The following is a 44,087-nucleotide window of genomic DNA, read 5'->3' on the forward strand; positions in this document are numbered from 1 at the left end:
GGCGGCCACACCCGCCCGCTTCAGGTCCTCGGCGTCGGCGTTCGGAATGATGCCCCCGACGATCACGGGGATGTCGGTGGCGCCCGCCTCGCGCATCCGGTCGAGCACGTCCGGCACCAGTTCGGCGTGCGACCCGGACAGGATCGACAGGCCGACGCAGTGCACGTCCTCGGCGAGCGCGGCGGACACGATCTGGTCGGGCGTGAGCCTGATGCCCTGGTAGACCACCTCGAACCCGGCGTCGCGGGCGCGGACGGCGATCTGCTCGGCGCCGTTGGAGTGGCCGTCCAGGCCCGGCTTGCCGACCAGCAGGCGGAGCTTGCCGCCCAGTTCGTCGCCGGTGCGGCGGACCTTCTCGCGGACGAGGGCGAGCGGGGTGCCCTCCTCCGCGGTCACCGCGACCGGCGCCGACGAGACGCCCGTGGGGGCCCGGAACTCGCCGAACACCTCGCGCAGCGCCCCCGCCCACTCGCCGGTCGTGACTCCGGCGCGGGCGCACTCGAGGGTGGCCTCCATGAGGTTCTCCGTGCCCGCGGCGGCCTCCTTGAGGCGCTCCAGGGCCTGCTGCGTGGTCGGGTAGTGGAACGGGTCGCCCATGCCCTGCCGGTCGCTCGACTCCTGACGCGTCGTGCGCCACTCGCCGATCGCCCGGACGACCTTCGCCTCGACGCCGTGGTCGACCGTCATGATGGCGGTGTCCAGGTCGGCGGTGAGGGGGTTCGGCTCGGTCGACTCGTAGACGTTCACACCGACGATCTTCTCCTCGCCGGCCTCGATCCGCGCGCGGCGCTCGGCGTGCGACGACACGAGCTGCGACTTCAGATAGCCCGACTCGACGGCGGCCATCGCGCCGCCCATCTCCTGGATCCGCTCGATCTCCGCGAGGGAGTCGGCGACCAGCTCGTCGACCTTCTTCTCGATGACGTGCGAGCCCGCGAAGATGTCCTCGTACTCCAGGAGGTCGCTCTCGTGCGCGAGGACCTGCTGGATGCGCAGCGACCACTGCTGGTCCCAGGGGCGGGGGAGCCCCAACGCCTCGTTCCAGGCGGGGAGTTGGACGGCTCGGGCGCGCGCGTCCTTGGACAGTGTCACGGCCAGCATCTCGAGCACGATCCGCTGGACGTTGTTCTCGGGCTGGGCTTCCGTCAGCCCCAGCGAGTTGACCTGCACGCCGTACCGGAAGCGGCGCTGCTTCGCGTTCTCGATGCCGTACCGCTCGCGCGTGATCTGGTCCCAGATCCGCCCGAACGCCCGCATCTTGCACATCTCCTCGATGAAGCGGACTCCCGCGTTCACGAAGAAGGAGATGCGGGCCACGACGTCCCCGAACTTCTCGGCGGGGACCTGCCCTGAGTCGCGTACGGCATCGAGAACGGCGATGGCGGTGGACATCGCGTACGCGATCTCCTGGACCGGTGTGGCCCCCGCCTCCTGAAGGTGGTACGAGCAGATGTTGATCGGGTTCCACTTGGGGATGTGGGACACCGTGTAGGCGATCATGTCGGTCGTCAGGCGCAGGCTCGGGACCGGCGGGAAGACGTGCGTCCCCCGCGACAGGTACTCCTTGACGATGTCGTTCTGCGTCGTGCCCTGGAGCGTGGCGATGTCCACGCCCTGCTCCTCCGCGACGACCTGGTAGAGCGCCAGAAGCCACATGGCGGTGGCGTTGATCGTCATCGAGGTGTTCATCTGCTCCAGGGGGATGTCCTGGAACAGTCGCCGCATGTCACCGAGGTGGCTTACCGGGACGCCGACCCGTCCCACCTCGCCGCGGGCGAGGATGTGGTCGGGGTCGTAGCCCGTCTGGGTCGGCAGGTCGAAGGCGACCGACAGACCCGTCTGGCCCTTGGCGAGGTTGCGGCGGTACAGCTCGTTGGACGCCTCCGCCGTGGAGTGACCGGCGTACGTGCGCATCAGCCACGGCCGGTCCTTCTGACGCTCAGTCATGATGCTGTGCTCCCCGAGGAGTTCAGACGTTCCGGAACCGGTTGATGGCGTCGATGTGCTGGGCCCGCTTCTCGGGGTCGCGCACGCCGAGGCCCTCCTCGGGAGCGAGCGCGAGCACGCCGACCTTGCCCTGGTGGAGGTTGCGGTGCACGTCGTACGCGGCCTGGCCGGTGTCCTCGAGCGAGTACACCTTCGACAGCGTCGGGTGGATCTTGCCCTTGGCGATCAGGCGGTTGGCCTCCCACGCCTCGCGGTAGTTGGCGAAGTGCGAGCCGATGATGCGCTTCAGGGACATCCACAGGTAGCGGTTGTCGTACTCGTGCATGTAGCCCGAGGTGGAGGCGCAGGTGGTGATGGTGCCGCCCTTGCGCGTGACGAAGACGGAGGCGCCGAAGGTCTCGCGGCCGGGGTGCTCGAAGACGATGTCGATGTCCTCGCCGCCGGTGAACTCGCGGATGCGCTTGCCGAAGCGCTTCCACTCCTTGGGGTCCTGGGTGTGCTCGTCCTTCCAGAACTTGTAGCCCTCGGCGCTGCGGTCGATGATCGCCTCGGCGCCCATGGACCGGCAGATGTCGGCCTTCTGCTCACTGCTCACGACGCAGATCGGGTTGGCGCCGCCGGCCAGCGCGAACTGCGTGGCGTACGAGCCGAGTCCGCCGCTCGCGCCCCAGATCAGGACGTTGTCGCCCTGCTTCATGCCGGCGCCGTTGCGGGAGACCAGCTGGCGGTACGCGGTCGAGTTCACGAGACCGGGAGCGGCCGCCTCCTCCCAGCTGAGGTGGTCCGGCTTCGGCATCAGCTGGTTCGACTTGACCAGCGCGATCTCGGCGAGGCCGCCGAAGTTGGTCTCGAAGCCCCAGATGCGCTGCTCGGGGTCGAGCATCGTGTCGTTGTGGCCGTCGGACGACTCCAGTTCGACGCTCAGGCAGTGCGCGACGACCTCGTCACCGGGCTGCCAGGCGTTGACGCCGGGGCCGGTGCGCAGCACGACGCCCGCGAGGTCGGAACCGATGATGTGGTACGGCAGGTCGTGGCGCTTGGCCAGCTCGTTCGTGCGGCCGTAGCGCTCCAGGAAGCCGAACGTGGAGAGCGGCTCGAAGATCGAGGTCCACACCGAGTTGTAGTTCACGGAGGAGGCCATGACCGCGACGAGGGCCTCGCCGGGCCCGAGTTCGGGAACCGGGACCTCGTCGAGGTGGATCGACTTGCGCGGGTCCTTCTCGCGGGTGGTCAGCCCTTCGAACATCTCCGTCTCGTCCTTGTGCACGGTGATCGCGCGGTACGAGTCGGGGATCGGCAGGGCGGCGAAGTCGGCAGACGTGGCGGTCTGCGACTGAATCGCGTCCAGGATGTCCTTCACGGTGGTGCCTCCGGCGGTGAGCGTCTGAGGGGAACGCTGAGTCGGGTGTGTGGCTTGGCTGCGGTGTGGGTGGTGCGTGCCGTCGGTTCGGCGGGGGTGGTGCGGTGGCAGCGCTTGGTGTGGCGCGGAAGGTTGCCTGTGACGCAGGCGTCCGGGCGCGCAGGCAATGGCTTGCGGGGACAGCCGGCGTACGGAAGTTCTCTGCACGCCGGCCGCCCGGACACCTTCAACGTATGGCACACCGTGACACCTGGCAAGGCACTGCGTGCCATTGATTTCGCTCAGATGAAATCTTTGGGCTCAGGCGAGCGATGATCGATCATCCGTGGTCAGAGCAGGGTTGTGGCCAATGGAAGGGATCGATGATCGATCACCGAGGTCCGCGCGGGGGTGGTGCCGGATGGGGAGACGGCATCTGACGTGGCACGCAGTGCCAGGCTGGAGGGCCAGGCCGAATCCGATCCCTCTCCTGGCGCTCCACAGTGGATGTAATGTGCGCGCTCGTCGAGTGGCTATTACCGGGAGGGGTTCGGTGATCTACGACATGGTCAGAACCTGGGTGGAGGGCTGGGCGGTGTCCCGGGGGACGCCGGCTCCGGTCGCACGGCCCTGGGGGTACTACACCGAGGTCGCGGACGATCCCGCCGAAGTGGGGCGCCATGTGTTCCCGGAGGCCTCGGAGCCGCTGGTGCGCGCCGCCGCCGAGGGCGTGCGCGCTTCGCGGACCTGGATGAAGATGCCCGCGGAGCCCGAGGAGGTCGAGCCCTGGATCTCGCCGGGGTGGGAGGTGGCCTGGAGCTAGACCGGGTACCTGATGGCCGCGGACCTGACGGCTACGGAACCTGTCGTGCCGGAGGGATACACGTCAGCCGTGCGGACGGAAGGCACGGTGGTGCGTCCGTGTACGAGACGCCTCCGGCGCGGACGCGGCCGCGGGGCAGATGGCGTTGCTCGGCGAGGCGGTCGTCGTCGACCGGGTCAGGACGGCCGGGGCCCACCGGCGGCGCGGGCTCGGGGCGTTCGTGATGCGCGCGCTGGCCGACCGGGCGCTGGGGGAGGGGGCGGCGCTGGGCGTGCTCGGGGCCACGCCGGCCGGGCGGGGGCTGTACGGGACGTTGGGGTGGAAGCGGCACGCCGCGTTGGCGGAGTGCGTGTACCGGGGGTGAGGGTTCGTCGCGGGCTGCGGGCCGGTGGGGCTTCTCGCGCAGTTCCCCGCGCCCCCGAAGCATGCGCTGCGCGCAGCTTCCCCGGGGCGAGCGGGGCTCGCGACCAGGCCCCCACCGAAGCCGCACCCGACCCCTCGACTAACGGTTCCTCAGGGCTTCCTCGATCGTGCGCATGACCTCCGGAAGCGGCGCGTCCGTGCGGGCCACCGTCACCAGGACCTCCCCGGAGTGCGACACCTGCGCCGCGGGGACCGCGTCCGCGGGCGTGCGGCCCGCGCCGATGCCCGTGCCGAACGTGCGCCGCACGATGGCGAAGGCGTGGTCGAGCTGGGTCTCCACGTCGCCCTGGCCGCCGGCCCGCAGCCAGCGCCGCAGGACGTGGTTGTGGGCGGTCACCACGGCCGACGCGGCGACCTCGGCGAGCAGCGGGTCGTCGTTGCCGTCGTGGTGGGCCTGCTCGTCGAAGTGGCCCAGGAGGTAGCGCGTGAAGAGGCGTTCGTAGCGGGCGACCGAGGCGATCTCGCGCTCGCGCAGCGTGGGCACCTCACGCGTCAGGCGGTAGCGCTCCACGGAGACCGCGGGCGAGGCCGCGTACATCTTCATGACTTCCTTGATGCCGCGGCACACCGTGTCCAGCGGGTGCTCGTGCGGCGGCGCCGCGTTCAGGACCGCCTCGGCGCGCACCAGGGTGTCGTCGTGGTCCGGGAAGATCGCCTCTTCCTTGGAGCGGAAGTGCCGGAAGAACGTGCGGCGCGCGACCCCGGCCGCCGCGGCGATCTCGTCGACCGTCGTCGCCTCGTACCCCTTGGTGGCGAAGAGCTCCATCGCCGCCGCCGCGAGTTCGCGGCGCATCTTGAGCCGCTGGGCCGCGGCCCTGCTGCTCGCGGCGCTCTCGGGCGCCTCGGACGCCGCAACGGCTGCGGCCGCGGCGGGCGTGCGGGAGGTCTGGTCGGCCTTGGAAGCGGGCGTCATGCCCCGAACGTACTGCATGTACGTTCCAAGTCGCTCCCCGGTAAGCGGGCCGCCCGACGCTCCGAGCAGCCCGCCCCAACCGGCTCCCGCTTCCTCGCCCGACTCAGCGCCGGGCATATTCGCGGAAGCCACGGCCCGTCTTGCGGCCGAGGCAGCCCGCGGCCACCAGGTGCTCGAGCAGCGGCGCGGGCGCGAGGCCCGGGTCGCGGAACTCGCGGTGCAGCACCTTCTCGATGGCCAACGAGACGTCCAGGCCGACCACGTCGAGGAGTTCGAACGGCCCCATCGGGTAACCGCCGCCGAGCTTCATCGCGGCGTCGATGTCGTCGAGCGACGCGTAGTGCTCCTGGACCATCTTGACCGCGTTGTTCAGGTACGGGAACAGCAAAGCGTTCACGATGAACCCGGCCCGGTCGCCGCAGTCCACCGGGTGCTTGCGGATCTGCAGGGTCAGATCGCGGACGGTGGCGTGCACGTCCTCCGCGGTCAGCACGGTCCGCACGACCTCGACGAGCTTCATCGCCGGGGCCGGGTTGAAGAAGTGCATCCCGATGACGTCCTGCGGCCGCGAGGTGGCGCGGGCGCAGGCGACGACCGGCAGCGACGAGGTCGTGGTGGCCAGGATCGCGCCCGGCTTGCAGACCTTGTCGAACGTCGCGAACAGCTGCTGCTTGATCTCCAGGTCCTCGGCGACCGCCTCCAGGGCCAGGTCGACATCGGCGAAGGCCTCGTACGAACCGGCCGGGGTGATCAGGGCCAGCGTGGTCTCGGCGGCCTCCGCCGTCATCCGGCCCTTGTCGACAGACCGCTTCAGCGACTTGCCGATACGGGCCTTCGCCGCCTCCGCCTTCTCCTCGCTGCGGGCCGCGAGCACGACCGCGTGCCCGGCCTTCGCGAAGACCTCGGCGATGCCGGAGGCCATGGTGCCCGAGCCCGCGACACCCACGGAGCGGACGGTGCGGAAGGGGGCGGCGACGGCGTCGGTCAGCGGCGTCAGCGCGTCCCGCACCACCACCGAACTGCCCGGCTCCTCGTACGTGTAGAAGCCGCGGCCCGTCTTGCGTCCGGTCAGCCCCGCCTCGCTGAGCTGCTTGAGGATGGGCGCGGGCGCGTGCAGCCGGTCGTGCGACTCGGAGTACATGGCGTCGAGGACGGTACGCGCGGTGTCGATCCCGATCAGGTCGAGCAGGGCGAGCGGGCCCATCGGCAGGCCGCAGCCCAGCTTCATCGCGGCGTCGATGTCCTCGCGGGACGCGTACTTCGCCTCGTACATCGCGGCGGCCTGGTTGAGGTAGCCGAACAGCAGCCCGTCGGCGACGAAACCGGGGCGGTCACCGACGGCCACCGGCTCCTTGCCCAATTCGATCGCGAGGTCGGTGACGGCGGCGACGGCGGTCGGCGCCGTGAGCACGGACGAGACGACCTCGACGAGCTTCATCGCGGGGGCCGGGTTGAAGAAGTGCAGCCCCAGGACCCGCTCGGGCCGGGCCGAGTCGGCGGCCAGCCGGGTCACGGACAGGGCGTTCGTCCCGGTCGCGAGGACGGTGTCGGGGCGGACGACGCCGTCCAGGGCGCGGAAGATCTGCTGCTTGATCTCGTACGACTCCGGGGCGACCTCGATGACGAGGTCGGCGTCGGCCGCGGCCTGCAGATCGGTGAACGTGCGGAACCGGGCCAGCAGATCGGCCCGCTCCCGCTCGGTGAGGTGCTCGCGGCGCACCGCACGCGCCGTCGAGGCCTCCAGGGAGGCGACGGCCTGCGCGGTGGCGGCCTCGCTGATGTCGATGCCGACGACCTCGCGGCCCGCACGGGCGAGGACTTCGGCGATACCGGTGCCCATCGTGCCGAGCCCGACGACGGCGACGGTGGAGATGCGGGACACAGGGGACAGAGGAGCGTCCATCCGGGGACTCCAGAAGTGAGGGTGACGACCGAGGGCGCACGCGATCACGCCACATGGCGGGCGGCGTGCGGGAATTGAGCGCGCGGCGCACAAGCTGCGGAGCGCGGGCTCATGAAAGGTGAATGAGGGTGGAACCGACCGGCCCTGTCCCAAGCCGTGTCGTACCGAACCAACGGGCACTCGCGGCGGCTGCGTCACCAGGCCGCCATGAGTGGCACTGCGGGAAGTGTGCCCCGCTCACATGAGATTAACCGGCGAGTAACGAGCGCGCCAGTCCTCGTCGTTGACGAGTCTGTGTGATCTACGTCGCCGCTGACCCGGCGCGACGTAGCCTCGACTGCATGGACGAAGAGTCGCGAACGGTGACACAACGCATCCGGAAGGAATCCGGTGGCACCCCCGCCTTCGAGCAGCTCGCCACCACGGACGACCACGACGGTCTCGCCGCGGTCCTCACCGCACCCGAACAGCCGCTGTGGGCCCGCGAGTTCGTGGCCTACCGGCTGGGCATGGCGGGCGACCGCCGCGCCTTCGAGGCCCTCGTCCTGCTCCTGAACCATCGCGACCCCGAGCGCTGCGCGTCCGCGGCGCACGCCCTCGCCGCCCTCGGCGACCCGCGCACGGCCCGTGCGGCGGCGGCCCTGGCCACGAACGAGCTCCGCGTCGCCTACGCCCTCCACCCGGTCCGCCTGCTGACCCAGCTGCGCGCCCCCGAATCGGCCCCGGCCCTGATCACCACCCTGCGCCGCCGTCTCGCCCCGCACGACCCGTACCGCAAGGTGGCCCTCGCCTGCGTGGAGGGCCTCGGCAGCCTGGCGGACCCGCGGGCGAGGGAGGTCCTCAAGGAGGCGGCCACCCATCCGCGTCTGGCGATGGCGGCGGAGGCGGCACTGGCGAGGCTGCCGCCCGCGTGAGGGATCAGGGGCGCGGAGCCAGGGCGCGCACGTACCGGATCTCCGGGACCGTCTCGCCCGCCACCTCGTACGGGGCCCGCGCGCCGTCCGCGACGAAGCCGGCCCGCTCGTAGAACCGGCGGGCCCGCGCGTTCCCCTCCAGGACCCAGAGCCGGATCACGGACCGGCCCGTGGCGGCGCTGTCCGCGAGACACACCCCCATCAGGGCCCGCCCGACGCCCGTGGACAGCTGCTCCTCGCGTACGTAGAGCGCGTACAGCTCGCCGTCGCCCGGCGGTACGTCGGCGTCGCGGGTCGGCCCGTGACAGGCCCAGCCGACCACCGCCCCGGCGCGCTCGGCGACCAGGTCCGGATGCCGCCTGCCGAACGTCTCCCGCAGATGCGCGGTGACGTCCGGCACGCTCAGCGCGTCGAGATGGGCCCGCGGGAGCAGCCCCGCGTACGCGAACTGCCAGCCCCGCACGCGCACTTCGGCCACGGCGTCGCAGTCGCCGAGCGCCATGGGCCGGACGGTCAGGCCGTTCGCGCTCACTCCGGAAGCACCGCCCACGCCTCGACCTCCAGCAGGAACTCGGGGCCCATCAGTCCCGCGACCTGGACCGCCGAGGCCGCGGGCAGGCGGGCCGGGTCGAGGAACTCGTCGCGTGCCCTGCGCACCGAGGGCATGTCGGCCACGTCCGTCACGAAGTACGTCATCTTCACCACGTCCTCGAAGGTGGCACCGGCCGCGGCCAGGCACCGCCGCAGATTCTCGAAGACCTGCCGGGCCTGCGCCAGCGGATCGCCCGCGCCGACCAGTTGTCCCTTCTCGTCGAGGGCCAGCTGGCCGGACACGGCGACGAACCGCCCGCTGCCCAGCACCACATGGGTGTAGGCGGCGGCCGGCGCGACGCCGTCGGGGGCGGGGATGCGGGTGAGGTGAGTCGTCATGCGCACATCCTCGCCCGCACGTGGTGGGCCCCGCTTCCGGTTATTCGGCCGCCCGGCGACCGCCGGGCCGTGGCGTCACAGAAGGGACAGCTGCGTCGGGCCGGACTCGACGGGGGCCTGCGCGGCGGGCTCCCGGTCGGGGATCCGCCGCCGCGCGGCCGCCCGGGAGGGCCCGATCCCGAACTCCTCGGCCAGCTCGTGCACCTGCCGGGTCACGCGTCGCTGGTACCACTTCGGAGCGTAGGCGCCCTCCGCGTACAGACGCTCGTAACGCCGTACGAGGTAGGGGTGGTGCTGCGCGAGCCAGGCCATGAACCACTCGCGCGCCCCTGGCCGCAGATGCAGCACGAGCGGTGTCACGGACGTGGCGCCCGCCCGGGCGACGGCCCTGACCGTCGCCCGCAGCTGGTCGGGGCGGTCGCCGAGGAACGGGATCACCGGCGCCATCAGCACCCCGCACCCGATCCCGGCGTCACTGAGGGCGCGTACGACGTCGAGGCGTCGCTCGGGCGCGGGGGTGCCCGGCTCGACGGTGCGCCACAGCTCCTGGTCCACGAAGCCGACGGACACCGAGATCCCGACGTCGGTCACCTCGGCGGCCTGCCGCAGGAGCGGGAGGTCGCGCAGGATCAGCGTGCCCTTCGTGAGCACGCTGAACGGGTTCGCGTAGTCGCGCAGCGCCTCGATGATGCCGGGCATCAACCGGTAGCGCCCCTCGGCCCGTTGGTAGCAGTCGACGTTCGTGCCCATCGCTATGTGCTCACCGTGCCAGCTCCGCGAGGCGAGATGGCGGCGCAGCAGCTGCGGCGCGTTCACCTTCACCACGATCTGGCTGTCGAAGCCGAGCCCGGTGTCCAGGTCCAGGTACCGGTGGGTGTTGCGGGCGAAGCAGTACACGCAGGCGTGGGTGCAGCCCCGGTACGGATTGACCGTCCACTCGAACGGCATCCGGGACGCGCCCGGCACCCGGTTCACGATCGACCGGGCCCGGATCTCGTGGAACGTCACTCCACGGAACTCGGGGGTGTCGACGGTGCGGCTCACCACCGTGTCCGCGCCGAACAGCGCGGCGTCCCGGGCCCGGCCGTGGTCGACGGGACCGGCCCCGGGGCCCGCGGGATCCGTGAGGTTCTCCCAGCGCATGACGCCTCCTCGCTAGCACTGACCCCAGAATAGAACACATGTTCCCTTGATCGTGCGAACCCCGATTTTGGCGGGCGGTACGCGGGGTGGTTGGCTTGGTCCACCCTTGAAAGACCCCGAAGAACCAAGTGCTGGAGGAAGAGCCATGGCGCAGGTCGAGGCCACCACGGAGCGGGTCGTCGCCGCCAAGCCGGACGACGTGTTCGACGCCCTCGCCGACTACAACGGCACCCGCGCGAAGCTGCTGCCCGAGCACTTCAGCGAGTACGAGGTGCGCGAGGGCGGCGACGGTGAGGGCACCGTCGTGCACTGGAAGCTCCAGGCCACCAGCAAGCGCGTCCGCGACTGCCTGCTCGACGTCTCCGAGCCGACCGACGGCGAGCTCGTCGAGAAGGACCGCAACTCGTCGATGGTGACCACGTGGCGCGTCACGCCGGCCGGTGACGACAAGTCCCGCGTCGTCGTCTCCACCGTCTGGAACGGCGCGGGCGGCATCGGCGGCTTCTTCGAGAAGACCTTCGCGCCCAAGGGTCTCGGCCGGATCTACGACGCCGTGCTCGACAAGCTGGCCACCGAGGTCGAGAAGTAGCGCACGACGTAACGCGCGCTTCACGGTGAGCACTTGGGCACGGCCGGAGTGCTCACCGTTTCGAGTGGTTTTCGTTTCGCGCCGGTTGTACGCCGTAGGGCTCCGACCGGCGCATACGCCCGTCGGGCCCGCCTGAACAGCGATTCGTCGCGCTTGCTCCCTGTTGTCGCGCAATGCGAGAAATGGGCGCGCAAGGGTGACGAGGGGAGCTGCAGGTGGGCACGACGACGCTGGTGACCGAGACGGTCGGGGAGCCGGTCACGGCACCTCCACCGCCCGTGACGGACCGCCCACCGGTCCAACCCGCCGACCCCGCACCGCAGTTGCCGGACCACGGTCTCAGCCCGAGCCGGGTCCGCATGGTGTTCGTCGGGCTGATGCTCGCGCTGCTCCTCGCCGCGCTGGAGCAGATGATCGTCGCCACCGCGCTCCCGAAGATCGTCGGTGAGCTGCACGGCCTGGACAAGATGTCCTGGGCGATCACCGCCTACCTGCTGACCTCCACCATCGGCCTGCCGATCTACGGGAAGCTCGGCGACCTCTTCGGCCGCAAAGGCGTCTTCCAGTTCGCCATCGTCGTGTTCATCATCGGCTCCGCGCTCGCGGGCCGCGCCCAGAACATGGACCAGCTCATCGCCTTCCGCGCGCTCCAGGGCGTCGGCGCGGGCGGCCTCATGATCGGCGTACAGGCGATCATGGGCGACATCGTGCCGCCGCGCGAACGCGGGCGCTACATGGGCCTGATCGGCGCCGCGTTCGGCCTCGCCTCGGTCGCGGGCCCGCTGCTCGGCGGCTACTTCACCGACCACCTCTCCTGGCGCTGGTGCTTCTACATCAACGTCCCCTTCGGCCTCGTCACCCTCGCCGTGACGGCCGTGGTCCTCAAGCTCCCCAAGCCGACGAAGAAGGCCCGCCTCGACGTGCCGGGCGCGCTGCTGCTGGCCGCCGCCTCGACCTGCCTGGTACTGCTGACCAGTTGGGGCGGCACGGAGTACGAGTGGGGCGACCGCGTCATCATCGGGCTCGGCGTCGGAGCGGTCCTGTCCTGCGCGCTCTTCGTCGTCGCCGAGAAGTACGCGGCCGAACCCCTCATCCCGTTGCGCCTGTTCCGCGACTCGGTGTTCAACCTCAGCGGCCTGGTCGGCATGGTCGTCGGCGTCGCGCTCTTCGGAGCGGCCAGTTACCTGCCGACCTTCCTGCAGATGGTCGACGGCGCCACGGCCACGGAGTCCGGCCTGCTCATGCTCCCGATGATGGGCGGTGTGGTCGGCGCCTCGATCATCTCCGGCCAACTCATCAGCCACACAGGGCGGTACAAGCTCTACCCGATCCTCGGCGGCGCCCTGTCGACCCTCGGCATGTACCTCCTCTCCCGCCTGGAGGTCGACACCCCGCGCCTCGAGTACAGCGTCTACATGGCCGTGCTGGGCGCCGGCATCGGCCTGATCATGCCGGTCCTCGTGCTCGCCGTGCAGAACGCGGTCCGCCCCTCCGACCTCGGCACCGCCACCAGCGCCAACAACTACTTCCGGCAGATCGGCGGCAGCGTCGGCGCCGCGATCTTCGGCACGCTCTTCGCCGACCGGCTCGCCGACTCCCTCGCCGACCGGCTGCCCACCGGCGGACACCTGCCGGACGCCGAATCGATCACCCCGCAGCTCGTGCACGCGATGCCCGAGGCGCTGCGCACGCCGTACATCGAGGCGTACGCCGACGCGATGCCCCGGATCTTCCTCTACTTGGTGCCGGTCCTCCTCCTGGGCCTGGTCCTCGCCTTCTTCCTCAAGGAGACACCCCTCTTGTCCAGCGCCGCCCCTTCTCCCGAGAACACCGTCGTGCCCGCCGTCCCCGCCCAGGAGCGTGCCGCGTCCTACGCCGCCGGGGTCCCGGTCTGCGGTACCGTTCAGCACCCCGACGGCACCGTCGTGCCGCGCGCCGCGCTCACGCTCATCGATGTCGGCGGCACCCAGATCGGGCGCGGCGCGAGCGGCGAGGACGGCCGGTACGCCCTGTCGACGCCCGGCGTCGGCTCGTACGTACTGATCGCGGCGGCCGGCGGGCACCAGCCGCAGGCCGTGACGGTGACGGTCGGGGAGCGCCCCGTCGAGCTGGACGTCGTGCTCGGCGGAGCCGGGCGCCTCGCGGGCTCGGTCGTCACCGCGGACGGAACCCCCGTACGGGACGCGATCGTCACGCTGACGAACGTGCACGGCGAGGTCGTCGCCACCACGCGCAGCGGGCGCGAGGGCGGTTACGTCATCACGGAGCTGGTCGCGGGCGAGTACACCCTGGCGGCGAGCGCCCCCGCGTTCCGGCCCGCCGCGCTCCCGGTCACCGTCATGGCCTCGCGCGAGACCCGGCAGGACGTGGAGCTGGCGGGCGGGGCGGTCCTGCGCGGCACGGTGCGGGCCAGTGGCGGGCGTCCCGTGGAGGACGCCCGGGTCACGCTGCTCGACGCGGCGGGCAACGTGGTCGACACCCTGACGACGGGCGCGGACGGCACGTTCCGCTTCGTGGACCTGTCGTCGGGCGAGTACACGGTCATCGCGGCGGGCTACCCGCCGGTGGCGACGGTTCTCCAGGTGGCCGGGGGTGGCCGTACCGAACGCGACCTTCAGCTCGGTCACGAGGATTAGCGGCTGCGGGCCGGTGGGAACTGCGCGACCAGCCCCCACCGGCCCGCGGGTCACTGCGCCCCTCAGGCCCCAATTCACCGGTAAACCCGACCCGTTGACCGGCCGAGCCGTACCGTGGAAAGAGGCGGCGCGCACCCCCCGGCGCGCCGGGCGGAAGGAGCGCGGCCATGCACGGCACCGGTCAAGCCCCGCAGGGACGCGTGCCGCTGGCTGTGGTCGTCGTCGACCAGGCGGGCGGCGTCTCGCACTGGAGCACCGGCGCACGCCGGCTGTTCGGCCCGGCTAGGGAGGACGCGGTGGGGCGGCCCGTCACCGACCTGCTGCCCGTCTCCGGCGCGCTGCGCGCGGAGCCCGAGGGGTACGACCCGGAGGGCTACGGCACGTACGACAGGATCGGCGACGACCTGGAGCTCTCGCTCGGCGGGCAGACCGCCTACCCGACGGCGGGGCGGGCCCGGCTCGACGCGACCGGCGGGACCGGTGCCCGCATCGACGTGCTGTGGTGGGCGTATCCGCTGGTCGGGCCCGGTACCGAGCGGCTGCTCGTGCTGGCCGCCGACGCCCGCGGACTGACCGGCGCCGACGGTGAGGGCAGTGAGCGGATAGCCCCCGGCTTCGCGCTGCACACCGACTTCCCCGGTGCCGACGAGCTGGCGCGCGGGCTGCCCGAGATCCTCCCCAGCATGAGCGTGGGGGAGAGCGCCCGGATCGTCTCCCAGGTGCTCGAACTCGGCTACCCCGTCATGGAGTTCAGCCGGTACGACCGGGTTCCGGTCACCGCCGACTGGGGTGTCTCGCGGCGCACGGAGCGCAAGGCGCGGCGCGCGGAGGCGGCGCGGGCCGTCGCGGCGGGGCTGCCCGCCCCGCGCAGGCCGCTCGACGACCTGGCCGAGGACATCGAGTACACGGCGGTGCGCGAGCGCCTGGAGTTCCTCAACGAGGTGAGCGGGCGCATCGGTTCCTCCCTCGACCTGTCGCGGACGATCGTCGAGGTGAGCCGGGCCGTCGTGCCGCGCTTCACCGACGTCGCCGGGACCTATCTGCGCGAACAGGTCGTGGCCGGCGAGGGGTTCCCCGAGGGGCCGCCCGACGCCACGACCATGTGGCACCGCGTCGCCCTGGAGCACACCGACGAGCCCGGGCGGTGGGACGACGTCGTGCCGGTCGGCGAGTCCATGCCGTTCCCGGTGCACACCCCGTTCTTCCAGTGCATGACGAGTGGCGACCCGGTCCTCGTCCCGTACATCTCGCAGGAGATGGGCGACGCGATCGCCTCGCAGTTCGAGAAGCGGGACATCCGGCCGCTGATCACCCACCGCTCGATGCTCGTCGTCCCGCTGAAGGCGCGCAACGTCGTGCTCGGGTTCATGATTCTCCTGCGCCATCAGGAGCGCCCCGTCTTCAACGACATGGACCGCGTCACCGGCGCCGAACTCGCCGCGCGGGCGGGCCTCGTGCTCGACAACGCCCGGATGTACACCTACCAGGAGTCCGTCGCCGAGACGCTCCAGGACAGCATGCTGCCGCACATCGAACCGCACATGGCCGGCTGCGACATCGCCACCCGGTATCTGCCGGGCACCCTGCTCGGACGGGTCGGCGGCGACTGGTTCGACTCCATCAAGCTGCCCGGCGCCAGGACCGCGCTCGTCGTCGGTGACGTCATGGGGCACGGGCTCAACTCGGCCGCGATGATGGGCCAGTTGAGGACCGCCGTCCAGACCATGGCGGGGCTCGACCTGCCGCCTGCCCAACTCCTGCGCAATCTCGACGATTTGGCGCAGCGGCTCGGCGAGCACTACCTCGCCACCTGCCTCTACGCGGTCTACGACCCGATCGTCGGCGAGCTGCACCTCGCCAACGCCGGGCACATCCCGCCGGTGATCGTGCGCGCCGCGGACGGCCGCAGCGAACTGCTCGACCTGCCCACGGGCGCGCCGATCGGCGTGGGCGGCGTGCCCTTCGAGTCGGTGACCGTCCGGGTCGCGCCCGGCGACCGGCTCGTGATGTGCACCGACGGTCTGGTCGAGGTGCGCGGCGAGGACATCGGCGTGGGACTCGCCACGCTCTGCGAGTCCGCCGCCCACCCGGCCGCGTCCATGGACGACGCCTGCGACACCATCATCCGCTCCCTCGCGGGCCGCGGCGGCCGAAAGGACGACGTGGCACTCCTCATGGTCCGCATGAGCGGCATCGAGAGCGGCGACGTCGCCCACTGGGAGCTCGCGCCCACCTCGCGCGAGGTGCCGCGCGCCCGCGCTCTCGTACGCCGACAGCTCGCGGACTGGGGCCTGTCGAGTGTCGAGTACGCCGCCGAGCTGATGGTCTGCGAACTCGTCACGAACGCCGTGCGGCACGCCCACGCCGGCCCCGTCCAGCTGCGTCTGGTGCGCTCGGGCACGCTGCTGTGCGAGGTCGAGGACGCCGAGCACACCCTGCCGACGCTGCTCAGCGCGGGCCCGGGTGACGAGTTCGGGCGGGGCCTGCGCGTCGTGGCCCATCTGGCGCGCGAGTGGGGCACGAGCCGTACCGCGACGGGGAAGACCGTGTGGTTCGAGCTGACGGTGCCGCGCGGCAAGGTTCATTGAAACGCGCACGCACGTCGCTTGTGGGGCGCACTCCGGCGCGGTAGACCGTTCGGACACTTCGGCCGCATGTGCCGTGGTCCGTCGGCGCACCCCTGGGAGGGCCCGTGAGCGTGACCGAGCGCTACAAAGAGGCGTGGGAGGGTTTCTGGGAGGACGCGCCAGAGGGGCCGGGCGGTGTCTTCTGGGACGCCGAACCCGCCCTCACCGCGGGTCTCCATCTCGCCCTTTTTGAGCCGGAGTTGACGGCAGCCGGGCTTCCCCTGGTCGACCTCGGCTGCGGCAACGGCACCCAGACCCGCTTCCTCGCCGACCGCTGCCGCAGGGTGGTCGGCCTCGACCTGTCCGGCGCCGCCCTCGACCGCGCCCGCCGGTCCGACCCCGCCGAACAGGCCGACTACCGGCAGGTCGACGCCACGAACGCGGCCCAAGTGAACGCGTTGCACGCCGAGTTGGGGGACGCGAACGTCTACGTCCGCGGTGTGCTGCACCAGAGCGAGGCCGTGGACCGGCAGGCCCTCGTCGACGCGGTCGCCACGCTCGTCGGGGAGCGCGGGAGCGGCTTCGTCGTCGAGCTGTCGGAGCGTGCGCGGCCGATCCTGCACGACCTCGCCACGTCCCCGGCCGGACCCCCGCCCAAGCTCCAGCCGGTCTTCGCGCACGGCATCGCGCCCGCCGAGGTCTCCGACGCGGCGCTGCGCGGGTACGTCACCGAGGCCGGACTCGCCGTCCTCGCCTCGGGGGAGCTGCCGCTGATCACGACGGAGTTCACGTCCGACGGCACCCGGATCGAGTTGCCGTCCCTGTGGCTGGTGGTGGGGCGCACACCCCGGCAGACGACTGGCAGCGGGTGATAGGTCAGCTAAGGCTAAGCTAAGTAACCTCGGAAGGTGGTGGGCGATGGGCACGCCCCTGGTCGCGTCCGACCTCTCCTGGGTGGCGGACCCGGTCCGGCCGCGCCCGGCCGTCGGCGCCCGCGTCGCACGCCTCCTCGACGACCTGGCGCATCCCGACGGGGCCGACGAGGCCCGCCGCGCCGAACTCGTCGACGGCTTCTGGGGCGGTGTCGCCCGGCTCGGCGCTCCGCTCGGAGCCCGTCGAGGGCGAGCCCGGCTACCGCACCCTCACGTTCCCGTACCGCGGGCACCGGGCGACCCGGCACGTCCTGCTGTTCAGCAACCGCCTCGTCGACCGCGCCCGCCTCGCCGACGCCCTGCTGCACCACATCCCCGGCACCGGCATCTGGCACCTCGGTTTCCGGCTGCGGGCCGATCACCGCGGCGCCTACCGGATCGCCGCCGACGTCTCGGTGGGCCGCCCACCGACCCCGACCGGCTCCAGCGGTTCCTGCGCACGCTCCAGCGGTACGCCGGGCCCGACCCGCTCAACCCCCGCACCATTCCCACGCGTTGGGGCGGCCCCGACTGCTCCGTCTTCGCACTGCCGGACGCTCCGGCGCGGCGCTGGGAGGGCCGCACGCGCCAGGTCCCGCGCGGCGGCGTCGAACGGCACCGCCTGGACAGCCCCGCGCTGGGCGCCGAACGCGACGTGTGGGTGTACCTGCCGCCCGGGCCCGGCCACCGCGACCTGCCCGTCGTCGTCCCTGGTGACGGCGGCATGTGGTTCGGCGGCGACGGCACGGGCCTCGCCGACTCCCTGGACCGGCTGATCGCCGACGGCACCCTGCCGCCGCTGATCGTGCTCGCCCCCGACTCCGTCGACAACGCCACGCGCTGGCGCGAGATGGGCGCTCGCGACCCCTACGTCACCTTCCTCGCCGACGACCTGCTGCCCTGGGCCGCGGGGCGCTGGCCGCTCACCACCGACCCGCGCCGCACCGTCGTCGCCGGGCAGAGCCTCGGCGGACTCACCGCCCTGTACGCGGGCCTGGTGCGGGCCGAACGCTTCGGCAACGTCCTCGCGCAGTCCCCGTCCCTGTGGTGGCACCCCGATCTCCGACCGGCGACGGCGTGCCGCAGACCCCCGGTCGTCGGCGTACCGTGGCTGGTGCGGTGCTACGCCGAGGCCGCGCCCCGCGACCTCACGGTCCACATGGACGTAGGGCCGCACGAGGGTCCGACGGTCGGGTACTGCCGCGCGCTGCACGAGACGCTGCGGCCGGCCGGGCGGCGGGTGACGCTGGAGGAGTTCAACGGCGGTCACGACTATGCCTGTTGGCACGGCGCACTCGTCGACGCGCTGGTGCGGATGCTCGCCTCCTGGTCGCGCGTACGCTCCTGACTAGGGCGAACTGCTCTGTATGGGTACGACATTGGTCTACGCCACTGAGAGTTATCCACAGGCCTGGTGAGGCGTGCCCGGATCCGCGTACGGTGCAGGGCATGAAGATCCTCATCAGCGCCGACATGGAGGGCGCCACGGGTGTGACCTGGCCCGCGGACGTCCTGCCGGGCACCCCGCAGTGGGAGCGCTGCCGCTCGATGTTCACCTCGGACGTGAACGCGGCGGTGCTCGGTTTCTTCGACGGCGGCGCCGACGAGGTGCTCATCAACGAAGCGCACTGGACGATGCGCAATCTGCTGCTGGAGCAGTTGGACGAGCGCGTCGAGATGCTCACCGGCCGTCACAAGTCGCTCTCCATGGTGGAGGGTGTCCAGCACGGTGACGTGGACGGCATCGCGTTCATCGGCTACCACGCGGGCGCCGGAATGGAGGGCGTCCTCGCCCACACCTACCTGGCGAACCAGATCACGGGCGTGTGGGTGAACGACGTGCGTGCGAGCGAGGGCCTGCTGAACGCGCACGTGGTGGCCGAGTACGGCGTCCCCGTCGTCCTGGTCACCGGCGACGACCACGCGTGCGACGACGCGCTCGGGTACGCGCCGGAGGCCCGCAAGGTCGCCGTCAAGGACCACGTCTCCCGGTACGCGGCCGTGTGCCGCACCCCCGCCCGTACGGCCGCCGACATCAGGGCCGCCGCCAAGGACGCCGCGTCGATCGCGGTGCGCCACGAGCCGGTGCGGGGCGGCCCGTTCACCGTGGAGGTCGAGTTCGACGCCGAGCACCTCGCGATGGCGTCGACCGTCGTGCCCGGCGTGGAGCGCGTCGGCGAGCGCAGGATCTCCTACACGCACGAGACCATGTACGAGGGCATCCGCACCTTCAAGGCGGTCACCACGATCGCCTCGGCCGCGGTGGAGGAACAGTATGGCTGAGCAGCAGCTGATGGAGACGGCGACGGTGGACCGGCAGGCCCTCGACGAGGTCGTGACCTTCACCTCCGAGCTGATCCGCATCGACACCACGAACCGTGGCGGCGGCGACTGCCAGGAGCGCCCCGCCGCCGAGTACGCGGCCGCCAAACTCGCCGAGGCGGGCCTGAACCCGACGATCCTTGAGCGCACGCCGGGCCGCGGCAATGTCGTCGCCCGCATCGAGGGCACCGACCCCACCGCCGAAGCCCTCCTGGTCCACGGCCACCTGGACGTCGTACCGGCCGAGGCGGCCGACTGGAGCGTGCACCCGTTCTCCGGCGAGGTCCGCGACGGGGTGGTGTGGGGCCGCGGCGCGGTCGACATGAAGAACATGGACGCGATGATCCTCGCGACCGTGCGGCAGTGGGCCCGCGTCGGGTTCCGGCCGCGGCGCGACATCGTCATTGCCTTCACCGCCGACGAGGAGGCCAGCGCCGAGGACGGCTCCGGGTTCCTCGCCGACCGGCACGCCGACCTCTTCGAGGGCTGCACCGAAGGCATCAGCGAGTCCGGCGCCTTCACCTTCCACGACGGCCGGGGCGGGCAGCTCTACCCGATCGCGGCGGGGGAGCGCGGCACCGGCTGGCTCAAGCTCACCGCGCGCGGCAGGGCCGGCCACGGCTCCAAGGTGAACCGGGCCAACGCGGTCTCGCGGCTCGCCTCCGCCGTCGCCCGCATCGGCGACCACGAATGGCCGCTGCGCCTCACCCCCACCGTGCGCGCCGCGCTGGCCGAGATGGCGACGGTGTACGGCATCGAGGCCGATGTGGACGCCGCGGACTTCGACGCCGACGCGCTGCTCACCGCGCTCGGCCCGGCCGCCGACCTCGTCGCCCCGACCGTGCGCAACAGCTCCAACCCGACGATGCTGTCCGCCGGTTACAAGATCAACGTGATCCCGGGCGAGGCCACCGCGCACATCGACGGCCGCTATCTGCCGGGCACCGAGGACGAGTTCAAGGCCACGCTCGACGCGCTGACCGGGCCGGACGTCGACTGGGAGTACCACCACCGCGAGGTCGCGCTGCAGGCGCCGGTCGACTCGCCGACGTTCGCCAGGATGCGGGCCGCCGTCGAGGAGTTCGCTCCCGAAGGGCATGTCGTCCCGTACTGCATGTCGGGCGGCACCGACGCCAAGCAGTTCTCCCGGCTCGGCATCACCGGCTACGGCTTCGCGCCGCTCAAGCTCCCCGAGGGCTTCGACTACCAGGCGCTCTTCCACGGCGTCGACGAGCGCGTTCCGGTGGAGGCGCTGCACTTCGGAGTGCGGGTCCTCGACCGCTTCCTGCGCACGGCCTGAGCTCGAACAGAAGACGGACTAGGAAAACATGGCGGACGCGAAGAACATGGGGGCCTCAGAACACATGGGGGGCGGGGACATGGTGCACACCCAGGCGTACGGCTCCTGGCCGTCACCGATAGACGCCGAACTGGCCGCCGCGCACGACGGACAGCCCGAATACGTGGGGTTCGTCGGCGACGAGGCCTGGTGGACCGAGCCCCGGCCCGCCGAGGGCGGCCGCAGAGCGCTCGTGCGGCGCAGGCCCGACGGCACCGAGCGGTCGGTGCTGCCCGAGCCGTGGAACGTGCGCAGCCGCGTCATCGAGTACGGCGGCCGCCCCTGGACCGGCGCAGAGCGGCCCGAGGGACCGCTGCTCGCCTTCGTGAACTTCACCGACCAGCGGCTGTACGCGTACGAGCCCGACGCCCCGGAGCGTGCACCGCGCCCGCTCACCCCCGTGTCCGGCGTCGGCGGCGGTCTGCGCTGGGCCGACCCGCAGCTCCACCTCGACCGGGGCGAGGTGTGGTGCGTCCTGGAGGAGTTCACCGGCGAGGGCGCGGGGGACGTACGGCGCGTGGTCGCCGCCGTGCCGCTCGACGGCTCGGCCGCCGAGGACCGCGCCGCGGTGCGTGAACTGACCGACGACACCCACCGGTTCGTCACCGGCGCCCGCCTCTCGCCCGACGGACGGCACGCCGCCTGGATCGCCTGGGACCACCCGCGAATGCCGTGGGACGGCACGGAACTGCTGCTCGCCGATGTCGCCGACGACGGCACGTTCGGCCCGGCCAGAACCGTGGCCGGCGGTCCCGACGTGTCCGTCTGCCAGGTCGAGTGGGCCCCCGACGGGGCGCTGCTCTACTCCGGCGACCGCAGCGGCTGGTGGAACCTGTACCGGATGGAGATCGCGTTCGGGGCCGCGCCCGGCGCCGCCCCGGGCGCCGGCGTACTCCCCGCCCTGCTCTCCCGCACGCAGGCCCTGTGCCCGCGCGAGGAGGAGTTCGGCGGTCCGCTCTGGAAGATCGGGCTGAGCTGGTTCAAGCCCCTCGCGGGGGGCCTGATCGCCGTCGTGCACGGTGTCGGCGCCACCTCGCTCGGCATCCTCGACCCGGAGACCGGGGAGGTCGTCGACACCGCGGGGCCCTGGACCGCGTGGGCGTCCTCGCTCGCCGTCCACGGCACCCGTGTCGTGGGCGTCGCAGCGAGCCCGCGCACCGCGCCCGAGGTCGTCGAGCTGGACACCAGCACCGGACGCACCCGCGTGATCGGCGCGGCCCACACCGACCCCGTCGACCCCGCTCACTACCCCGAGCCGCAGATCCGCACCTTCAGCGGACCCGAGGGCCGGGACATCCACGCCCACATCTACCCGCCGCACAACCCCACCCACAGCGCTCCCGACGACGAGCTCCCGCCCTACGTCGTCTGGGCACACGGCGGCCCCACCGGCCACGCATCCCTCGTCCTCGATCTGGAGATCGCCTACTTCACCTCGCGCGGCATCGGTGTCGCCGAGGTCAACTACGGCGGCTCGACCGGCTACGGGCGCGCGTACCGCAACCGGTTGCGCGAGCAGTGGGGCGTGGTGGACGTCGAGGACTGCGCGGCCGTCGCGCTCGCCCTCGCCGACGAGGGCACCGCCGACCGGGCCCGGCTCGCCATCCGCGGCGGCAGCGCGGGCGGCTGGACCAGCGCGGCGTCCCTGACCAGCACGGACGTCTACGCCTGCGGCACCATCATCTATCCGATCCTGGACCTCACCGGCTGGGCCGAGGGCGAGACCCACGACTTCGAGTCCCAGTACCTGGAGTCACTGGTGGGCCCGCTCGCCGAGGTGCCCGCACGGTACGCGGAGCGCTCACCGTCCGAGCACGCCGACCGGCTCACCGTTCCCTTCCTGCTCCTCCAGGGGCTCGACGACGTGATCTGCCCGCCGGTCCAGTGCGAGCGGTTCCTCGCCCGGATGGAGAGCGAGGGGCGCCGCGTCCCGCACGCGTACATCGCCTTCGAGGGGGAGGGTCACGGGTTCCGCCGGGCCGACACCATGGTCCGCGCCCTGGAGGCCGAACTCTCCCTGTACGCCCAGGTGTTCGGCCTGCACCCGACCGGTGTCCCGGCCCTGGAGCTCGGCAAGTGAACACGTTGACCCGTCCCGCGCGGCTCGCTCCCGGCGCCCGCGTCGCCGTCGTCGCCCCGAGCGGTCCGGTCCCCGAGGACCGGCTCCAGGCGGGCCTGGACATCCTGCGCGGCTGGGACCTGGAGCCGGTCGTCGCGCCCCATGTCCTGGACGTGCACGGCGCGTTCGGGTACCTGGCGGGAGCCGACGCCGACCGCGCCGCTGACCTCCAGCGCGCCTGGTGCGACCCCGACGTGGACGCCGTCCTCTGCGCCCGGGGTGGCTACGGCGCCCAGCGCATGGTCGATCTGCTCGACTGGTCGGCGATGCGGGCGGCGCGGCCCAAGGTGTTCGTCGGGTACAGCGACATCACCGCGCTGCACGAGGCGTTCGCGGTGCGGCTCGGCGTGAGCACGCTGCACGGGCCGATGGTCGCCGCCGCGGACTTCCTCAAGAACGCGCGGGCGCAGGACCATCTGAGGGCCACGCTCTTCGCGCCCGAGACGGTGCGGACCATCGCCGGGGGCGGCGGGCTGCGGGTGCTGGTGCCCGGTGTCGCGCGCGGGGTCACGCTCGGCGGCTGCCTGTCGCTGCTCGCCGCGGATCTGGGGACGCCGTTCGGCCGGCGGTCGGCGCGGGGTGGGCTGTTGTGCCTGGAGGACGTGGGCGAGGAGACGTACCGCCTCGACCGGTATCTGACCCAACTGCTGCGCGGCGGCTGGCTGGAAGGCGTCTCCGGGGTGCTTCTCGGGTCCTGGGCGGAGTGCGACGACCCGGATCTGGGGGATCTGCTGGCCGATCGGCTGGGCGGGCTCGGGGTGCCGGTGGTGGACGGGTTCGGGTTCGGACACTGCGACGGAGCGTTGACGGTGCCGCTCGGGGTGGCGGGTCACTTGGATGCCGCTGCCGGCACGCTGACTCTGGATGAGCCCGCTCTGAGCTGAGCGCCGTCTCGTCTGCCGGTTTGTTCTTGCCGGGCGGGGCTTACCGGCCGGTGGGGCTTCTCGCGCAGTTCCCCGCGCCCCTGAAAGCGAGCTCCGCTCGCTCCAGGGGAGGCGCGGCGAAGCCGCTGCCTCAGGGGCGCGGGGAACTGCGCGACCAGCCCCCACCGGCCCGCACTCACCCAACTGCCCCCGCCCCCGCGGCGATTGACCCCCCACCCCCCTTCACCAAAAAACACCACGCACGCCCATTGACCCCCAACTGACACGCGTCACACGATGACTCCGCGCGCATACCTACTGGTCGGTAAAACGTTGCCGTGGAGGTCGTCACCGTGCTCAGAACCCGAGCCGCCCTGCTCACCGCCGCCATCGGCACAGTGGCGGCAACCCTGACCGTGCCCGCCACCGCGGCCGCAGCCACGCCCACCCCGGGCCAATACACCGTCACCGCCCTGAAGTTCACGGTCGACACAGGTGATCGCACCTGCGTCGTGGACGCCGACCTGTACCGCCCGGCCGGGGCCGACGCGGCGCACCCCGCGCCCGCCGTGCTCACCACGAACGGCTTCGGCGGCAACAAGTCGGACAGCACCGGCGACACCGCCAAGGCGTTCGCGCAGCGCGGGTACGTAGGACTCGCCTACTCCGGGCTCGGCTTCGGCAAGTCCGGCTGCCTGATCTCCCTGGACGATCCGCGCATCGACGGCAAGGCCGCCTCGGCCCTCGTCGACTTCCTCGCCGGCACCCGCGCCGCCGACGACGGCACCAAGGTCGACTACGTGACCACGGACAAGAAGGGCGACCCACGCGTCGGCATGATCGGCGGCTCCTACGGCGGCGCCGTCCAGATGGCCACCGCCTCCGTCGACCACCGGGTCGACGCCCTCGTCCCGATGATCACCTGGAACGACCTCGCCTACTCCCTCGACCCGCAGAACGCGGCCGACCGGAGCGTCCCCGGCGTCTTCAAGTGGCAGTGGACCAACGGCTTCTACCTGATCGGCGAGGGGCAGCCGCTGCTCTCGCCGTCCCTCGACCCGTCCCGTATCAACAAGCTGACCTGCCTGCACTTCGTCGACGACGCCTGCGAGACGATCCGCACGCTGAACTCCGGCAGCTACCCCGCCGACAAGACGGCGGCCCTGCTCGCCTACGCGCGCGGCGTCTCCCCGGTCACGTATCTGAAGGACGTGAAGGCGCCCACGCTGCTCGTCCAGGGCCAGACGGACAGCCTGTTCAATCTGAACGAGGCCACGGCCACGTACGACACACTGCGCGAGCAGGGCACGACGGCGAAGATGATCTGGCAGTCGTGGGGGCACAGCGGTGGCCTCACCGACCCGGCCTCCGGTGAACTCAACCTCTCCCAGGGCAACCTGGAGACCAGCTACGTCGGCAAGCGGATCCTCGCCTGGTTCGACCGGTACCTGAACCGCAAGAAGGCTGTCGACACCGGACCCGCCTTCGCCTACTACCGCGACTGGATCACCGACCCGAACCGGACCTACGCCACCGCCTCCTCCGTCCCCGCCCTGTCCCGCACGCTGTACCTGTCCGGCGACGGCAAGCTCGTCGACAACCGTAAGAAGGTCGCCCGCGGCAGCCGCGAGTACCGCAACTGGCTCATCCCGACCAGCCACTCCGAGTCCTCCCTGGCCGGCACCATCGGTTTGCCCGACCCGGCCCCGCACGACACCAGGGGCACCTACCTCGACTGGACCACCGAGCCGCTCACCGGGGCCACCGACGTGGTCGGATCGGCGAAGGCCACCCTCAAGGTGATCTCGCCGAGGACCGAGCGCGTACAGAACTCCGGGGACGCCGCCGACAAGCTCGTCCTCTTCGCGAAGCTGTACGACGTCGCGCCCGACGGCACGAAGACCCTCGTGCACCGGCTGGTGGCCCCGGTGCGGGTCCCCGACGTCACGCGCCCCTTCACCGTCACGCTCCCGGGCATCGTGCACCGCTACGAGAAGGGGCACCGCATCCAGTTCGTCGTCGCCGCCAGCGACGACGCGTACGGCGGCAACAAGGGGATCAAACCGGTCACCGTCACCAGCTCGCCCGACGACACCGGCACCGTGGAGCTGCCCGTCGTCCCGTAGGTCACCCTATGTAGTGGCCCGTCACCCGGACGGTCCCTCGGCCGGTGCGAGATCGCCGCCTCCCCGCACATGCTGGGCGGGGAGGCGGTGTCGGCCTCCGGGGGAACGACGGAAGGGTCCACCGATGAGCCCGAAGGACAGCGCGAGCACCGCGAAGAGCGGTGGCTCCAATGCGTTCACGCCGGCCAGGATCGCGGTCCTGGCGCTCTTCGTCCTCCTGCTGGTCTTCATCTTCGAGAACACCCGGGAGGTGAAGATCCGCCTGCTCATCCCCGAGGTGTCCATGCCCCTGTACATGGCGCTGCTGATCACCGCGATCATCGGCGGGATCTGCGGGGGCTACTTCGTGGCGAGGAGGCGCAAGTGACGGCGCGAGCCACGGCGCACGCGATGCGACGACGGGTCGCGACCGTGACCGCGGGGGCCACCCTGGCCCTCACCGTCTCGGCTGGCGCCGCGGTGGCGGCCGCGGGCCCGCCGATGCCGGAGTTCCGCGGGCGCGGCCTGATGCACGTCTTCTCGACGGTCGACTACCGCACAAGAGTCGACGTGACGGACGTCAGCGGCCTCAAGCGGCATGTGCTGTGGCCAATGAGCTGGAAGGTCTGCACCCAGTCCCCGGCCGCCGGCAAGGCGATCGGCGACGAAGGGGTGCGCATCGGCGTCGTCAAGCACGGCGAGAAGTGCCCCACGGCGGTCGCCCGCTAGCCCCTCCGTACGCTGGGCCGATGACCGATGATCTTGACTATGTCGCCGAGGGCACCCGCGTGGGCATCCGCCCCTACGCCCTCACCGACGCCGAGGAGTTCACCGCGCGCTCGCGCGAGAGCCGCGACCTGCACCGGCCCTGGCTCTTCCCGCCCGACGGTGCCGACGCCTACGCAACGTACGCGGGCCGGCTCATCGAGGACCCGACGAAGCACGGATTCCTGGTGTGCGACCGGGAGAGCGGAGCCATCGCCGGGTTCATCAACATCAACAACGTCGTGCAGGGCGGCTTCCGCTGCGGCGCCCTCGGCTACGGGGCCTTCGCGCACGCCGCCGGGCGCGGACTGATGTCCGAAGGGCTCGCGCTCGTGGTCCGGCACGCGTTCGGACCGCTCGGCCTGCACCGCCTGGAGATCAACGCGCAGCCCGCCAACACCGCGTCGATCGCGCTCGCCCGCCGCGCGGGATTCCGCCTCGAAGGCTTCTCGCCGGACTTCCTCTTCATCGACGGGGCCTGGCGCGACCACGAGCGATGGGCGATCACGGCGGAGATGGCCGCCGCAGCTACCGGCGCGACTTCCGGTTGACCTTCATGGTGTCCATGTCGGTCACCGTCGAGCGCAGCTCCCCATGCCCGTAGCCACGCTCCGCCAGATACGCCTCGGCCCGCTCCTCGGCGAGCGCGCCCGCCATCTCGTCGCCGTCGTCCGGGTCTGACTCGACGACGTAACGCATGGAGAAGTGCTTGAGGGTGCGGTCGTACGCGAGGGAACCCTCGGGCCCGAAGCGCATGCCCGCGATGCCCTCGTGCTCGGCGACCTCGGCGAGCAGCCGCTGCCTGGCCTCGTCGGTGAGACCCTCGAAGGTGGCGCGGACGATGACGCGGTAGGTGTGGCTCTCGGCCATGGCGGGCGGTGCTCCTCGTGCTGCTGCGTACGTCGTGAAACGTCTCGCTACGTCTTGCTACGTCTTGAAAGCGCCAGCGTACGTCGAAGAGGATGCGACGCATGCGGAATATCGTGGCCGTCGACGCCCCCTCCAACCTGGGCCTTCGCCCGCCCGTCCCCGGCACCGTGCCCGGCTGCTACAAGCTGGCCGGCGCGCTGCGCGAGCACGGGATCGTGCGCAGGCTCGGCGCCTTCGAGGGCGGGGTCGTCGTCCCGCCGCGCTACGACCGGGGCGACTGGCAGGAGGGCGACGGCGTGTTCAACGCCGCCGCGATCGCCGCGTACACGGTCAAGCTCGCCGACCGGATCGAACGGCACGTACGGGAAGGGGAGTTCGCGCTCGTGCTGGGCGGCGACTGCTCCATCCAGCTGGGCGCCGCGCTCGCGCTGCGCCGCATCGGACGGTACGGGCTCGCCGCCGTGGACGCCTCCGCCGACTTCCGGCACCCGGGGAACTCCGACCGGGTCGGCGCCGCGGGCGGCGAGGAGCTGGCGCTCGGGACGGGGCGCGGGCAGTCGGACCTGACCGACATCGAGGGCCTGCGGCCGTATCTGCGGGACGAGGACGTACGCCTCTTCGGCGGCCGGGACGCCTTCGAGGACGACCGGGCCGAGCTCGCCGCGCTCAAGATCCCGAACGTGACCGTGGGGGAGCTGCGGCAGTGGGGCGTGGACGACGTCGTGCGCGGCTTCGTGCAGAGCCTGGAAGTACCGGTCCTGGACGGGTTCTGGGTGCATCTCGACGCGGACGTGCTCGACCCGTCCGTCATGCCCGCCGTCGACAGCCCCGACCCCGACGGTCTGCTTCCCGACGAACTCCTCGCGCTGCTGCGGCCGTTGCTCGCCTCGCCGCGCTGCGTCGGCATGAACGTCACCATCTACGACCCCGACCTCGACCCGGAGGGCACGGCGGGCGCCCTCCTCACCGACCTGATCGTGGCCGCCTTTGCGCAATCCTGACCGGGGCAGCCCCTGGCCAGCTCCCCGATGACCATGTTCGATGGTCGTCGGGGCGGGCGGCGCCCCTGGCGACAGGAGGCTCCCCCATGACCGAGATCCGCCGTGAGGTGCTGACCCTGCCGGGCGCGGAGGTGGGCCGCGACAACCCGCTGCCGCCGCTGCGGCCCCTCGACGAGGTGCACGAACTCGACGAGCGGACCAGGGCGGAGCTGCCGCTCGACATGGCCCGGCAGGTCGGCTACCGGCCGTTGCGCAGCGTGCTGCCCGAGCGGATCCTGGACGGGTACGGACGCGACCGGGCGCCGGTCGACCTCGACGCGATCGTGATCGAGAACGAGCGCCTGCGGGTGACGGTCCTCCCCGGCCTCGGCGGCCGCATAGCCTCGCTCGTCCACAAACCGAGCGAACGAGAACTCCTCTACCGCAACCCGGTGTTCCAGCCCGCCAACTTCGCGCTGAACGGCGCCTGGTTCTCCGGTGGCATCGAGTGGAACATCGGCGCCACCGGACACACCACCCTCTCCTGCGCGCCCGTGCACGCCGCGCGCGTCACCGCTCCCGACGGCGGCGAGATGCTGCGCCTGTGGGAGTGGGAGCGGCTGCGCGACCTGCCGTTCCAGGTGGACCTGTGGCTGCCCGAGGACTCCGACTTCCTCTACGTGGGCGTCCGCGTCCGCAATCCGCACGAGAAGCCCGCGCCCGTCTACTGGTGGTCCAACATCGCGGTGCCGGAGGACCGGCGGGTGATCGCCCCGGCCGAGGAGGCCTGGCACTTCGGGTACGAGCACACGCTGCGCACCGTGCCGGTGCCGGAACATGAAGGCGCCGACCGCACCTACCCCCTGGGCAGCGAGTTCCCCGCCGACTACTTCTACGAGGTCGAGGACGGGCGGCGCCGCTGGATCGCGGCCCTCGACGACGTGGGCCACGGCCTCGTGCAGACGTCGACCGATCTGCTGCGCGGCCGGAAGCTGTTCGTGTGGGGCAGCGGCCCCGGCGGCCGGCGCTGGCAGGAGTGGCTCACCGAGCCGGGCACGGGCGGCTACGCGGAGATCCAGGCCGGGCTCGCGCGCACGCAGCTGGAGCACGTACGGCTGGAGTCGGAGGGTGAGTTCAGCTGGCTGGAGGCGTACGGGCCGCTCGCCGTGTCCGCGGAAGCGGTTCACTCGACGGGGAGTTGGGGCTCCGTGGTCGAGGAGGTCGGCGGCCGGCTGGAAGAAGCGCTGCCGCGGGCCGACGTCGACGCCGCCTACGAAACGTGGCGGACGGCCTGCGCCGACGCGGAACCGGGGGAGCGGCTGGCCGTCGGCTCCGGCTGGGGAGCGCTCGAAGTCCTGCGCACGGGGCTGAAGTTGCCGGGCACGCCGTTCGACGAGTCGACGCTCACCGACGCGCAGGCGCCCTGGCGCGAACTCCTGGAGACCGGCGCCTTCCCCGAGCAGCGCCGGGTCGGTCCGCCCGGATGGACGCTCGTCGCCCCCGCCTGGCGCGACATGCTGGAGACGGCACCGGCCCGCCCGCTGGCCGAGTACCACCTCGGCGTCGCGCAGTGGCACGCCGGGGATCAGGCGCAGGCCGTGCGCAGCTGGGAGCGGGCGCTCGAACTCGCCCCGTCCCAGTGGCCGTTGCTGCGCTGCCTGGCCGTGGCCGACGCGGAGGGCGGGCACGGCGAGCGCGCGGCCGACCGGTACGCCGCCGCGTTCGACGACCTGTGCGCGGAACGGCGGGACGACGGGGCGATGTGGGTGGCGGTGACGGCGTCCCTGGGGCGTGAGGCGATCGCGGCGCTGCTGGAGGTGGGCCGCGTCGAGGCGGCCCGGGCCGTGTGGGGCCGGTTGCACGCGAGCACGCGGGAGCAGGGCCGGTTCCGTCTGCTGGAGGCTCGACTGCTGCTCGCGGAGGGCGATGCGGGGGCGGCGCGAGCCGTCTTCGATGCCGGGTTCGAGGTGGCGGATCTGCGCGAGGGCGAGGAGACGATCGGGGACGCGTGGGAGAAGGTGGCGCCGGGGGAGCCGCTGCCCGCGGGCCTCGATTTCCGGATGCGGCCCTGACGGAGAGCGCCGACGGGGAGGGGCCGTGCCGATCCGCGGAGCGGCACGGCCCCTCCCCGCGTGCGGTCAGACCAACTCACCCTCCCTGGCGACCACTTGACCGCCGTGCACGACCACATCGCGCTGCGGCATGTCCACCACGACCTGCGGCACGCACTCGCCCCGCACCAGCACGAAGTCCGCAGGAGCGCCGGGCCTGAAGTCCGCGTGGTCCAGGCCCATCACGTCCGCGCCGCCGTGCGCGCCGACCGTGTAGCAGGCGGAGAGTTCGTCGTCGAGGCGTACATCGGTGACCCAGCCGAGGATGTGCGCCCGGTGCAGCATGTCCGCGTTGCCGAACGGGCTCCACGAGTCCCGTACGCCGTCCGAGCCGAGTCCGACCCGCACCCCGTGCTCGTGCAGCTTGGTGATCGGCAGGACCAGCGACTCGTTCGGCGCGACCGTCGTCAGGGCGATGTCCAGGTCCGCCAAGTCGCCCGCCATCGTGTCCAGTTCGGCCTCGCCGAGGAACGGCAGGCAGAAGACGTGACTCACCGTCACCTTGCCCCGCAGTGACAGCGCCCGGGTGCGCTCGATGATGCCGCGCAGCACCTTCGTGCCCTTCTCGTCGCGGTCGTGGAGGTGGATGTCGACACCGACGTCGTACCGGTCGGCCAGATCGAAGAGCAGGTCGAGCTGCTCGTCCATGGCCTGGTCGAAGCTGATCGGGTCGATGCCGCCGACCATGTCGACGAGACCGCCGCGCGCCGCGTCCTTCAGCAACTGCGCCGTGCCGGGCGTGCGGACCACGCCGTGCTGCGGGAAGGCGACGATCTGTACGTCGAGCGCGTCGGCGAGCCGTTCGCGTGCCTCGGCGACGCCCTCGACACCGGCGAGGCCGTAGGCGGGCGCCACGTCCGCGTGGGCCCGCATCGCGCGCGTACCTCGCGTCACGGCGTGCGCCATCAGGCCGTACGCCCGCTCACCGACCGGGCGGCTCTGGGTGCGGAACACCTCGACGTCCTGCGCGCAGTAGTCGGCGATGCCGCTCGCGGGCTTGCGCGTGATCCAGTCGCTGCCCCAGGTCGTCTTGTCGGGGTGGATGTGCGCGTCGACGAGCGAGGGCAGCGCGATGCGGCCGCCGCCGTCGATGACCTTGGCGCCGCGCGGAGCCGGCTGGTCGGAGACGCGGCCGTCGATCACCGTCAGGTCGACGGCCTCCTTCGCGGCGAACGGGCGCACGTCACGGAAGACCACGGCCTTCTTGGGCCGCCCGTGATCCTGCCGCGCCGACTCGGCGGCCTGCGCGGCGGTCGGGGTGAAGGCGGCGCCGAGCGAGGCGGCACCGCCGGTGAGGACACCGCGCCGGGACAGGGGAGGGGGAGTCATGGCTTCTCCTGGTGAGCGTGAGTGTGAGGTTGCGGAAGGGTGGTGCGGCGGGTGCGTCAGAGCGCGATGCCCGAACGGACCACGTGCGACGGGGACTTGAGCAGCCCCGGGTCCTTCAGCGGGTCGCCGGTGAGCAGGACGACGTCGCCGGCGTGGCCGCGGGTCAGCCGGCCCGCGGTGCCGGTGAGGCCGAGCAGGCGCGCGGCCCCGGTCGTCGCCGTGCGGATCGCGTCCAGCGCGGACAACCCCGCCGCGTGCATCAGCTCGACCTCGCCGCCGATGGGGGAGACCGAGCCGCCCGACGAGTCGGTGCCCGCCGCCAGCGGCACCCCCAGCTCGTGCGCGGCCAGGACGGCCCTCTTCAGGATCGGCAGGTACGTGCGGCCGCGCTCGGCGAGCACCGGGTCCGAGGACTTCGCGAGTCCCGCCATCGCGGTGAGGGTGGGGGTGAAGTACGTACCCCTGCGGCGCATTTCGTGCAGCGTGCGCTCGCCGACGAAGACGCCGTGCTCCAGGGAGCGGATGCCGGCGGTCACCGCGTCGTGGCAGCCCGCCTCGCTGTAGCTGTGGCAGAGCACGCCCTTGCCGCCGCGGCGGGCGGCCGCCACCACCTCGGCGAGCTGCTCGTACGAGTAGACCTGCGCGAGCGGGTCCTGCTCGGGCAGGCCCGCGCGCTCGTTGACCCGGGTCTTGACGACGTCGGCGCCGCGCGCCAGGTTCACCTCGACGACCCGGCGCAGCGCGTCGGCGGACCGCACCCCGTTCTTGAGGCGGGCGAGCGGGGCGAGGTCCGGGTCGGCGAGGATCGTGTCGCCGAGGTCGGGCGTGACGAAGATGCCGGCGGCCTTCAGGCGGGGAGCCTGTTCGGGGGCCTGACGGGCCAGCTCCCGCACGGCGACGTCCTGGAAGAAGTTCGTGGAGCCGCTGCGGGCGCTGGTCGCGCCCTTGCGGACGGCGTCACGGGCCTCGGCCGCGGTGTTGAGGTGGATGTGCGCCTCGACCAGGCCCGGCAGCACCCACCGGCCGTGCGCGTCCAGGCGCGGGACGCCGTCGGGTACGGCCACGGCGGCGCGGGCGCCGGACGCGCGGACCACGCCGTCACGGATGACGACGACCGCGTCCTCGGTCACGTCGCCGGTCGCCGGATCGAGCAGGGTGCCGCCTTCGACGACCAGGTCACCGGCGCGGGCGGCGCGGCGCGGTGCCGCGGCCGCCTGGGACGTACCGGCGCCGAGCGCGGCCGCGGTGCCCGCGAGGGCCGCGGAGGCGGCGAGCACGCCGCGGCGGGTCAGTCGGTTCGGCGGGGGTTCGGTGGGCTCGACGCACATGGGAGCTCCTTGGGGGGAGGAGGAGACGGCCTGGCCCCAGCTTTGTATACCAGGACAAGAAGCGCGGCAAGATCCGCGTCACTTATGCCCAAAAAATGACGTGCGAGGAGAGGGCTTGAGGGGAAGTGATCAGTCTTCGGTATACAAACTGGCTTCGTCGCCGAAGAGGGACCGCACGGCCACCGCACGGCTGTCCCGCACGTGCAGCAGGGTGCTCGCCGCCGCCGACTCGATGTCGCCCGCCGCGATGTGCCGGAACATGTCGGCGTGCTGGGCCCGCATGTGCGCCGGTTCCGCGCGCATGCCGAACAGGAGCTGCAGCTGCCAGCTGAGCTGCTCCATCGTCCGGGACAGCAGCGGATTGCCGGCGAGCGCCACGATCTCCTCGTGGAACGCGGTGTGCGCGGCCACCTCGTCGGTCGCCTCGTCGTCCCCGGCAGCCCGCTCGGCCCGCTCCAGGCAGGCCCGCAGCGCGTCGAGGTCCACAGCGGCGGGTGCCGCGGCCGCCACCGCGCCCGCCGCGAGCCGCGAGGCCTGCACGGCGAGCGGCTCCCACACCTCGTACAGATGCCGTACGTCGGCCCGCTCCAGGCTCCGTACCCGTACGCCGCTGTGCGGCAGAAGCTCCAGCAGACCCTCGGCGACGAGCGCGCGCAGCGCCTCGCGCACCGGCACCCGGGACATCTCCAGCTCCTGGGCGACCTCACGCTCGACGAGGCGCGAGCCCATCGGGTAGCGCCGGTCGACGATCCGCTGCCGCACCGCCTCGCGGGCCTGTGCGCTCAGGGACGTCCGCACCTGTCCCGCTGGTGTTCCGTTACCGCTCGCCGTCACGTGCACCGTCCTCAACCCTCGTGCTCCGGGTGAGGATACGTGGAGCCGGGTGCGCTCACTCCGCGGCGGGCGCCTGCCGGTCCACGTACTCGAAGACGGACCCGTCGGGGTGCAGGGCGATCAGGTTGCGCCCCGCCGGGCTCGGCACCGGGCCCGCGATGACCTTCGCGCCCGACGCGGTGAGCACGGCGTGCGCCTCCTCGACGTCGGGCACGGCGATGGTGGCCGACACCTTGCGGAGCACCTCCAGCTCCGTGGCGGGGCCGCTCATCAGGAGGAAGCAGCCGACCGCGGCCACCGAGACCCCGCCCCGCTCGAAGCGCAGCGCTCTGCTGCCCGTGAGGCGCTCGTAGAACGCGACAGAGGACTCGAGGTCCTCTACGCAGATGCGCAGCGTGGTGCCCAGGATCTCCATGACTTGGCCCGTGCCACCTCTCCGACCGGCTCTTCGGGCTTGCCACGATTTCATGATTGCCGCCGTCGCCGCTACCAACTCCGGTGTCCGGATGCGGCTTTGATCGGCGGCGATCACTCCTCACGTCCTCACTCCTGCTGTACGGGGAGCAGACCGCGTTCCTCGAAGACCTTCTTGGCGACGGCGGTGGCGTTCAGCGCCCGGGGAAAGCCGACGTAGCCGGACGAGTGCAGCAGGGCCTCGACGATCTCCTCGGGGGTCAGGCCCACGTTGAGCGCGGCGTTGACGTGCACCTCCAGCTGCGGTTCGCAGCCGCCGAGCGCGGTCAACATGCCGAGCGTGACCAACTGCCGGTCGCGCGGCGGCAGCGCGGGGCGGCTGTAGATCTCGCCGAAACCCCAGGAGACGATCTGGTGGGCGAGTTCGGGGTTCACATCGGCGAGCGAGTCGATGACGCGGCGCCCTCCGGCGCCGCTCACCCGGGTCAGGGTCTCCAGACCGCGCTCGAAGCGCGCCTGGCGGGTCTCCCCGGTCTCCCCGGTCTCCCCGGTCTCCCCGGGCTTCTCGTCAGCGGGCTCGGTGCTCATGAGGGGCCTCTTCCGTAGGAGTCTCGGTACCCGTTATGAGGTGCGCGGGCAGGGTATCGGCGCCTCTTACGGGACGAGCCAGCCTGCCTGCTCGATCACCGCGCGGGCCACCTGGATGACGGTGCGGTTGTCCGTCGGGATCCGGAGCGTGTTCTCGGGCACGCCGTGTTCCAGCCTCGTCGCCATCGACCGGCTTCGCTCCAGCTGCTGTTGCAGCTCCGAGCCCTGTTCGCGTGTGGTGAGCCGGGCTCGTACCGTCTCGTCCGTCGCCGTCAGCAGGACGCGTACGACGCGGAGCGGATCCGGGGCCAGCGCCGTCGTGAACAGTCGCGTCTCGCTCGCCAGGACCGATGCCGTGTTCGTGTAGACGAGGCGGTGATGGCCCAGTGCCCGGTAGTTGCGCCACAGCGCCGCCAGGTTGCGCCGCGTCAGGTCGGGACGGGTCGGGTGGGCCGCGTCCAGGAAATCGCCCTCCAGGTACGCGTGCGCCACGTCCGCGGCCCGCAGTTGCGCCGCGACCTCCCAGCCCACCGACGACTTCCCGGCGCCGGAGCGGCCGCCGATCAGGAGCAGTTCGACCGTCATGGCGGGAGCGTATGCGGCAGCGCGCGTTTGGTGGCGGTCGGGTCGGGGACGCGGGAGGTCCGTAGTCGTGCCGGGCGGGGGAGAAATGGAGGAGAGCCGTGAGCCGGACGCGCGTCGTGATCGTCGGTGCGGGGTTCGCCGGGTACCGGGCCGCCCGCACCCTGACCCGGGTGGCCCGCGGGTCCGTCGAGGTCACCCTGCTCAATCCCACCGACTACTTCCTGTACCTGCCGCTGCTGCCGCAGGTCGCCGCCGGGACGCTCGAACCGCGGCGCGTCACCGTCTCGCTGGCGGGCACGCTGCCGCACGTCCGGCTCGCGCTCGGCGAGGCCGACGGCGTGCACCTCGACGGGCGGCACGTCTCGTACGTGGACCCGGAGGGCGGCCGGGGTGCCCTGGAGTACGACCGGCTCGTGCTGGCCGTCGGCAGCGTCAACAAGCTGCTGCCGGTGCCGGGCGTCGCCGAGCACGCGCACGGGTTCCGCGGCATGCCCGAGGCGCTGTACCTGCGGGACCACGTGACCCGGCAGATCGAGCTGGCCGCCGCGGCGCCCGACCCGGGCGGCTGCCGGTCCCGCTGCACCTTCGTCGTGGTCGGCGCCGGGTACACCGGGACCGAGGTCGCCGCGCAGGGGCAGCTGCTGACCGACGCGCTGGTGCGCAAGCGGCCGCTGCGGCAGGGCATCAGGCCGCGCTGGATGCTGCTCGACATCGCCCCGCGCGTGCTGCCCGAACTCGATGAGCACCTGTCGCGCACCGCGGACCGAGTCCTGCGCGAGCGGGGCGTCGAGGTGCGTACCGGTACGTCCGTGAAGGAGGCCACCGGGGACGGAGTGCTGCTCGACGACGGGGAGTTCGTCGACACGCGCACCCTGGTGTGGTGCGTCGGGGTGCGGCCCGATCCGCTCGTCGCCGGTCTCGGCCGGCCGCTGGAGCGCGGGCGGCTGCTCGTCGACCCGTATCTGAACGTGCCCGGGCACCCCGAAGTCTTCGCGTGCGGGGACGCGGCCGCCGTCCCGGACCTGGAGAAGCCCGGCGCGTACACGGCGATGACCGCGCAGCACGCCTGGCGGCAGGGCCGCGTCGCCGGGATCAACGTCGCGGCCTCGATCGGCCGCGGCGAGCGGCGCTGCTACCGGCACAAGGACCTCGGCTTCACCGTCGACCTGGGCGGGGTGAAGGCCGCCGCGAACCCGCTCGGCATCCCGCTGTCCGGACCGCTCGCGGGCGCCGTCACCCGCGGCTACCACCTCGCCGCGCTGCCCGGCAACCGCGTCCGGGTCGCCGCCGACTGGCTGCTCGACGCCGTACTGCCGCGCCAGGCCGTCCAGTTGGGGCTCGTCCGCTCCTGGTCCGTGCCACTCGACACGACGTCGCCCGAACTGGCCCGCGTGACCGGCGACCCCACAGACCCGTCCCACGGAGGAACCAAGTGACCACGTCCCCCACCGCCTACACCACCGACGAACTGCGCGACCTGGGAGCACAGTTGAGGGTCGACTCGATCCGCGCGGCCGACGCCGCCGGATCCGGGCACCCCACCTCGTCCATGTCCGCGGCCGACCTGATGGCCGTACTCCTCGCCAAGCACTTCCGCTACGACTTCGAGCGCCCCGCCCACCCCGGCAACGACCGCTTCATCCTGTCCAAGGGGCATGCGTCGCCGCTGCTGTACGCGGCGTACAAGGCGGCCGGCGCCATCGACGACACCGAGCTGCTGACCTTCCGCGGGCTCGGCAGCCGCCTCGAAGGACACCCGACGCCGCAGCGCCTGCCCTGGGTCGAGACCGCCACCGGCTCGCTCGGCCAGGGCCTGCCCATCGGGGTCGGCATCGCCCTGTCCGGCAAACGGCTGGACCGGATCGGCTACGGCGTCTTCGTGCTGTGCGGCGACAGCGAACTCGCCGAGGGCTCCGTGTGGGAGGCCGCCGAGCACGCGGGACACGAGCACCTCGACAACCTCACCGTGATCGTCGACGTCAACCGGCTCGGACAGCGCGGGCCCACCCGGCACGGCCACGACCTCGGCGCGTACGCGCGGCGCTTCGAGGCATTCGGCTGGCACACCATCGAGATCGACGGGCACGACGTCACCGAGATCGACCACGCCTGCGCCGAGGCCCGCGCCACCGCGGGACAGCCCACCGCGATCATCGCCCGGACACTGAAGGGCAAGGGCGTCGCCTCCGTCGAGGACCGGGAGGGCCTGCACGGCAAGCCGCTGCCCGACGCGGCCGCGGCGATCGAGGAACTGGGCGGCGACCGAGGCATCCGTGTGCGGGTCCAACAGCCGCCCGCCGCAAGGGCGTTGCACGCCGTGCGCACCGGCCACCTCGACCTGCCGCACTACGAGGTCGGCGACGAGGTCGCCACCCGTAACGCGTTCGGTGAGGCCCTCGCCGCGCTCGGCTCGGCCCGCGGTGACGTCGTCGCGCTGGACGGTGAGGTCGGTGACTCGACCCGCACCGAGTTCTTCGCCAAGGAACACCCCGAGCGGTACTTCGAGTGCTACATCGCCGAACAGCAACTCGTAGCCGCGAGCGTGGGGTTGGCGGTGCGCGGCTGGGTTCCGTACGCGTCGACGTTCGGCGCGTTCTTCACCCGGGCCCACGACTTCGTGCGGATGGCGGCGATCAGCGGAGCGGGGATCAACCTGGTCGGCTCGCACGCGGGCGTCGCCATCGGGCAGGACGGGCCCTCGCAGATGGGACTGGAGGACCTGGCGATGTTCCGGGCCGTGCACGGGTCGACGGTGCTGTACCCGTGCGACGCGAACCAGACGGCCCAACTGGTTCGTCGTATGGCCGAGTTGAGCGGTGTCCGCTACTTGCGCACCTCGCGCGGCGCCGCGCCGGTCATCTACCCGGCGCACGAGGAGTTCCCGGTGGGCGGCAGCAAGGTGCTGCGCGCCGACGACGGCGACCGGGTCACGCTCGTCACCGCCGGGGTCACCGTGCACGAGGCGCTGACCGCCGCGGACGAGCTGGCCGCCGCGGGGATTCCGGTCCGGGTGATCGACGCGTACTCGGTGAAGCCCGTGGACCGGGTCGCCCTGCGGGACGCCGCGCGGGCCACCGGGTGCCTGATCACGGTGGAGGACCACCGGGAGGAGGGCGGCCTCGGGGACGCCGTCGCCGAGGTGTTCGCCGACGGCAGCCCCGCGCCGCGGCTCGTGCGGCTCGGGGTGCGGGTGATGCCGGGGTCCGGGACGCCGGAGGAGCAACTGCGCGGGGCCGGGATCGACGCGGCGGCGATCTCCGCGGCGGTGGGGTTGCTGGTGGAGCAGCAGGTGGCGCCGTGACGTGTCCCGCGGTCCCGTCCGCCGCCGTCCGGCAGGGAACCCGGCAGACGCACCGGCGAAGGGGCGCGGGGAAGCGCGTCATGGGGGAAGCGAAATGCACGTCGGAAGGAGCATCAGGAGTGACCGGCACCTACATCTACGGCATCGCGAGCGCCGACCACCCGGCGCTGCCCGACGGCATGGGCGGCATCGGTGAACCCGCGCGCGAGGTGCGCATCGTGAAGGAGGGCCCGCTCGCCGCGATCGTCAGCGAGGCCCCCGAAGACCTGCGGCCCAGGCGCCGCGACCTGCTCGCCCATCAGAGCGTGCTCACCGAGGCGGGCGCCGGCGGCACCGTGCTGCCCATGCGGTTCGGCAGCCTCGCCCCGGACGAGGAGTCCGTCGCCGGTGTGCTCGCCGAGCGTCTGGACCACTACCAGGAACGGCTGGGCACACTCGACGGCAAGGTCGAGTACAACGTCAAGGCGCGGCACGACGAAGAGGCCGTCCTGCACCGCGTGATGGCCGAGGACGCCGAGGTGCGCACCGTGACCGAGGCCAACCGGCAGATGGGCGGCGGCACGTACGAGGAGCGGCTGCGGCTCGGCGAGTTGGTGGTGGCCGCCGTACAGGCCCGTGAGGCCGCGGACGCGGTGGAGGTGCAGCGCCTGCTCGAACCGTCCGCGGAGGCGGTGTCGACGGGCCCCGAGAGCACCGGCTGGCCGGCCGACGTCTCCTTCCTCGTCGACCGCACTGCGGCCGAGCACTTCCTCGCCGCCGTCGACAAGCTCCGCACCAGCCACGCGCACCTGGAGTTCACGGTCAACGGCCCGCTCCCGCCGTACAGCTTCATGGAGCCGGGGCCGTCCGCACCCGCGGGCAGCCCGGAGTAGAAGCGGCGGAGCGCGCACGGCCTGCGGCCCGGGGCCGGACATCGACCTCGGGCCGCGGGGACCGCTGTTCCTCGCAGGCCTACTTACGGGCCAGGATCTCCCCGTGCAGCACGGTGAACCACGCGTCGTCGTGCGTGCCCCACTCCCGCCACGTCTCGGACACGGTGGTCAGCTGCTCGGGCGTCGCGTGCCCGCCCTCCGTCGCCCGGTCGGCGTACGCGGGGGCGACCGTGCGGTCCGCCCACAGCCCGCTCCACCACGCGATCTCGTCCGGCGCCGCGTAGCACCACGTGCCCGCCGAACACGTGACGTCCTCCCGCGCGAAACCGGCCCGCATGGCCCAGGACTTCAGGAAGCGGCCGGCGTCCGGCTCGCCGCCGTTGGCGCGGGCGACCCGGCGGTACAGGTCCTGCCAGTAGTCCATCCCGGGCAGCTGCGGGAACCAGGAGAACGCCGAGTAGTCGGAGTCCCGCGCGGCGACGATCCCGCCCGGCTTCGTCACCCGCCGCATCTCGCGCAGGGCCTGCACGGGGTCACCCACGTGCTGCAGGACCTGGTGGGCGTGCACCACGTCGAAGGTGTCGTCCTCCCACTGCAGCGCGTGCACGTCGGCCGTGGTGAACTCGGTGTTCTCCAGGCCGCGTTCGGCCGCCGTCGCGCGGGCCTGCTCCACCACGCTCTCGGCGTAGTCGGCGCCGACCACGAGCCCCTCGGGCACCAGGGCGGCCAGGTCGGCGGTGATGGTGCCGGGCCCGCAGCCGATGTCCAGGATCTTCATGTCCTGCTTGATCGTGCCCGAGCCGAGGAGGTAGGCCGCCGAGTTCAGGGCGGTGCGCCAGGTGTGCGAGCGCAGTACGGACTCGTGGTGTCCGTGGGTGTATACGGCGGTCTCCTGCGACATGGCCCGATCCCCTTCACGATGCGACGTCTCGGTCCGCCTTCACGGCGCGACCCACCGCCCGGGGGCGAGTGCCCCGGGCGATGGGATCACCGTACGCTCGATGGCCGCATCCTGAGACCTCCGTCTCACAGTATGGTCAGCGGGCGGAACACGCGCAGGGCCTCGTGGTCCTTCTCGATCGTCAACCGGGCTCCGCACGGGCCGACTTCACCGTCGTACGCGAGCGGGGTGCCCGGCGTGATCCCGTCCACGCGCAGCCTCGTCATGCGGGTCGCGGTATGGAACGGGGAGCGGGACAGCGGTCCGGAGAGCGCCGCCGCGAGGAGCCGGACGCCGGGCAGCCGGCCGCCGCTGACGGTGCGGACGTCGAGCAGCCCGTCGGCGAGGTCCGCGCGCCGTCCTGCCGTCAGGCCCATCCGGCGGTAGGTGCAGTTGCCCGCGAACAGCAGCCACATCTTGCGCTTCTTGCCGCCCATCTCGACGTCGAGCGGGTGGTCGCGGCGCAGCACGTGCACCGCCGCCACGACGTCCGCGAGCCGCCCGCCGACCCGCGCCGACCAGCGTTCGCGCTCGTGCACCAGCTCCGGGTAGGCGCCGAGGCTGAAGGTGTTGAGGAAGATCCCCGAGGTCTGCGCCGAGTGAAAGCGGCCCACGTCGACCGCGACCGCGTCGCCGCCCTCGACGGCCCGCACCAGGTCGCTCACGTCCTCGATGCCCAGGTCGTAGGCGAAGTGGTTGAGCGTGCCGCCGGGCAGCACCGCCAGCGGCAGCCCGTGCTCCAGGGCCACCGTCGCCGCCGTGTTCACCGAGCCGTCGCCGCCCGAGATGCCGAGCGCGCGGGCGCGCGGTGCCGCCTTCTGCAGGACCTGGGCGAGGTCGCCACCGGTGAACTCGACGATCTCCGCCTGCGGCAGCGCGTCCGCGAGCGCCTTCACCTTCTCCGGCGTCCCGGCGTTCGTGTTCACCACCAGTACCAGGCCCTCGCCGCCCGGCAGCGTCGGCACGTCGTCGACGAGGGGCCGCCCCGGCGACGGCATCTGGTCGCGCGTCGGGACCAGACCCCGTACGGCGAACGCGGCACCCACGCCGAGCGCCGCGCCCGCGAGCACGTCGCCCGGGAAGTGGGCACCCGTGTAGACGCGGGAGGCGGCCACGGAGAACGCCACCGGCGCGAGGGCCGCGCCCCAGCCCCGCGACTCCAGGGCCACCCCGGTCGCGAACGCAGCGGCCGACGCGGCGTGGCCCGAGGGGAAGGAGGTCGTGAACGGCTGCCGCTTCAGCCGCCGGGTCAGCGGCACCGGGTCGAGCACGGGCCGGGCCCGGCGCACCGACCGCTTGCCGAGCGTGTTGATGGTCGCCGACGCCACGGCCAGCGACGCGACACCGCGCACGGCGGCCCGGCGGGCCCGCGGCGATCCGCTCATGGCGAGGGCGCCGCCGATCGCGAACCAGAGCACGCCGTGGTTCGCGGTGCGGCTGAGCCGGGGCAGGACGCGCTCGGCGCCGGGCCAGTTCGATCCGGCGGCGAACTCGAAGACGCGCCGGTCGAGGGCGGCGAGCCGGCCCCGCAGGGACGGGCCCGGGCGGGTCACGTCCGGCTTGGGCGTGGTGAGGTCGGCGAAGAAGTCGGCACACATGTGACGACGGGTACCCCGAGCGGGGCCTCGCATCCGGCTCCGGCCTGCCAATTCATTTGCCCGTCACCCGCACGGGCGTCCAGAATGCGGGATCATGGGACATCTGGAAGCCGCGCACCTCGAGTACTACTTGCCGGACGGGCGGGCGCTGCTCGGTGACGTCTCGTTCCGCGTCGGCGAGGGCGCGGTGGTCGCCCTGGTGGGGCCGAACGGAGCGGGCAAGACCACGCTCCTGCGCCTGATCTCCGGCGAGATCCAGCCCCACGGCGGCTCCGTCACGGTCGGTGGCGGCCTCGGGGTGATGCGCCAGTTCGTCGGTTCCGTACGGGACGAGACCACGGTCCGTGACCTCCTCGTCTCCGTCGCCCAGCCCCGTATCCGTGAGGCGGCGCAAGCGGTCGACAAGGCCGAGCACGCGATCATGACCGTCGACGACGAGGCCGCGCAGATGGGTTACGCGCAGGCCCTCGCCGACTGGGCCGAGGTCCAGGGCTACGAGGCCGAGACCCTCTGGGACATGTGCACCACGGCCGCGCTGGGGATCCCCTACGACAAGGCCCAGTTCCGCGAGGTGAGCACGCTCTCCGGCGGCGAGCAGAAGCGGCTCGTCCTGGAGGCCCTGCTCCGCGGCACGGACGAGGTCCTCCTCCTCGACGAGCCGGACAACTACCTCGACGTTCCGGGTAAGCGCTGGCTGGAGGAGAAGCTCCGCGAGACCCGCAAGACGGTCCTCTTCGTCTCCCACGACCGCGAGCTGCTCTCCCGTTCCGCCGAGAAGATCGTCAGCGTCGAGCCCGGGCCCGCCGGTGCCGACGCCTGGGTGCACGGCGGCGGCTTCGCCACGTACCACGAGGCGCGTCGTGAGCGCTTCGCCCGCTTCGAGGAGCTGCGGCGCCGCTGGGACGAGAAGCACGCGCAGCTCAAGAAGCTGGTCGTGAACCTTCGCCAGGCGGCCTCGGTCAGCCACGAAATGGCCTCGCGGTACGCGGCCGCGCAGACCCGCCTGCGCAAGTTCGAGGAGGCCGGTCCGCCGCCGGAGCCGCCGCGCGAGCAGGACATCACGATGCGCCTGAAGGGCGGCCGCACCGGCGTGCGGGCCGTGACGTGCAAGGGCCTGGAGCTGACGGGCCTCATGTCCCCCTTCGACCTGGAGGTCTTCTACGGCGAGCGGGTCGCGGTCCTCGGTTCGAACGGCTCGGGCAAGTCGCACTTCCTGCGCCTGCTCGCGGGCGACGACTCGGTGGCCCACACGGGCGAGTGGAAGCTCGGCGCCCGCGTGGTCCCCGGCCACTTCGCCCAGACCCACGCCCACCCGGAACTCCGGGGCCGCCCCCTGCTCGACATCCTCTGGCGCGACCACGCCAAGGACCGAGGCGCGGCGATGTCCCTGTTGCGCCGCTACGAACTCACGGCCCAGTCCGAGCAGAAGTTCGAGCGCCTCTCGGGCGGCCAGCAGGCCCGTTTCCAGATCCTGCTCCTCGAACTGGAGGGCGCCACGGCCCTGCTCCTTGACGAGCCCACGGACAACCTGGACCTGGAGTCGGCAGAGGCCCTTCAGGAGGGCCTGGAAGCCTTCGACGGCACGGTCCTGGCGGTCACCCACGACCGCTGGTTCTCCCGCTCCTTCGACCGCTACCTGGTCTTCGGCTCGGACGGCAAGGTCCGCGAAACCCCGACCCCGGTCTGGGACGAACGCCGAGTGGAAAGGCCCCGCTAGCCGCCGCCGCCTCCGGCAACGGCGGGTTGCCGAGGGGCGCGGGGAACTGCGCGAGCAACCACGACGAGC

The 44,087-nt window shown here is 72.2% G+C and carries 39 protein-coding genes (1 of these 39 running past the window's edge); 23 read left to right on the forward strand and 16 right to left on the reverse strand.

Going from position 1 to position 44,087, the window contains the following annotated elements; all coding sequences use genetic code 11:
- On the reverse strand, nt 1-1,947 hold the 5' portion of the coding sequence (locus B072_RS0115215; protein ID WP_018530818.1) for a protein meaA. Its footprint begins 102 nt before the window's first position; 1,947 of the gene's 2,049 nt are visible here — the first part of the coding sequence; it begins with the start codon at nt 1,945-1,947; its stop codon lies beyond the left edge, outside the window.
- Between the two features lie 22 nt (nt 1,948-1,969).
- A complete protein-coding gene (gene ccrA, locus B072_RS0115220) occupies nt 1,970-3,307 on the reverse strand; it encodes a crotonyl-CoA carboxylase/reductase (protein WP_018530819.1) in 1,338 nt (445 codons plus the stop codon).
- Between the two features lie 532 nt (nt 3,308-3,839).
- On the opposite strand from ccrA, the gene B072_RS49150 reads away from it, so the two are divergent.
- Nucleotides 3,840-4,109 (forward strand): hypothetical protein, encoded by a 270-nt coding sequence (locus B072_RS49150; protein WP_234018857.1) that lies wholly within the window; start codon nt 3,840-3,842, stop codon nt 4,107-4,109.
- 139 nt (nt 4,110-4,248) lie between these two features.
- Nucleotides 4,249-4,473 carry a GNAT family N-acetyltransferase gene (locus B072_RS49155; protein ID WP_234018858.1) on the forward strand — a complete coding sequence of 75 codons (225 nt, stop codon included), beginning with the start codon at nt 4,249-4,251 and terminating at the stop codon, nt 4,471-4,473.
- 138 nt (nt 4,474-4,611) lie between these two features.
- Here the strand turns inward: B072_RS49155 and B072_RS0115230 are convergent, their stop codons facing one another.
- Nucleotides 4,612-5,445, reverse strand: a complete 834-nt coding sequence (locus B072_RS0115230; RefSeq protein WP_026245855.1) for a TetR family transcriptional regulator — start codon at nt 5,443-5,445, stop codon at nt 4,612-4,614.
- Nucleotides 5,446-5,548: 103 nt separating this feature from the next.
- Entirely contained in the window at nt 5,549-7,348 is a 1,800-nt protein-coding gene (locus B072_RS0115235) for a 3-hydroxyacyl-CoA dehydrogenase family protein (protein ID WP_026245856.1), read from the reverse strand.
- Nucleotides 7,349-7,689: 341 nt separating this feature from the next.
- On the opposite strand from B072_RS0115235, the gene B072_RS0115240 reads away from it, so the two are divergent.
- Nucleotides 7,690-8,262 carry an adenylosuccinate lyase gene (locus B072_RS0115240; protein ID WP_026245857.1) on the forward strand — a complete coding sequence of 191 codons (573 nt, stop codon included), beginning with the start codon at nt 7,690-7,692 and terminating at the stop codon, nt 8,260-8,262.
- 4 nt (nt 8,263-8,266) lie between these two features.
- On the opposite strand, the gene B072_RS0115245 is transcribed toward B072_RS0115240, so the two are convergent.
- The 3 genes from B072_RS0115245 to B072_RS0115255 form a co-directional block, all read right to left on the reverse strand.
- Nucleotides 8,267-8,794, reverse strand: a complete 528-nt coding sequence (locus B072_RS0115245) for a GNAT family N-acetyltransferase (protein ID WP_018530823.1) — start codon at nt 8,792-8,794, stop codon at nt 8,267-8,269.
- Nucleotides 8,791-9,192, reverse strand: coding sequence for a RidA family protein (locus B072_RS0115250; protein WP_018530824.1), 402 nt, complete (start codon nt 9,190-9,192; stop codon nt 8,791-8,793). The genes B072_RS0115245 and B072_RS0115250 overlap by 4 nt, the downstream gene beginning before the upstream one ends.
- 75 nt (nt 9,193-9,267) lie before the next feature.
- Nucleotides 9,268-10,335, reverse strand: coding sequence for an Rv2578c family radical SAM protein (locus B072_RS0115255; protein ID WP_018530825.1), 1,068 nt, complete (start codon nt 10,333-10,335; stop codon nt 9,268-9,270).
- Nucleotides 10,336-10,480: 145 nt separating this feature from the next.
- On the opposite strand from B072_RS0115255, the gene B072_RS0115260 reads away from it, so the two are divergent.
- The 14 genes from B072_RS0115260 (at nt 10,481) to B072_RS0115320 (ending at nt 27,102) form a co-directional block, all read left to right on the forward strand.
- Nucleotides 10,481-10,924 carry an SRPBCC family protein gene (locus B072_RS0115260; protein WP_018530826.1) on the forward strand — a complete coding sequence of 148 codons (444 nt, stop codon included), beginning with the start codon at nt 10,481-10,483 and terminating at the stop codon, nt 10,922-10,924.
- A gap of 215 nt (nt 10,925-11,139) precedes the next feature.
- Complete coding sequence (locus tag B072_RS0115265) at nt 11,140-13,560, forward strand: DHA2 family efflux MFS transporter permease subunit (protein ID WP_018530827.1); 2,421 nt, start codon at nt 11,140-11,142, stop codon at nt 13,558-13,560.
- A gap of 167 nt (nt 13,561-13,727) precedes the next feature.
- Nucleotides 13,728-16,148, forward strand: a complete 2,421-nt coding sequence (locus B072_RS43270; protein ID WP_018530828.1) for a SpoIIE family protein phosphatase — start codon at nt 13,728-13,730, stop codon at nt 16,146-16,148.
- A 104-nt stretch (nt 16,149-16,252) separates the two neighbouring features.
- Nucleotides 16,253-16,999: a class I SAM-dependent methyltransferase gene (locus B072_RS0115275; protein ID WP_018530829.1), complete on the forward strand. Its 747-nt coding sequence runs from the start codon at nt 16,253-16,255 to the stop codon at nt 16,997-16,999.
- A gap of 209 nt (nt 17,000-17,208) precedes the next feature.
- Entirely contained in the window at nt 17,209-17,814 is a 606-nt protein-coding gene (locus B072_RS49160) for an enterochelin esterase domain-containing protein (RefSeq protein WP_234018859.1), read from the forward strand.
- A complete protein-coding gene (locus B072_RS49165) occupies nt 17,700-18,386 on the forward strand; it encodes an alpha/beta hydrolase (protein ID WP_234018860.1) in 687 nt (228 codons plus the stop codon). The genes B072_RS49160 and B072_RS49165 overlap by 115 nt, the downstream gene beginning before the upstream one ends.
- A gap of 101 nt (nt 18,387-18,487) precedes the next feature.
- Complete coding sequence (locus B072_RS0115285; RefSeq protein WP_018530831.1) at nt 18,488-19,321, forward strand: M55 family metallopeptidase; 834 nt, start codon at nt 18,488-18,490, stop codon at nt 19,319-19,321.
- Entirely contained in the window at nt 19,314-20,660 is a 1,347-nt protein-coding gene (locus B072_RS0115290; RefSeq protein ID WP_018530832.1) for a M20/M25/M40 family metallo-hydrolase, read from the forward strand. Before B072_RS0115285 ends, B072_RS0115290 begins: the two co-directional genes overlap by 8 nt.
- Nucleotides 20,661-20,739: 79 nt before the next feature.
- A complete protein-coding gene (locus B072_RS0115295; protein WP_237499978.1) occupies nt 20,740-22,779 on the forward strand; it encodes a prolyl oligopeptidase family serine peptidase in 2,040 nt (679 codons plus the stop codon).
- On the forward strand, nt 22,776-23,702 hold the full coding sequence (locus B072_RS0115300; protein WP_018530834.1) for a S66 peptidase family protein: 927 nt from the start codon (nt 22,776-22,778) through the stop codon (nt 23,700-23,702). The genes B072_RS0115295 and B072_RS0115300 overlap by 4 nt, the downstream gene beginning before the upstream one ends.
- Nucleotides 23,703-24,034: 332 nt before the next feature.
- A complete protein-coding gene (locus B072_RS0115305; RefSeq protein ID WP_420707540.1) occupies nt 24,035-25,807 on the forward strand; it encodes an alpha/beta fold hydrolase in 1,773 nt (590 codons plus the stop codon).
- Between the two features lie 124 nt (nt 25,808-25,931).
- Nucleotides 25,932-26,174 (forward strand): LapA family protein, encoded by a 243-nt coding sequence (locus B072_RS0115310; protein WP_018530836.1) that lies wholly within the window; start codon nt 25,932-25,934, stop codon nt 26,172-26,174.
- Nucleotides 26,171-26,515 (forward strand): hypothetical protein, encoded by a 345-nt coding sequence (locus B072_RS0115315; RefSeq protein ID WP_018530837.1) that lies wholly within the window; start codon nt 26,171-26,173, stop codon nt 26,513-26,515. The genes B072_RS0115310 and B072_RS0115315 overlap by 4 nt, the downstream gene beginning before the upstream one ends.
- A gap of 20 nt (nt 26,516-26,535) precedes the next feature.
- A complete protein-coding gene (locus B072_RS0115320) occupies nt 26,536-27,102 on the forward strand; it encodes a GNAT family N-acetyltransferase (RefSeq protein ID WP_018530838.1) in 567 nt (188 codons plus the stop codon).
- Here B072_RS0115320 and B072_RS0115325 read toward each other — a convergent pair.
- Nucleotides 27,080-27,421, reverse strand: coding sequence for a DUF6204 family protein (locus B072_RS0115325; protein WP_018530839.1), 342 nt, complete (start codon nt 27,419-27,421; stop codon nt 27,080-27,082). The genes B072_RS0115320 and B072_RS0115325 overlap by 23 nt on opposite strands.
- Before the next feature lie 101 nt (nt 27,422-27,522).
- On the opposite strand from B072_RS0115325, the gene B072_RS0115330 reads away from it, so the two are divergent.
- The gene (locus B072_RS0115330; RefSeq protein ID WP_018530840.1) at nt 27,523-28,422 is read left to right on the forward strand and encodes an arginase family protein; all 900 of its coding nucleotides are present in this window, start codon (nt 27,523-27,525) and stop codon (nt 28,420-28,422) included.
- A gap of 86 nt (nt 28,423-28,508) precedes the next feature.
- Nucleotides 28,509-30,473, forward strand: a complete 1,965-nt coding sequence (locus B072_RS0115335) for a DUF5107 domain-containing protein (RefSeq protein ID WP_018530841.1) — start codon at nt 28,509-28,511, stop codon at nt 30,471-30,473.
- A 66-nt stretch (nt 30,474-30,539) separates the two neighbouring features.
- On the opposite strand, the gene B072_RS0115340 is transcribed toward B072_RS0115335, so the two are convergent.
- From B072_RS0115340 to B072_RS0115365, 6 genes are all read right to left on the reverse strand, one after another.
- On the reverse strand, nt 30,540-31,841 hold the full coding sequence (locus B072_RS0115340; RefSeq protein WP_018530842.1) for an amidohydrolase: 1,302 nt from the start codon (nt 31,839-31,841) through the stop codon (nt 30,540-30,542).
- 56 nt (nt 31,842-31,897) lie between these two features.
- The gene (locus tag B072_RS0115345) at nt 31,898-33,169 is read right to left on the reverse strand and encodes an amidohydrolase family protein (protein WP_018530843.1); all 1,272 of its coding nucleotides are present in this window, start codon (nt 33,167-33,169) and stop codon (nt 31,898-31,900) included.
- Between the two features lie 129 nt (nt 33,170-33,298).
- Nucleotides 33,299-34,003: a GntR family transcriptional regulator gene (locus tag B072_RS0115350; protein WP_234018861.1), complete on the reverse strand. Its 705-nt coding sequence runs from the start codon at nt 34,001-34,003 to the stop codon at nt 33,299-33,301.
- Nucleotides 34,004-34,058: 55 nt separating this feature from the next.
- Nucleotides 34,059-34,418 (reverse strand): VOC family protein, encoded by a 360-nt coding sequence (locus B072_RS0115355; RefSeq protein ID WP_018530845.1) that lies wholly within the window; start codon nt 34,416-34,418, stop codon nt 34,059-34,061.
- A 128-nt stretch (nt 34,419-34,546) separates the two neighbouring features.
- Nucleotides 34,547-35,005, reverse strand: a complete 459-nt coding sequence (locus B072_RS0115360; RefSeq protein WP_018530846.1) for a carboxymuconolactone decarboxylase family protein — start codon at nt 35,003-35,005, stop codon at nt 34,547-34,549.
- A gap of 66 nt (nt 35,006-35,071) precedes the next feature.
- Nucleotides 35,072-35,590 (reverse strand): hypothetical protein, encoded by a 519-nt coding sequence (locus tag B072_RS0115365; RefSeq protein ID WP_018530847.1) that lies wholly within the window; start codon nt 35,588-35,590, stop codon nt 35,072-35,074.
- Between the two features lie 98 nt (nt 35,591-35,688).
- Between B072_RS0115365 and B072_RS43280 the strand changes: the two genes are divergently transcribed.
- The 3 genes from B072_RS43280 to B072_RS0115380 all read left to right on the forward strand — a co-directional run bounded on the left by B072_RS43280 (nt 35,689) and on the right by B072_RS0115380 (nt 39,763).
- Nucleotides 35,689-37,026 carry an NAD(P)/FAD-dependent oxidoreductase gene (locus B072_RS43280; RefSeq protein ID WP_018530848.1) on the forward strand — a complete coding sequence of 446 codons (1,338 nt, stop codon included), beginning with the start codon at nt 35,689-35,691 and terminating at the stop codon, nt 37,024-37,026.
- Nucleotides 37,023-38,891: a transketolase gene (locus tag B072_RS0115375; protein ID WP_018530849.1), complete on the forward strand. Its 1,869-nt coding sequence runs from the start codon at nt 37,023-37,025 to the stop codon at nt 38,889-38,891. Before B072_RS43280 ends, B072_RS0115375 begins: the two co-directional genes overlap by 4 nt.
- 80 nt (nt 38,892-38,971) lie before the next feature.
- Nucleotides 38,972-39,763, forward strand: coding sequence for a GvpL/GvpF family gas vesicle protein (locus B072_RS0115380; protein ID WP_051127185.1), 792 nt, complete (start codon nt 38,972-38,974; stop codon nt 39,761-39,763).
- Between the two features lie 79 nt (nt 39,764-39,842).
- Here B072_RS0115380 and B072_RS0115385 read toward each other — a convergent pair whose 3' ends face one another.
- On the reverse strand, nt 39,843-40,664 hold the full coding sequence (locus tag B072_RS0115385) for a class I SAM-dependent methyltransferase (protein ID WP_018530851.1): 822 nt from the start codon (nt 40,662-40,664) through the stop codon (nt 39,843-39,845).
- Nucleotides 40,665-40,789: 125 nt separating this feature from the next.
- Nucleotides 40,790-42,301 carry a bifunctional phosphatase PAP2/diacylglycerol kinase family protein gene (locus tag B072_RS0115390; protein WP_018530852.1) on the reverse strand — a complete coding sequence of 504 codons (1,512 nt, stop codon included), beginning with the start codon at nt 42,299-42,301 and terminating at the stop codon, nt 40,790-40,792.
- A gap of 94 nt (nt 42,302-42,395) precedes the next feature.
- Here B072_RS0115390 and B072_RS0115395 point away from each other — a divergent pair, with 94 nt between their 5' ends.
- Nucleotides 42,396-44,018, forward strand: coding sequence for an ABC-F family ATP-binding cassette domain-containing protein (locus B072_RS0115395; protein ID WP_018530853.1), 1,623 nt, complete (start codon nt 42,396-42,398; stop codon nt 44,016-44,018).
- The last annotated feature ends 69 nt before the right edge of the window (nt 44,019-44,087 follow it).

Origin of the sequence: Streptomyces sp. HmicA12, assembly GCF_000373565.1 — a bacterium.
In the GTDB taxonomy this organism is placed as follows: domain Bacteria; phylum Actinomycetota; class Actinomycetes; order Streptomycetales; family Streptomycetaceae; genus Streptomyces.

Bases quoted from the DNA above. Each gene is read 5' to 3' on its own strand.
- B072_RS0115335 (WP_018530841.1), top strand. From the start codon at position 28,509: ATGACCGAGATCCGCCGTGAGGTGCTGACCCTGCCGGGCGCGGAGGTG.
- B072_RS0115345 (WP_018530843.1), bottom strand. From the start codon at position 33,169: ATGTGCGTCGAGCCCACCGAACCCCCGCCGAACCGACTGACCCGCCGC.
- B072_RS0115380 (WP_051127185.1), top strand. From the start codon at position 38,972: ATGGGGGAAGCGAAATGCACGTCGGAAGGAGCATCAGGAGTGACCGGC.
- B072_RS0115230 (WP_026245855.1), bottom strand. From the start codon at position 5,445: ATGACGCCCGCTTCCAAGGCCGACCAGACCTCCCGCACGCCCGCCGCG.
- B072_RS0115360 (WP_018530846.1), bottom strand. From the start codon at position 35,005: ATGAGCACCGAGCCCGCTGACGAGAAGCCCGGGGAGACCGGGGAGACC.
- B072_RS0115355 (WP_018530845.1), bottom strand. From the start codon at position 34,418: ATGGAGATCCTGGGCACCACGCTGCGCATCTGCGTAGAGGACCTCGAG.
- B072_RS0115285 (WP_018530831.1), top strand. From the start codon at position 18,488: ATGAAGATCCTCATCAGCGCCGACATGGAGGGCGCCACGGGTGTGACC.
- B072_RS0115295 (WP_237499978.1), top strand. From the start codon at position 20,740: ATGGTGCACACCCAGGCGTACGGCTCCTGGCCGTCACCGATAGACGCC.
- B072_RS43270 (WP_018530828.1), top strand. From the start codon at position 13,728: ATGCACGGCACCGGTCAAGCCCCGCAGGGACGCGTGCCGCTGGCTGTG.
- B072_RS0115340 (WP_018530842.1), bottom strand. From the start codon at position 31,841: ATGACTCCCCCTCCCCTGTCCCGGCGCGGTGTCCTCACCGGCGGTGCC.
- B072_RS49155 (WP_234018858.1), top strand. From the start codon at position 4,249: ATGGCGTTGCTCGGCGAGGCGGTCGTCGTCGACCGGGTCAGGACGGCC.
- B072_RS0115290 (WP_018530832.1), top strand. From the start codon at position 19,314: ATGGCTGAGCAGCAGCTGATGGAGACGGCGACGGTGGACCGGCAGGCC.
- B072_RS0115385 (WP_018530851.1), bottom strand. From the start codon at position 40,664: ATGTCGCAGGAGACCGCCGTATACACCCACGGACACCACGAGTCCGTA.
- B072_RS0115330 (WP_018530840.1), top strand. From the start codon at position 27,523: ATGCGGAATATCGTGGCCGTCGACGCCCCCTCCAACCTGGGCCTTCGC.
- B072_RS0115320 (WP_018530838.1), top strand. From the start codon at position 26,536: ATGACCGATGATCTTGACTATGTCGCCGAGGGCACCCGCGTGGGCATC.
- B072_RS0115325 (WP_018530839.1), bottom strand. From the start codon at position 27,421: ATGGCCGAGAGCCACACCTACCGCGTCATCGTCCGCGCCACCTTCGAG.
- B072_RS0115235 (WP_026245856.1), bottom strand. From the start codon at position 7,348: ATGGACGCTCCTCTGTCCCCTGTGTCCCGCATCTCCACCGTCGCCGTC.
- B072_RS0115240 (WP_026245857.1), top strand. From the start codon at position 7,690: ATGGACGAAGAGTCGCGAACGGTGACACAACGCATCCGGAAGGAATCC.
- B072_RS0115365 (WP_018530847.1), bottom strand. From the start codon at position 35,590: ATGACGGTCGAACTGCTCCTGATCGGCGGCCGCTCCGGCGCCGGGAAG.
- B072_RS0115250 (WP_018530824.1), bottom strand. From the start codon at position 9,192: ATGACGACTCACCTCACCCGCATCCCCGCCCCCGACGGCGTCGCGCCG.
- B072_RS0115395 (WP_018530853.1), top strand. From the start codon at position 42,396: ATGGGACATCTGGAAGCCGCGCACCTCGAGTACTACTTGCCGGACGGG.
- B072_RS0115390 (WP_018530852.1), bottom strand. From the start codon at position 42,301: ATGTGTGCCGACTTCTTCGCCGACCTCACCACGCCCAAGCCGGACGTG.
- B072_RS0115310 (WP_018530836.1), top strand. From the start codon at position 25,932: ATGAGCCCGAAGGACAGCGCGAGCACCGCGAAGAGCGGTGGCTCCAAT.
- B072_RS0115255 (WP_018530825.1), bottom strand. From the start codon at position 10,335: ATGCGCTGGGAGAACCTCACGGATCCCGCGGGCCCCGGGGCCGGTCCC.
- B072_RS0115260 (WP_018530826.1), top strand. From the start codon at position 10,481: ATGGCGCAGGTCGAGGCCACCACGGAGCGGGTCGTCGCCGCCAAGCCG.